The organism is Kitasatospora sp. NPDC088861, assembly GCF_044750105.1.
Lineage (GTDB): Bacteria > Actinomycetota > Actinomycetes > Streptomycetales > Streptomycetaceae > Kitasatospora.
Genome location: NZ_JBIVJF010000007.1, coordinates 66430 through 124100, shown reverse-complemented (window position 1 = coordinate 124100; position 57671 = coordinate 66430). Strand labels below are relative to the sequence as shown.

Genomic DNA, 57671 nt, shown 5'->3' with positions numbered 1-57671 from the left:
TCCGCCGTCGGCCAGCATCCGGGCCTGGGTGGCCAGGAACCCCTCGTCGGGGCTCCAGACGGGCCGGGCGAAGGACGGGATGTGGGTGAGCAGTGCGACCAGCGCGAGCACCGGCACCAGCCTCGTCCAGTACCCGGTCTGCACATGGGTACGGACGCGCTCGGGCAGGCGCTCGGCCATTCCGGCGAAGCGGAAGCGGGTGGGGGTGGGCACGGATGACAACCTACCGGGCGGGATCGGCGCGGGCGGCGCCGGTCCCGCCTTTCGGTGCGATTGTCAGCTTGTTTCGTGACGAACTGTTACGGAGTTACGACGAACGGTCGTCGGTGGAACGCGTTCCGGGCCCGTTCTCAGGCCTCGACCCGAGCCGCGTCCAGGCCGGCGACCAGGGCCGTCACCTTTCGGGCGATGTCCGGGGCGTTCAGGCCGATCTCGGCCAGGATCTCGTTCCGGCTCGCGTGGTCCAGGAACTCCTGCGGAATCCCGAAGTCGCGCACCGGCAGATCCACGTCCGCGTCGCGCAGCGCCTGCGCCACCGCGGCGCCGACACCGCCCACCCGGCCGTTGTCCTCGATCGTGACGACCACCCGGTGCTCGGCCGCCAGGCCCGGCAGGGCGGCGTCCACCGGCTTGACCCAGCGCGGGTCCACCACGGTGGCGGTGATGCCCTGGGCGGCCAGCAGGTCCGCGACCTCCAGGCTGGTGGCGGCCATCGCGCCGACCGAGACGACCAGCACGTCCGCGCGGTGCGTGCCGCCCGGCTCCTCGGCGGCGCGCAGCACGTCCATGCCGCCGATCCGGCCGACCGCCGGGACGGCCGGGCCGACGGTGCCCTTGGAGTAGCGGACCACGGTCGGGGCGTCCTTGACCTCGACGGCCTCGCGCAGCTGGGCGCGGACCTGGTCGGCGTCGCGCGGGGCGGCCAGCCGCAGGGTCGGGACGATCTGCAGCATCGACATGTCCCACATGCCGTTGTGCGAGGCGCCGTCGTCGCCGGTGACGCCGGCCCGGTCGAGCACGAAGGTGACGCCCAGCCTGTGCAGGGCGACGTCCATCAGGACCTGGTCGAAGGCCCGGTTCAGGAAGGTCGCGTAGACCGCGAAGACCGGGTGGAGCCCGTTGGTGGCCAGGCCGGCGGCGCTGGTGACGGCGTGCTGCTCGGCGATGCCGACGTCGAAGATGCGGTCCGGGAAGGCCTCGGCGAAGGGCGCGAGGCCGACCGGGTGGAGCATGGCGGCGGTGATGCCGACGATGTCGTCCCGCTCGTGGCCGAGCGCGACCATCTCCTCGGCGAAGACCGAGGTCCAGCTCCGGCCGCCGGCGTTCTTGATCGGCAGGCCGGTCTCCGGGTGGATCTTGCCGACCGCGTGGAAGCGGTCCTCGTCGTTGTTCTCCGCGGCGTGGTAGCCGCGGCCCTTCTCGGTGAGGCAGTGCACGATCACCGGGCCGCCGAAGCCGCGCGCCTTGGTCAGCGCGGACTCCAGGGCGGTCAGGTCGTGGCCGTCGATCGGGCCGATGTACTTGAGGCCGAGGTCCTCGAACATGCCCTGCGGGGCGATGAAGTCCTTGAGGCCCTTCTTGGCGCCGTGCAGCGTCTCGAACAGCTGCTGGCCGACCACCGGGGTGCGCTGCAGCGCGTCCTTGCCCCAGGAGAGGAAGCGCTCGTAGCCCTGGGTGGTGCGCAGGGTGGCGAGGTGGTTGGCCAGGCCGCCGATGGTCGGCGAGTAGGAGCGCTCGTTGTCGTTGACGACGATGACCAGCGGGCGGTCCTTGGCGTCGGCGATGTTGTTGAGCGCCTCCCAGGCCATGCCGCCGGTGAGCGCGCCGTCGCCGATGACCGCGACGACCGGGTCCGGCTTGCCGAGGATCTTGTTGGCCTTGGCCAGGCCGTCGGCGTAGGAGAGCACGGTGGAGGCGTGCGAGTTCTCGATCACGTCGTGCTCGGACTCGGCGCGGGACGGGTAGCCGGACAGGCCGCCCTTCATCCGCAGCATCGAGAAGTCCTGGCGGCCGGTGAGCAGCTTGTGGACGTAGCTCTGGTGGCCGGTGTCGAAGAGGATGCGGTCGCGCGGCGAGTCGAAGACCCGGTGCAGCGCGATGGTGAGCTCCACCACGCCGAGGTTGGGGCCGAGGTGGCCGCCCGTCTTGGCGACCTCGGTCACCAGGAAGGTCCGGATCTCCTGGGCCAGTGCGGCCAGCTGTCCCGGCGTGAGCCGGTCGAGATCACGCGGTCCCCGAATGCGGGTCAGCAGGGCCACCCGTTCCTCCTCGTTCAGTGTTCGCGGACCGCGGGCGGTCCGACGGGCGTCGCTGCCCGGTCTGGCGGCGGGCCGGCGGTCGCGGCCGGTGCCGACCGGTCGAGTCTAATGTCCGCTTGCCGGACACCGAGCGGCGCGCCCGGTGCCACCGACCCGTTACCGCCATTCCCGGAGGTCGGCCCGGGGGTCGCGCGTCACCCTGGATTGACGAATGGACGTTCGGGAAAGATCCGGGCCGCAGCGGCTCAGCCCCGCCCCAGCGCCCCGGACTCCCCCATCTCGCTCATCACCAGGGCCAGCGCGCCGAGCACCTCGGCCCGGCCGCCCAGCGTGCCGGGGACCACCGAGAGCTGGCGGGCGGCGCTCGGGATGGCGTAGCGGGCCACCGAGTCGCGGATCGGGGAGAGCACCAGCTCACCGGCCTCGGCGAGGTCGCCGCCGAGGATCACCCGGCGCGGGTTGAGCAGGTTGCACAGGGTGGCGACGCCGGTGCCGATCTGCCGGCCGGCGTCGGCGATCACCCGGCGGCAGCCGAGGTCACCCTGATGGGCCAGCTCGACCACCCGGGGCAGGGTGAGGTCCGGGCCGAGGGTCGGGGTCAGCAGGGAGAGCAGGTAGCGGGAGCCCACGAAGGTCTCCAGGCAGCCGCGGTTGCCGCAGCGGCAGACCGGCCCGGCCTCGTCCAGGGTGATGTGCCCGATCTCACCGGCGGTGCCGCCCGGCCCACGGTAGATCTGGCCGTTGACCACCAGTCCGGCGCCGACCCCGCTGGCGACCTTGATGTACGCGAGGTCGCTCAGCCCCCGCCCGGCCCCCCAGACCAGTTCGCCGAGCGCGCCCAGGTTGGCGTCGTTGTCCACGTGCACCGGCATGCCGAGCCGTTCGGCCAGCTCCCGGCCCGGGGCGATGCCCGTCCAGCCGGGCAGGATCGCGGTGGAGCCCAGCGCGCCGGTCTCCACGTCGATCGGGCCGGGCACGCCGAGGCCGACGCCGATCACCTTCTCCGGGCGGAACCCGGCCTGCCGGAGCAGCCGTTCCACCATCGCCTCGGCCCGGTCGAAGCCCTGCGCGGCGGAGACGTCCACGTCGATCGGGGCGCTCTCCTCGGCGAGCACCCGGTGCGCGAGGTTGCCGACCGCGACCCGCAGGTGGGTGTGGCCGAAGTCGATGCCCACCACGATGCCCGCGTCCCCGCTGAGCGAGACGCTGCGCGCCCGCCGGCCGCCGGAGGAGGTGTCGGCGACCACGACGGTGCCGCTCTCCTTCAACTCCCGCACGATGTTGGAGACGGTGGCCGCGGACAGACCGGTGCCGCGGGCGATCTCGGCCTGGGTCAGCGAGCCGGCCGTCCGCACCGCGCGCAGCACCCGCTCCAGGTTCGCCCGGTGCAAGGACGACTGCGAGCCCGGTGTGTCCGTCGACATGATCCACCCTCCCAGGGCGGGGACCCCTCCGCCGGGACGTCCCCTTCAACTCCTGAAGGGTAGGGCCTGTGCCGCGGATCGGCGCTGATCGGGCCGGGACGGGGCGACGGGGACCGGCGGCGGGCCCGGGAGCGGCGGGGGAAAGTGGCGGGGGGAGGTGGCGGGGGAGCGGACGGAAACGGGCCGACGGAGTCCTGGGTTCGACCGAAAAACACCCACCACTAGCATGGTGCCCTATCTCACGCGTCCCCCCGGACCGCGGGGCGGTATCGGCAGGGGGGCGCTTCCAGGAATGACGGGGAATCAGATGGCAGGGGATCACCCTACGCCGGGGGCAGGCGCAGTGCCGGGCAGCGGCCCGCAGGACAATCGGGGCGTCTCGTTCGGGCGCCCGCCCGGCGGCGTGGATCCGGCCGCCGTGGCGGACCAGGTGACACAGCTCGACGGCGCGGCGATCCCGGGCCCGGCCTCGCCCGCCGGGCCGCCGCCGGCCCAGCCGCCGGCTCCGCCCGCGCAGCCGCCCGCCGCCGGTGCCGGTGCCGGTGCCGGTGCCGGTGCCGGCTACCAGCCGTACGCGCCGACCGCGGCCGCCTTCCCCGGCCAGGCTCCGCCGCCGCCGGCCGGGGCGCCGGTCGGCCCGTACGACCCGATGCCCGGTGGCGCCTACGGCGCGCCGGACGGCGGGCAGGCCTACGGCGCCGGCTACGGATACCCGCAGCAGCAGCCCGGGTACTACCCGGGCGCGCCGCTGCCCCCCGCGCCCAAGCAGCGCAACCCCGTGATGCTGTGGGGCGGGATCATCGGCGGCGTCCTGGCGATCGCCATCGTCGCCGGGCTGGTCGTGCTCCTCAAGGGCAACGACCCCGACCCCACGCCGAACGCCAGCTCCGGCGGCACCACCACGTCCGGTGGCGCCACTTCCGGAGGCACCGTCACCAACGCCCCGACCGCCGACAGCACCAGCGGCAGCACCACCGGTGGCAACACCGGCGGGGCCGGCTACAACATCGCCTGGAACGCCCCCAAGGCCGCCAACGCGGACAGCGGCTCGCAGCTGCTCGGCATCTGGGGCAGCGACAAGGTCGCGGTGCGCGCCGACAGCACCGGCATCCGGGCGTTCAACACCTCCGACGGCAAGGAGGCCTGGAACATCCCGGTCCCGGCCGGCAGCAAGGAGGTGTGCACCGCCTCCTACTCGGCCAACTCGAAGAACATCGCCGCCGTCTCCTTCAACACCGGTGACAGCGACTGCTCCACCATCGGCGCCGTCGACGTCAGCCAGGGCAAGCTGCTCTGGAGCGTCAAGGTCTCCACCGACCGGATGTCCTCGCCGACGCTCAGCGTCACCGACAAGGTGGTCGCCATCGGCGGCAACGTGGTCGGCGGCCTGAACATCGACAACGGCTCGGCCGCCTGGCAGTTCCAGCCGCGCGACAAGGACTGCAGCCTCTACGGCCGCGCGGCCGGCAGCCAGATCGCGGTCAGCGACCGCTGCTACGGCGGCTCCGGCCCGAAGTCGCAGCTGGTCATCGTGGACGCCGACAGCGGCAAGGCCGCCAGCACGCCGATCACCCTCACCGGCAGCATCGAGCGGATCGACAAGGTCGTCCAGGACCAGCCGCTGGTGCTGCTGATGAGCAGCGGCCCCAACGGCGACTACATCCTGCCGTTCGACAAGAGCAACAAGCCCGGCAACCAGATGTCGGTCAAGGAGCCCGGCGCGGACAGCCTGCGGCTGTCCGGCCAGTCCGACGCCTACAGCCAGAACGTGGTCAGCGGCACCACCCTGTACGCCCAGATCACCGGCGCCAAGTCGGCCGTCAACGCGTACGACCTGACCACCGGCAAGCGGATCTGGTCCGCCGCCAGCGCCACGTCCAACCAGGACATCCGGCTGGTGTCCGGCACCGACAAGGACGGCAAGGTCCGCGCCATCGTCAGCCAGGGCTACAACAAGCCCGCCCGGCTGGTGACGCTCTCGCCGGCCGACGGCTCGATGACCGACCTCGGCACCATGGCCATGCCCAACGGCCTGGACATCGGGATGAGCATGTCCGAGTACGTCCTCTCCAGCGACGGCAGCGCCGTGTACGCCTTCCGCCGCGGCAGCTCCGACGCACCGCTGACCAAGTGGAAGAAGTGACGGCGGGGGGCTGAGCACCCCTCGGACACGAGCCCTCGCGGCTCGTCCTGGCGGGGCGGGAACGGGCGATCTGTCCGGACCCGCCCCGCCTGCGATTTTTCCGGGAGCCCGTCCGTTGGGTCATGGGAGGATTCGCCCCATCAGCCTGACGAAGGAGTGCAGCGAGTGCCCGGCACCAACCTGACCCGCGAGGAGGCCCGCACCCGGGCCGACCTCCTCCACGTGGACGCGTACGACATCGAGCTCGACCTGAGTTCGGCCCGCGAAGGAGGCACCTTCCGGTCCACCACCGTGGTCCGGTTCACGGCCACGACCCCCGGCGCGGACACGTTCATCGACCTCGTCGCGCCGAGCGTCGAGGAGATCACCCTCAACGGCGCGCCGCTCGACCCGGAGAGCTTCGCCGACAGCCGGATCCCGCTGCCGAACCTGGCCGCCGAGAACGAGCTGCGCGTCGTCGCCAACTGCGCCTACACCAATACCGGTGAGGGCCTGCACCGGTTCGTCGACCCGGTCGACGGCGAGACCTACCTGTACACCCAGTTCGAGGTGCCGGACGCCCGCCGCGTCTTCGCCTCCTTCGAACAGCCCGACCTGAAGGCCGCGTTCGCGTTCACCGTGACCGCCCCCACCGGCTGGGTCGTGGTCTCCAACTCGCCCACCCCGACCCCGGTCGGCGAGGGCGCCTCGCAGGTCTGGACGTTCGAGCCCACCGGCCGGATCTCCACCTACATCACCGCGCTCGTCGCCGGCCCGTACGTCGGCGTCTTCGACACCTACGAGAACGGCGCGCAGAAGGTGCCGCTGGGCGTCTACTGCCGCCCCTCGCTGCGCGAGTTCCTGGACGCCGAGGACATCTTCGCCGTCACCAAGCAGGGCTTCGACTACTTCCAGGAGAAGTTCGACTTCCCCTACCCGTTCGCCAAGTACGACCAGCTGTTCGTCCCGGAGTTCAACGCCGGCGCGATGGAGAACGCGGGCGCCGTCACCCTGCGCGACCAGTACGTGTTCCGCTCCAAGGTCACCGACGCCGCCTACGAGGCCCGCGCGGCGACGATCCTGCACGAGCTCGCCCACATGTGGTTCGGCGACCTCGTCACCATGGAGTGGTGGAACGACCTCTGGCTCAACGAGTCCTTCGCCACCTTCGCCGAGGCCGTCTGCCAGGCCGAGGCCCCCGGCTCCAAGTGGCCGCACTCCTGGACCACGTTCGCCAACCAGATGAAGACCTGGGCCTACCGGCAGGACCAACTGCCCTCCACCCACCCGATCATGGCGGACATCAACGACCTGGAGGACGTCCAGGTCAACTTCGACGGCATCACCTACGCCAAGGGCGCCTCGGTGCTCAAGCAGCTGGTGGCGTACGTCGGCCAGGACGCTTTCTTCCAGGGCGTGCAGGCCTACTTCAAGCGCCACGCCTGGGGCAACACCCGGCTCACCGACCTGCTCGGGGCCCTGGAGGAGGCCAGCGGCCGCGACCTGCGGACCTGGTCCCAGGCCTGGCTGGAGACCGCCGGCATCAACGTGCTGCGGCCCGCCATCACGCTGAACACCGACGGCGAGATCGAGTCCTTCGCCGTCCTCCAGGAGGCCCCCGCGCTGCCCACCGGCGCCAAGGGCGAGGCCGTGCTGCGCCCGCACCGCATCGCCATCGGCCTGTACGAGCTCGCCGACGGCGCGCTGGTGCGCACCGACCGGATCGAGCTCGACGTCGACGGCCCGCGCACCGAGGTGCCCGAGCTCGTCGGCCGGCACCGCCCGGCCGTCGTGCTGCTCAACGACGACGACCTCTCGTACGCCAAGATCCGGCTCGACGAGGACTCGATGGCCGTCGTCACCGAGCACCTCGGCGGCTTCACCGAGTCGCTGCCGCGCGCCCTGTGCTGGGCCTCCGCCTGGGACATGACCCGCGACGGCGAACTCGCCGCCCGCGACTACCTGGCGCTCGCCCTCTCCGGCATCGGGCGGGAGAGCGACATCGGCGTCGTGCAGTCCGTGCAGCGCCAGGTCCGGCTCGCCCTCGACGCCTACACCGACCCCGACTGGCGCGAGCAGGGCCTCGCCCAGTGGGCCGCCGCCGCCGAGGAGCACCTGCGCGCCGCCGAGCCCGGCAGCGACCACCAGCTCTCCTGGGCCCGCACCCTCGCCTCCGTCGCCCGCACCGACGGGCAGCTCGGCCTGCTCGCCGGCCTGCTCGACGGCACCGCCGAGATCAAGGGCCTCGCCGTCGACACCGAGCTGCGCTGGACCCTGCTCACCCGGCTCTGCGCCACCGGGCGCGCCGACGAGGCCGCCGTGACGGCCGAGCTGGCCCGCGACAACACCGCGGCCGGCCAGGAGCACGCCGCCACCTGCCGCGCCGCCCGGCCCACCGCCGAGGCCAAGGCCGAGGCCTGGACCGCCGTCGTCGAGTCGGACACCCTCACCAACTACGTCCAGGAAGCGACCATCGCGGGCTTCCAGCAGTCCGACCAGCAGGAGCTGCTCGCGCCGTACGCGGCCAAGTACTTCGCCGCCGTCAAGGAGGTCTGGGAGACCCGCAGCCACGAGATCTCGCAGCAGATCATCGGCGGGCTGTACCCGGCGCTGCAGGTCACGCAGGCCACCGTGGACGCGACCGACGCGTGGCTGGCCGAGGCCGAGCCGGCCCCGGCGCTGCGGCGCCAGGTCGTCGAGGCCCGGGCCGGGATCGAGCGCGCGCTCAAGGCCCAGGCGGTCGACCGGGCGGCGGGCGCCGGCCGCTGACCTGCTGAGCTGTTGAGGCGCCCGTCGGGGCCCCGGTCGGGGTTCCGGTGGGCGCCTTCGGGGTCGCGGTGGGCGCCGTCGGGCGCCGTCGGGCGCCGTCAAGGTGCGCTGGAAACGCCTGAAGGGGCACCGGAGATCTCCGGTGCCCCTTCGGGGTCGTGCAGGTCCTGGTGGACGCGGTGGTTACTTCTTCTTGCCCTTGCCCTTGCCGTACGGCAGGCCCGCGAGGGCGGCGATGATCACGAAGGCGGCGATCGGGATCAGCACGTACAGGCCGATGGTCTGGCCGACGCTCAGGCCAGGACCCGGGTCGTCGCCGTCGTCCCTGGTGAAGGCCATGGCGGGCGACGACAGCAGCATCATCAGCGTGACCGTTGCGGAGACCGCGCCGGCTCGCAAAGCGTTCCTCTTGTCCACGTTTCCAACTTACCCGCCGCTTATGACCCCCCGCGCGTCGGGGTCGGCCTTCCGGAAGGGGGCCGTCCGCGGTGCCGGGGTCAGGCGGCGGGGCCGCACGGCGGGCTCAGACGGCGGGGTGGGCGCCGGGCGGGGCCAGCAGGTGGGCGAGCAGGCGGGCGGCCGGGGTGGCGGCCAGCCGGTCGAGGGTGACCGGGTCGCCGGCCCCGTCGGCGACCGGCAGGCGCCAGTTCGGGTACTGGTCCCAGGTGCCGGGCAGGTTCTGCGGGCGCGGATCGCCGACCAGGTCCGGCAGCCAGACGCCGACCAGCTCCGCCGGGGTCGCGCGCAGGAAGCGGTACAGCACCGGCATCGACAGCGGCTCGCCCGGCGCGAGCAGCCCCCGCGCGGTCAGCTCGGCCCGCCAGTCCGCCAGCTCGGCCACCGCCTCCTCCTGCTCCTCGCCCAGCGGACGGGCCAGCAGCCCGAGCCGGTGCCGCAGCTCGACGTGCTCGCCGGAGAGCCGGGCGGCGGTGCTCGGCAGGTCGTGGGTGGTGAGGGTGGCCAGGCAACCCGGGCGCCAGCGGTCCGGGGCGAGGATCTCCCCCGCCCCCTGCCAGTCCCGCTCGAACCAGAGCACGGAGGTGCCGAGGATCCCGCGCGCCGCCAGCTCCTCCCGGACGCCCGGCTCCACCGTGCCCAGGTCCTCGCCGATCACCGCCGTCCCGGCCCGGTGCGCCTCCAGGGCCAGCACGCCGAGCATCGCCTCGGCGTCGTAGCGGACGTACGCGCCCTCGGTCGGCGGGTGGCCGTCCGGCACCCACCAGAGCCGGAACAGGCCCATCACGTGGTCGATCCGGACCGCGCCCGCGTGCCGGGCCGCCGTGCGCAGCAGCTCCGCGTACGGGGTGTAGCCGGCCGCCGCCAGCGCGTCCGGGCGCCAGGGCGGCAGGCCCCAGTCCTGGCCGTGGGCGTTGAAGGCGTCCGGCGGGGCGCCGACGGAGATGCCGCCGGCCAGCACGTCCTGGAGCGCCCAGGCGTCCGCGCCGTCCGGGTGGACGCCGACGGCCAGGTCGTGGATCAGGCCGACCGGCATGCCGGCCTGCCGGGCCGCGCGCTGGGCCTCCGCGAGCTGCTGGTCGACCTGCCAGGCGAGCCAGCGGTGGAACTCGACCCGGTCGGCGAGCTCCCGGGAGGCGTGCCCCACCTGTGGGCCGTCCGGGTGACGCAGCCCCTTCGGCCAACCGTGCCAGTCGGCGCCGTGCGCCTCGGCGAGCGCGTTCCACAGTGCGTGCCGGCGCAGCCAGTCGCCCTCGCGGCGCTGGTAGGCCTCGTACGCGGCCTGGCGGCCGGGGCCGCGCGGCACCTCGTGCAGCAGTTCCAGCGCCTCGCGCTTGAGCGCCCAGACGGCGTCCCGGTCGATCAGGCCGTCGTGCCCCAGCACCTCGTCGCGCAGCCGGGCGGCCCGGCGGCCCAGCTCCTCCGCCTCGGCGCGCTGGTCGCCCGTCAGGTAGGCGTACTCGGGGACGGCCTCGACCCGCAGGTGCACCGGATCGGCGAAGCGGCGGGAGGAGGGGCGGTAGGGGGACGGGTCGGTGGGGGCGGCGGGTGCGGCGGGCAGCGCCTGGTGCAGCGGGTTGATCTGGACGAAGCCCGCGCCGAGGCCGGCGCCCGCCCACTGGGCCAGCTCGGCGAGGTCGCCGAGGTCGCCCATGCCCCAGGAACGGTCGGACAGGACGGAGTACAGCTGGGCGAGGAAGCCCCAGCTGTAGCCGGGCAGCGGGGGCAGCTTCTCCGGTGCGACGATCAGCGCCGCCTGGGCCTTGCCCTCCCCGCTCTCCGCCCTGAGCACGTGCCGCCCGAGCGGCAGGTCCGGCGGCAGCCAGTGCGAGTGGCCGCGCGGCAGCTCCCACACCCCGCCGTCCTCCAGCTCCACGTGCAGCCGCGCGTCGGCCGGCACGTCCAGCGCCGTCCGCCGCCCTTGACGGACCACCACGCAGGGCGGCAGCAACCGGGCCTGCTGCGCGGCCCGGTGACGCTCCAGCGCCTCGCGCGCCTGCTCCGGCGTCCCCGCCGCCACCCCCAGGGCCGCCAGCACCGCGACCAGCGTTCGCGCCCCCACGGTCACACCCCCCGGCCCGGGGTACCGGGTGTCCACCCCGTACGCCTGCGCCAGCGCCACCAGTTCGGGCGGTGGCGGCGGCGCGTCCTGCGTCGGCACCCTCAGCCCGTCGGCTCCGTCACGGTCGAGATAAGCGGCCACTCGCGGCTCCTGCGATGTCTCGGCAACGCCTGGTCAGGACGACCACAGTCCTACCCGGGTGACGGCCCGACGACGCTGCGCGACACGACCGCGCGGGTGGATCGGCCTGCCGGCCGGGGGCTGCCGCGGCCCCGGACCGAATTCTCGAACCGGGGCAGACCAGGCATAGCGGGCGGTCGCGTTGACACCGGGTTGGGTAGCTGGTGGGGTTGCGGCGATGTGGTCCAGGCCTGGCGAGGAGGCTCCTGTGGAAGCCCGAGTGTCCGTTGTGGCCGGGCGGCGGCTGCGGCAGCGGTTGGAGCGGAGTGCGGCGTTGCGGGATGTGCTGTACCACCCGGCGGCGCTGGCGGCGCGGCGGGCCACAGCGCGGACGTGCCGTCAACTGGCGCCCAGGACGGCGGACCGGCTGATCGCCGGTCTCAAGGGGACGGAACCGCTGCTGGCGTCGGGGCGGGCGGAGCGGGCCCGGCGGGCGGCGGGGCGGCCGGGGCGGCGGACGCTGCAGATCGCGGCGGGGGTCGCGGCGGCGGCGGTGGTCGGCGGGTTGCTGGCCGGGCCGGTGCCGTCGGCGGCGTACGCGGCGTCGGCGGGGCCGGACGTGGTGAGCAGCGCGCCGCAGACGCCGCTGGGGAGCATGACGAACCCGCAGGTGTTCCCGCGTCCGCAGGAGCAGACGGTGGCCGGCAAGCCGGTCGCGGTGCCGGCCGTGGTGACGCTGGTGCCGGCGCCGGACGCGGACCTCGGGGCGTTGGACGCCGTCCGGGAGGTGCTGGAGATCGCCGGGGCGACGACCGTGACCCCGCAGCCGGACGCCGACGCGCCGGCCGCCGGGTCGCTGGTGGTGTACGTCGGCGGACCGGCCGAGGCCGCCGACGGCGGGACGGACCGGACGCTGCGCGCGCTGTCCGCCGCGGCCGGCGGCAAGGACGGCGCCGCCCCCTCGACCGCGGGCATGCCGGCCGGCGGGTACGTGCTGTCGGTCGGTCAGCTGCCGGCCCGGGGCGGCGGGACGTACGGCGCGGTGGTGCTGGCGGGCGCGGACGCGGCGGGCACCTTCTACGCCGTGCAGAGCCTGCGCCAGCTGCTCGCCGCCGTCCCGGCCGGGCAGGGGCAGGCGCCGGGCGCCGCCGGGCTGGGCCTGCCCGGGATCACGCTGCGGGACTGGCCGAGCGGCGCGCCGGTGCGCGGCACCGCGGAGGCGTTCTACGGCAGCCCGTGGACCGCGCAGCAGCGGCTCGACCAGGTGGACTTCCTCGGCCGCTCCAAGCAGAACTTCTACCTCTACGCCCCCGGTGACGACCCGTTCCGGCTCTCCCGCTGGCGCGACGCCTACCCCGCCGCCCAGGCCGACGAGCTGCGCGAACTGGGCGCCGCGGCCCGGCGCAACCACGTCACGCTCGGCTACGCGATCGACCCGGGGCAGTCCCTCTGCTTCAGCTCCGGCAAGGACGTGAACGCGCTGGTGGCCAAGCTGGACGGGCTGCGCAAGCTCGGCTTCACCGCCTTCCAGCTCCAGTTCCTGGACGTCAGCTACGACGAGTGGCACTGCGGCGACGACCGCGACACCTACGGCACCGGCCCGGCCGCGGCCGCCAAGGCGCAGGCCGCGCTGGTGACCAAGGTGAGGGACCGGCTGATCGCGCGCAACCCGGGCCTGGCGCCGCTGTCCGTCGTGCCCACCGAGTACCACAAGCAGGGCGTCACGCCGTACCGCAAGGCGCTGGCCGCGGCGCTGCCGGACGGCGTGCAGGTGGCCTGGAGCGGGGGCGGGGTGATCCCGGAGAAGATCACCGGCGCCCAGGCCGCCGAGACCGGCGACCTGTACGGCCACCCGCTGGTCACCATGGACAACTACCCGGTCAACGATGCCAGCCCGGACCGGCTCTTCCTCGGCGCCTACACCGGGCGCGAACCGGAGGTGGCCACCCGCTCGGCGGTGATGCTCACCGGTGCCATGCAGCAGCCGATGGCCTCCCGGATCGCCCTCGCCACGGCCGGCGACTTCGCCTGGAACCCGGCCGGCTACCGGCCGGAGGACTCCTGGCAGGCCGCGGTGCGCTCGCTCGCCGGCCCGACCGGTGCCGGCAGCACGCCCGCCGGCACCGCCCTGTCCGCGGTCACCGCGCTGGCCGGCAACAGCTCCTCCTCGCCGCTGTCCCAGCAGGAGTCCGGCTACCTGACGCCGCTGCTCGACCGGTTCTGGGCCGCCGCCGAGCCCACCTCGGGCACCGCGTCGGACCTCGCCAAGCTGATAGAGGCCGCCGCGCCCCTGCGGGACGCCTTCGCCGCGATGGCCACCGCCCAGCAGACCCTCGCCGGCACCCAGGCCACCGCCCAGCTCGCCGCCGAGGCCGCGCCCTGGCTCGCCCCGCTGCACGACTACGGGCTGGCCGGGCAGTCCGCGCTGGACATGCTGCTGGCCCAGCACGGCGGCGACGGCGCGGCCGCCTGGAAGGCCCGGGTGGAGCTCAACCGGCTGCGCGAGCAGCTCGCGCAGAGCCCGGCCACGATCGGCGCGGGCGTGCTCGACCCGTTCCTGGAGCGGGCCGTCGGGGCCGCCGACAACTGGGCCGGGGTGGCCGGCGGCGGGATCACCCCGACCACCACCATGGGCACCGCGCACGACCACCTGCCCGCGCTGATGACCGACGGCGTGGCCGACACGTTCTACTGGAGCTCCGCTCCCCCGCAGCCCGGCGACGCGGTCGGCGTCGACCTCGGCGGCGGGCGCCCGGTCGGCGCCGTCACCGTGCTGATGGGCTCCTGGGGCAACGGGCCGGACGGCCGGAGCGCGGTCGACGACTACCTCCACGACGGCGTGCTGGAGTACAGCACCGGCGAGGGCGGCTGGAAGCAGCTCGCCGTGGTCAAGAACCAGAAGTCGGTCAGCGCCAAGCTGCCGGCCGGCTCGGTGGTGCGGGCCGTGCGGCTGCGGGCCACCGCCGCCCAGAAGACCGCCGTCGCGGTGCGCGAGTTCACCGTCACCGCGCCCGACGACGCCCCCGCCAGCGTCACCGGCGGCCCCGCCGCGCTGCCCGGCTCCTCGGCGTCCGCGGTGCTGGACGGCAATCCGGACACCGCGTACCGGGCCGCCAAGCCGCCCACCGCGCAGGACGAGCCGCTCACCGTCGAACTGGGCGCCGCCCGCCCGCTCGACCGGCTCACCGTGCTCACCGACCCGGGCGTGCACGCCACCGCCACCGTCTCGGTGCGCCGCTCGGACGGCGGCTGGACGGACATCGGCACCGTGCAGCCCGGCTACAACGAGCTGCCGGCCGGCGGGCAGGCCGCCGACGCGTTCCGGCTGGCCTGGAAGCCGGGCGGCGACCCGCCGGTGGTCAACCAGGTGATCCCCTGGTACGCGGATGTCCCGGCGGCCCGGCTCAGCCTGTCCGACCCGACCCTGGACGTGGTGGCCGGCGCCGCCGCGCCCGCCCAGACCCGGGCCACCGTCGAGGCCGGCCGCCCCGAGGGGACCAGCGGCGAGCTGCACACCGAGGTGCCGGCCGCGGCCAAGGGCCTGACCGTGACCCCGGCGGCCGGGGTGACCGTGCCGCGCGGCGGCCGCATCGGCGTGCCGCTGCTGGTCAGCGCCGCTCCCGGGACGCCGTTCGGGACGTACCAGGTACCGGTGCAGTTCGCGGCCGGCGCCACCACCGTGAAGCAGGTGCTCCAGGTGCGTGTGGTGCCGCCGACCAGCGGTCCGGACCTGGCACTCGGCGCGAAGGCCACCTCCTCGGGCGACGAGACGCCGAACTTCCCCGCCTCGGCGGTCACCGACGGTGACCCGAAGACCCGCTGGTCCTCCCCCGCCAAGGACGACGCCTGGGTGCAGCTGGAACTTCCGCAGGCGACCCACCTGGGCGCGGCGGTGCTGCACTGGCAGGCCGCGTACGCCGCCGCCTACAGGCTCCAGGTCTCGGCGGACGGCACCACCTGGACCGACGCGGCGACGGTGGACAACGGCAAGGGCGGCGACGAGACCGTGCGCTTCGACGCTCCGGACGCCCGGTTCCTCCGGGTGCAGGGCGTGGCCCGGGCCAACAAGTACGGCTACTCGCTGTGGGGCGTCGAGCTGTACGCCGTCACCCCGCCGCCCCCGTCGCAGCCGCCGGCCGTCCCCCCGGCCCAGCCGGGCGGCGGCGCCACCACCGCGCCCACGGCCCCGACCACGGCCCCGACCGCTCCGAGCACCCCGGCCACGCCCCCGGCGAGCGGGACTCCGGGCGGGACGACAGGCGGGACGACGGGCGGGACGACGGGCGGGACACCGCCGCCGAAGCAGTAGCCGCCGCCTCCCCCACCGGACAACGCGGCGGGCCGCCGTGCTCCCCGGTGGGGGGCGCGGCGGCCCATGAGGCGTACCGACGGTATGACGGGCTGGCCCTTGTGGAGCGGGGTCAGGCGGAGAGCGGTTCGGGCTGCTCACCGCGGCGGACGGGGGCGGAGTGGGCCGAGTGCGCCCGGCCGAGCGGGACGGGGAGGCCCTGCTCGGTATGGTCGTGGTGCTCGTACTCGCCCCACTGCGGGGCGCGCAGCTGGTCGGAGCCGCCGTACGGCTCCAGGTAGGGACGCCAGCGCGGGTCCTTGATGCCGGTGCCGATGATCCGCCAGGCGAGGCCGCTGGGCGGGGCCGGTGGCCGCTTCATCCGCCAGCCGAGTTCGGTGAGGTGGCGGTCGGCCTTGGTGTGGTTGCAGCGGCGGCAGGCCGCCACCACGTTGTCCCACCGGTGCTGGCCGCCCCGGCTGCGCGGGATGACGTGGTCGACGCTGGTGGCGGCGGCCCCGCAGTAGACGCAGCGGCCGTGGTCACGGGCGAACAGCGCCCGGCGGGTGAGCGGGACGGGCCCGCAGAACGGGACCCGGACGAAGCGGGTCAGGCGGACGACGGACGGCGCCGGGAGGGCGCTGGTGGCGCTGTGCAGAGTGACTTCCGAGTCCTCCAGGCTGACCGCCTTGTGGTTGAGGACCAGGATGAGTGCGCGGCGCATCGATACGACGCCGAGTGGCTCGTAGGACGCGTTGAGGACCAGGACATGCGGCACGGATGCCTCCTTGGACGCCTGCGGCGCGTGGCTCGCGCCGGGACGAGCGGTTGGATCGCACAACTGGTGCGCGATCTCCCCCAGTGTCGCCTTACGCCTTTGTACGGCGCCACCACTCCTGTGTAACGGACCTGGTGTGAACTTCGGGTGTGGCCTCTGTCATAGCCGGTATGCCCTGGGGAAGGTCGGGTTGCACCCGGGTGCCCTCGGGGTGCCGCCCGTGGCCCTCCCGGGGGAGCGCTCGGCCGGTCGGAGCAGCGGTCGACCCCGTCGTCCGGGGGAGCGCACCGGTGCGCTGACGGGGCGTTCGTGTTGCTCCGTACGCCCTTCGGCGTGTCCGGTCGGGTGTTCGGCGCCGGTTAGGCTGAGGCGGACGGTCCGCGGGCCGCGTGCCGCGGCGCGGGCCCGCCACGCCCCCTTGCAGGAAGGCCCGCACGTGTTCCGCTCCGGCGCCACCGGTATCGCCGACGCGTCCTCGACGCTCTCCACTCCGACACCGGCGCCCAGCCCGACCGCGCCGCAGCTGCCGCAGCTGGACCTGAGAATCCCGACCAGCGCGCAGGAGGTCAGCGACACCACCAAGCAGGCCGCCAGCTGGTTCGACACGCACTGGCAGGGCTGGCTGGCCGGCGGGGTGCGGATCGTCTTCATCGTGCTGCTGGCACTGGTGCTGCGCGCCGTGGTGCGCAAGCTGATCACCCAGCTGATCACGCGGATGGCGCGCTCGCACGACCACCACGAGGAGAGCCGGCTCGGCGGGCTGCTGGCCAACACCGGGGTGGTGAACCCGGAGCGGCGCCAGCAGCGGTCGGAGGCGATCGGCTCGGTGCTGCGCAGCGTGGCGTCGTTCTCCATCCTGGGCACGGCCGCGCTGATGGTGCTGTCCGCGCTGGGCGTGAACCTGGCGCCGCTGCTGGCCAGCGCCGGTGTGGCCGGTGTGGCGATCGGTTTCGGCGCCCGCAACCTGGTGACGGACTTCCTCTCCGGGGTCTTCATGATCATGGAGGACCAGTACGGCGTCGGCGACGAGATCGACACCGGGGTGGCCGCCGGCACGGTGCTGGAGGTCGGCCTGCGGGTGACCAAGCTGCGCGGGGCCAACGGCGAGATCTGGTACATCCGCAACGGCGAGGTGAAGCGGATCGCCAACATGAGCCAGGGCTGGTCGACCGCCTCGGTGGACGTGCAGGTCGGGTACAAGGAGGACCTGCTGCGGGTCGAGGACCTGATCCAGGAGACGGCCGAGGCGCTGTCCAAGGAGTCGCCGTACGACGAGCTGGTCTGGGCGCCGGTGTCCGTCCTGGGCGTGGAGTCGGTCGCGGCGGACTCGGTGATGGTGCGGATCGAGGCGCGGACCGCGCCGGGCAAGGCGCCGGCGGTGTCCCGGGCGCTGCGCCAGCGCCTGAAGACGGCCTTCGACCAGGCCGGGATCAAGGTCAAGGAGGAGGCCGCGCCGGTGGCCGCCGCGGCGACGGCGGCCCCCGCCACCGGGGTGGTGATCTCCCCCGCGACCGAGCCGGCACCGCCGTCCGCGCTGTCCGACCCGACCTCGCCCCGGTACCGGGCGACCGAGCCGATACCGGCGCCGAGGCCGACCGACGACCTCGCCAAGCCGTAGGGCCCCAGGCCCGGCAGCACGAAGCCCCGTTCCCAAGACCCTTGGGAACGGGGCTTCGTGCTGCCCGGTAACGCTTCGGCATCCTCCGGGCCACGGACCATTGACACCCCGCTGACGGGGCCCGTACGGTCCTTCCCAAGCGACTGGAAACTTTCCTAACAGTTCGGCTCCCCGAACCGGCGGGTTCACCCTCGTCGCTCCCCCCACCAGCCGGAAGAGGAGGATTTCGCGCGTGACCAAGACCACCGCCAAGGCCCCCCTCGCCGGCACCCCCAGCCTGCTGCGCGCCATCAACGACCGCGCCGCCCTCGAACTGCTGCTGGAGAACGGCCCGCTCTCCCGCACCCAGATCGGCACCCTGACCGGCCTCTCCAAGCCCACCGCCTCCCAGCTGCTGGCCCGTCTGGAGGCGGCCGGACTGGTCCTGCCGGTCGGCACCACCGCCGGCGGCCCCGGCCCCAACGCGCAGCTGTACGAGGTGAATCCGGCCGCCGGCCACGTCGCCGGGCTGGACGTCACCAACAGCGAGATCAGAGTCGCCGTCGCCGACATCACCGGCTCCACGCTGGCCGAGCACGCCGTGCCGACCAAGGGCGTGCCGGCCGCCGAGACCGTCGCCAAGGTCGCCGCCGCCGTCGCCGAGACCGTCCGCGCCGCCGGACTGGCCGCGGGCAGCCTGCGCACCGCCGCGATCGGCGTCGGCGGCGCCCCCGACCCGGTCACCGGCAAGCTGCGCTACGCCTCCCACCTGCCCGGCTGGCACTCGCCGCGGCTGGTCGAGGAGCTGTCCGAGGCGATCGGCGCGCCCGTGTCGATCGAGAACGACGTGAACCTCGCCGCCGTCGCCGAACAGGCCTCCGGCGCGGCGCGGGGCTCCGAGGACTTCGTCCTGCTCTGGGCCGGTGCGGGCACCGGCGCCGCGATCGTCATCGCCGGCCGGCTGCACCGCGGCTTCACCGGCGGCGCCGGGGAGGTCGGCTACATGCCGGTGCCCGGCTCACCGGTCGCGCGGGACGTGCGCCGCCGCAAGTTCGGCGGGTTCCAGGAGCTGGTCGGCACACCCGCCGTCCGGACCCTGGCCCGCGAACACGGGCTCGGCGCGCCCACCGCCGAGGAGTCGATCGCCAAGGCCCTGGAGACCCCGGGCGCCGGCGACGCCTTCCTCGTCGAACTGGCCGGCCGGCTCGCCGTCGGACTGGCCGCGATCGTCGCCGTCGTCGACCCCCAACTGGTGGTCCTCTCCGGCGCGGTGCCCACCGCGGGCGGCGAACGCCTGCGCGCCCTCGTCGAGGACGAACTGGCCAGGCTCTCCATCGCCCGGCCCGAGGTCCGCAGCAGTGCCCTGCCCGGCTCGCCCGTCCTGCTCGGCGCCCTGCAACGCGCGCTGGCGGACGCCCGCGAGGCGGTCTTCTCCACCCACTGACAGCCACCCACTGACAGCCGCCCACCGACGCTCACAGACGCCCACCCACCGACGCTCCCCGGTCGCCCGTCACCCCGCACGCACCCTGCACCCACCTCTCCCAACCCCCGAACGCGGGCCCCGAGGCAATGACGCCTGCCCGCGCACCCCCAGGAGGACCTCGAAGTGCACTCCACCACCTCCCGCAGAGGCCGTCGCACGATCGCCGCCGTCACCGGCACCGCCGTCCTGGCCCTGCTCGCCACCGCCTGCACCGGCAGCAGCGAGAGCAGCGGCAGCGACGACTCGGCCAGCGGCAAGGACGTCACCATCACCTTCTGGCACGGCTGGAGCCAGGACAACGAGGTGAAGGCGATCAACGACAACATCGCCGCCTTCGAGAAGACCCACCCCAACATCCACGTCAAGGCCGTGGACAACATCGCGGACGACAAGGTCAACCAGGCCCTGCGGGCCGGCGGCGACGACGCGCCGGACGTGGTCTCCTCCTTCACCACCAACAACGTCGGCATGTTCTGTTCGACCAAGGCGTTCACCGACCTCAAGCCGCTGCTGCAGAAGAGCGGCATCGACCCGGTCAAGACCTTCCCGGCCGCGATGCTCAACTACACGCAGTTCCAGGGCAACCAGTGCTCGCTGCCGCTGCTCGGCGACGCCTACGGCCTCTACTACAACAAGAAGGCCTTCGCCGACGCGGGCATCGCCAACCCGCCGAAGACCTTCAGCGAGTTCGCCGAGGACGCCAAGAGGCTGACCCTCGCGGACGGCGACGGCTACAAGCAGCTCGGCTTCATGCCGCTGTACCACGGCTACGAGTCGACCACCGAGCACTTCCTGGGCCAGTACGGCCCGACCTACTTCGGCGCCGACGGCAAGTCGAACATCGCCACCGACCCGAAGGTCGCCGCGATGCTCAAGTGGCAGAAGGGCATGGTCGACCAGCTCGGCGGCTACACCAAGCTGGAGAAGTACCGCGCCACCTTCGGCGAGGAGTTCAGCGCCAAGAACCCCTTCCTCACCGGCCAGGTCGCGATGGCCATCGACGGCGAGTGGCGCACCGCCGCCCTCGCCGAGAACAAGCCCGACTTCGACTGGGCCACCGCCGCGTTCCCCGTCCCGGACGACCAGGCCGACACCTACGGCCGCGGCTACCAGACCGGCACCATCGTCGGCATCGCCAGCAGCAGCAAGAAGCAGGCCGCGGCCTGGGAGCTGGTCAAGTACCTGACCACCGACACCGACGCGGTGGTCAGCTTCGCCAACGCGATCCACAACGTGCCCAGCACCTTCGACGCGCTCAACTCGCCGAAGCTGACGAACGACCCGAACTTCAAGACCTTCATCGACGTCGCCAAGAACCAGCACTCGGGCACCACCCCGGCGGCCGTCAACGGCAGCGGCTACATCGCCTCCCTGCAGAACCTCGGCTACGACTACGAGTCCGGCAAGCAGCCCGATCTCGCGGCCGGCCTCGCGGCCACCGCCAAGGAGATCGACGCCGCCATCGCCCAGGCGAAGTAGCGGAAACGGTCCACGGAGCTCCCATGTCACTCGCGTTCGGCACCCGCAGGGGCACCGGATCGACCGACCCGGCGGCGCCCTCCACGCAGCACCTGCTGCGCCGGAAGCGCCGCCGGGAGGCGGCCCGCAACCTCGCCTTCCTCTCCCCCTGGCTGATCGGCTTCGGCGTCTTCTTCCTGTACCCGCTGATCTCCACCGTCTACTTCTCCTTCACCAAGTACAACGGCTTCGGCGCCCCCTCCTTCAGCGGCCTGAAGAACTGGGACTACGTCTTCAACGACCTCCCGGCGTTCTGGCAGGGCCTGCGCAACACCGTGTGGCTGGTCTTCATCATGGTGAGCCTGCGGGTCGCCTTCGGCCTCGGCATCGGCCTGCTCATCACCAAGGTCAAGACCGGCGTCGGCTTCTTCCGCACCGCGTTCTACCTGCCGTACCTGGCACCGCCGGTGGCCGCCACCGTCGCCTTCGCCTTCCTGCTCAACCCCGGCACGGGCCCGGTCAACCACTTCCTCGGTGAGATCGGCCTCCCGCAGCCCGGCTGGTTCGCCAGCGCCGACTGGTCCAAGCCCGCGCTCACCATGCTCGCCATGTGGGGCATCGGCGACCTGATGGTCATCTTCATGGCCTCGCTGCTCGACGTCCCCAAGGAGCAGTACGAGGCCGCCGAACTGGACGGCGCCGGACCCTTCCAGCGGTTCCGGTACGTCACGCTGCCGAACATCTCGCCGATCATCATGTTCGCCGTGGTCACCGGCGTCATCCAGACCATGCAGTACTACACCCAGGCGATCGTCGCCGGGAAGGTCGCCGGCGGCATCGCGGGCAACTCCGGCCAGCAGTTCGAGCCCGGCTTCCCGCAGGGCTCCACCTGGACCCTGCCGCAGATGGTCTACAACCTCGGCTTCCAGCGCTTCAACTACGGCGCGGCGTGCGTCGTCGCCCTGGTGCTGTTCGCCATCTCGATGGCCGTCACCTCGCTCCTGCTCCGCCGCAAGTCCGGCTTCATGGCGAGCGACGACTAGTCCGTGTGCTGCTGACCCAGCGGACCGATGAGGACCCGATCATGACTCTCAGCTCCACACTCACCAAGGCGCCCGCCCCGGCCGGCACCTCCCGCGCCTCCGGCCCGGCCGCCCGGGCGGCCCGCCGCCGCGCGATGCTCAACTGGGTGGCCGTGCACTCGCTGGCCATCGCCGCCGCCCTGTTCTTCCTGCTGCCGTTCGTCTTCGCCTTCCTCACCTCGGTGATGACCGACCAGCAGGCGCTCACCACCGACTACTGGCCCACCTCCTGGCAATGGGGCAACTACGGCAAGGTCTGGGACACCCCCGGCTTCCTCACCTGGTGGCGCAACACCCTGCTCTACGCGGGCCTCGGCACCGTGCTGACCATCGTCTCCAGCCTGCCGGTCGCCTACGCGCTCGCCAAGTTCCGCTTCCGGGGCCGCAACCTGGCGCTGATGGCCGTCATCGCCATGATGATGCTCCCGCCGCAGGTCACCGTCATCCCGATGTACCTGTTCTGGGCCAAGCAGCTCGGCCTCGGCGGCTCGCTCTGGCCGCTCATCATCCCGATGGCCTTCGGCGACGCGTTCTCGATCTTCCTGCTGCGCCAGTTCCTGCTGACCATCCCCAAGGAGTACATCGAGGCCGCCCGGATCGACGGCTGCGGCGACCTGCGCACCCTGCTGAAGGTCGTGCTGCCGATGGCCAAGCCGGCCATCGCCGCCGTCGCCCTGTTCCAGTTCTTCTACTGCTGGAACGACTACTTCGGCCCGCAGATCTACGCCAGCAACAACCACGAGGCCTGGACGCTCTCGTACGGCCTGGAATCGTTCAAGGGCGCCCACCACACCAACTGGAACCTCACCATGGCCGCCACCCTCCTCGTGATGGCACCGGTGATCATCCTCTTCTTCTTCGCACAGAAGGCCTTCATCGAAGGCGTGACACTGACAGGGGTCAAGGGCTGATGTCCGCACTCAAGTTGGCAATCGTCGGCGGCGGTTCGACGTACACCCCGGAGCTGATCGACGGCTTCGCCCGGCTCCGCGACACCCTGCCGATCGGTGAGCTGGTGCTCATCGACCCGGCCGCCGACCGGCTGGAGCTGATCGGCGGGCTCGCCCGGCGGATCTTCGCCAAGCAGGGGCACGGTGCCGTCGTCACCACCACCGTCGACGTCGAGGCCGGTGTCGCCGACGCCGACGCCGTGCTGCTGCAACTGCGCGTCGGCGGGCAGGCCGCCCGCAACCGGGACGAGACCTGGCCGCTGGAGTGCGGCTGCGTCGGCCAGGAGACCACCGGCGCCGGCGGCCTCGCCAAGGCACTGCGCACCGTCCCGGTCGTCCTCGACATCGCCGAGAAGGTCCGGCGCGCCAACCCGGACGCCTGGATCGTCGACTTCACCAACCCCGTCGGCATCGTCACCCGCGCGCTGCGCAACGCCGGCCACAAGGCCGTCGGCCTGTGCAACGTCGCCATCGGCTTCCAGCGCAAGTTCGCGACCCACCTCGGTGTCGACCCGGAGCTGGTCCGGCTCGACCACGTCGGCCTCAACCACCTCACCTGGGAGCGCGGCGTCACCCTGCTCGACGCCCCGGGATCGGCGACGGGCCGGGAGGTGCTGCCGGAGCTGCTCGCCGCGCACGGCAAGGCCATCGCCGAGGACCTGCACCTGCCGCAGCCCGTCATCGAGCGGCTCGGCGTCGTGCCGTCCTACTACCTGCGCTACTTCTACCAGCACGACGCCGTCGTCGAGGAACTCAGGGTGCAGGGCTCGCGGGCCGCCCAGGTCGCCGAGATCGAGCGGCAGCTGCTGGAGATGTACGCCGACCCGGCCCTCGACACCAAGCCGGAACTCCTCGGCCAGCGCGGCGGCGCGTTCTACTCCGAGGCGGCGGTCCAGCTGATCGCCGCGCTGCTCGGCACCGGCGGCGGGACGTCCGTGCAGGTCGTCAACGCGCCGAACAACGGCGTGCTGCCGTTCCTGCCCGACGACGCCGTCATCGAGGTCCCGGCCGAGGTCGACGCGAACGGCGTCCGGCCGCTCCCCCAGCGGGCCGTCGAGCCGCTGTACGCCGGCCTCATCGCCGCCGTCACCGCGTACGAGCACCTCGCCCTCGACGCCGCCCTGCACGGCGGCCGCGACCGGGTCTTCGACGCCCTGCTCGCCCACCCGCTGGTCGGTCAGCTCGAACTCGCCGACCAGCTCACCGATCGGCTGCTCGCCCACAACCGCGAGCACCTCGCCTGGGCCTGACGGCCCGGGACCCGGCTTCGCACCCGGGCCCCGTCCGGAAAGCAGCCCGGCCCGCGATATGAGGGTGTCGCGGGCCGGGCACTGCGAGGAGACCGATCACCCCCGGCCGGGGACCACGCCACGGCCGGGCCACGTACGAGCCGCGGGGACCTGATGACCCACCAGCCCGAACCGATCCTGCCCGGCGTCCTCGCCATCGACGCCGGCAACTCCAAGACCGACGTCGCCCTGATCGGCGCCGACGGCACCGTCCACGGCACCGCCCGCGGCGGCGGCTTCGCACCCCAGAAGATCGGCGGCGCCGCCGCCGTCGCCGGCCTCGCCCCGCTCGTCGAGCAGGCCGCCGCCGCGGCCGGCCACCCCGCCTGGAGCGGCGTCCTCACCAGCCACGTCAGCGCCTGCCTGGCCAACGCCGACCTGCCCGTCGAGGAGGAGGCCCTGCGCGCCGCGCTGGAATCCCACCCCTGGGGCGCCAGCAACACCGTCGTCAACGACACCTTCGGCCTGCTGCGGGCCGGCACCGACGGCCCGCGCGGCGTCGCCGTCGTCTGCGGCGCCGGCATCAACTGCGTGGGCCTGCTGCCCGACGGCCGCACCGCCCGCTTCCCCGCCCTCGGCGAGCTCACCGGCGACTGGGGCGGCGGCGGGGGCCTGGCCGTCACCAGCATGTGGCACGCCGTCCGCCACGAGGACGGCCGCGGCGGCCCCACCGGGCTCTCCCGCGCCATCGCCGAGCACTTCGGCCTGCCCAGCGCCGGCGCCGTCGCCGAGGCCGTCCACCTCGGGCACCTGCCGACCAGCCGGCTGCACGAGATCGTCCGAGTGCTGTTCGCCGTCGCGGAGCAGGGCGACGAGGTCGCCCTGGGGCTGATCGACCGCCAGGCCGACGAGATCGTCCGGCTCGCCGTCGTCGCCCTGCGGCGGCTGGAACTGCTCGAAACGCGGACCCCGCTGGTGCTCGGCGGCGGCGTGATCTCCTCCCGGCAGCCGCTGCTGCTCGACAACCTGACCGCCCGTCTGGCCGAGGCCGCGCCGCTCGCCGAACCGCGGGTCGTCGTCGCGCCGCCCGTCCTGGGCGCGGCGCTGCTCGGACTCGACCACCTCGGGGCGGGCCCCGAGGCCCAGGCCCGGCTGCGCGAGGCGTACGAGGCGCAACGGCCCGTCGCCGCCTGACCGTTACGCCGCCCCTCAAGACTCCCGCCGCCGCCGGATCCGCACATCCGGCGGCGGCGGGAACCACAGCCCGTGCACCAGTCGTGTACCTGCGTGACGAGTTCCGCCGCTGTCCGGGGAGACTAGTGCCATGGCCGTGCCCCGAACCCTCCTCGCCGCGCTGCTCTGCTGCACCGCCGCAGCCGCCCTCGCCGCCTGCACTCCCGCCGACTCCGCGCCCACCGTCGCCGCCGCCTCCGCTGCGGCCGCCGCCGACGGGGCGTACGACGACGAGGACGACCTGCTGGACGACGACCTCGCCGACCCCGAGCCCAGCATGGACACCTCCCCCGTCCCCACCGCCGACTGCGCCACCCCGACCCCGACCGAACGCCCCGGACACACCGTCCTCGTGGTCCTCGCCACCGAGGACGGCGACGTCACCGCCCAGCCCGCCCGCTACTCCTGCGACGAGGCCCGCTACGAGGGGACGGGGACGCCGGCCCGCTACGGCTTCGCGACCGCCGGGGTCGAGGCCACGCTCGTCGACCGCCCGCACGGCGACCCGACCAGAACCGTCCGGCTGGAGGACGTGCTCGGGCACCTGGAGGACTGCCTGGCCGAGCACGAACCCGACGACGCGCCGTACGGGTGCTACGGCAACGTGTACGACGTGGTGCTGGACTCGCACGGGCGGATCATGCGGATCGGGGAGCTGGTCGAACCGTGATCCCGCCGTGGACCGGCTGGGCTCGGGACCGGGTCAGGATCGGCTCGGGACCGGCTCGGAACTGACTCAAGATCGGCTCAGGACCGGCTCGGGACCGGTTCGGGACCGGTTCAGGACCGGCTCAGGACCGGCTCAGGACCGGCTCAGGACCGGTTCAGGACCGGTTCAGGACCGGTTCAGGACGGGGCGACGAGGCCGAACTCGTAAGCCTGGATGACCAGGTGGACCCGGTCCCGGGCGTCCAGCTTGGTGAACAGCCGGGCCACGTGCGCCTTGGCGGTGGCCACGCTGATGGTCAGCTCCTCGGCGATCTCGCCGTTGGACAGCCCGCGGCCGACCAGCGTCAGCACCTCGCGCTCACGGTCGGTGATCCCGTCGACCGTCGCCCGGCCGGACCGGGCGGCGGCGGGCTGCGGGCGGGCGGCGAACTCGCCGATCAACCGGCGGGTAATGCTCGGCGCGATCAGGGCGTCCCCGGCGGCGACCACCCGGACGCCGTCGAGGATGGTCTCCAGGGCGAGGTCCTTGACCAGGAAGCCGGCCGCCCCGGCCCGCAGCGCGCCGTACACGTAGTCGTCGTCGTCGAAGGTGGTGAGGACGAGGACGTGGGTGGGCAGGTCGGGGTCGGCGGTGATCCGGCGGGTGGCCTCGATGCCGTCCATGCCGGGCATCCGGATGTCCATCACGGCGACGTCGGGGCGCAGCCGGCCGACCAGTTCCACCGCCTCGGCGCCGTTGCCGGCCTCGCCGACGACCTCCAGGTCCGGGGTGTCGGCGATGAGCACGCGCAGACCGGTGCGGATGAGCGGCTGGTCGTCGACCAGGACGACACGGATCACGGGGAGACCTCCACGGGGAGCGGCAGTCGGGCGGCGACCTGGAAGCCGCCCGCGGGGCGCGGGCCGGCGCTGAACTCGCCGTGCAGCAGGCCGACCCGCTCGCGCATGCCGGCGATGCCGTAACCGGAGCCGGCGGACGGCCCGGCAACTCCGGCGCCGAGGTCGACGACGGTGACGGCGACCTCCTCGGGGCCGTAGTCGACGGTGACCCGGCAGTCCCGGGTGCCGGAGTGCCTGACCACGTTGGTGACCGCCTCCTGCACAATGCGGTAGGCGGCGAGGTCCACCTCGGGCGGCAGCGGGCGGGGCTCGCCGAGGCGGGTGAGCGCGACCCGCACGCCCGCGCCGGCCGTCTGCTCGACCAGCCGGTCCAGCTCGCCCAGCCCCGGGGCGACCTCCATCGGCGCGGACTCCGGTTCGCCCTGGCGCAGCGCGCCGAGCATCCGGCGCAGCCCGGCCAGGGTCTCCCGGCTGGTCGCCTCGATGGCGTTCAGCGCGTTGCGGGTCTCGGCGGGCTGGGTGTCCATGACCCGGCTGCCCATCCCGGCCTGGATCGCGATGATGCCGATGCTGTGGGCGACCATGTCGTGCAACTCGCGGGCGATCCGCAGCCGTTCGGCGGTGATCGCCTGCTCGGTGGCGCGGCTGCGCAGGGCCTCGGCGTGCACGCGGTTCTGCCGGACGGTGTTGCCGACCAGCCAGGCGATCGCGGCGGTCGAGGCGAACGCGGCCTGGGCGACGAAGTCGGTGTGGTAGTCGTTCGCCACCCGCCAGACCGCCAGGACGGCCACCATGGCGACCGGCATCGCGGCGGCGCACAGCGACACGGCCCGGGAGCGGGTGGCCGTGCAGTAGCCGATCGCCACCTCGGCGAGCAGCAGTTGCACCACGGCCGTCTCCTGGATCCGCATGCCGATCGTGAAGACGCACGCCGCCAGCGGGATCGCCACCGCCAGCAGCGGCAGCCGGACCAGCAGCGACGCCATCAGGACCGTGACCACCGCGGTGACCAGCAACGGCATGTCCTCGAAGTTGCCGTTGTAGCGGAACAGGTGGGCCAGCTCGTCGCTCCGCTGGAAGCCTCGGAACGTGATGACGGCCACCCAGAACGCCGCCACCCAGACGCCCGGCGGCAGGCGCCTGAGCAGGGGCGGACGAGGGTTGGTGATCATCGCCCGATGGTAGCGGCGGCCCGCGCGGCGGCACATCGGCCCGAGGGCGTAATCCCCCGGGCCAGTGCGGCGGCCGGCGTTGTGGCCCGCGGCCCGATGCCCAGCCGGGGCCTCGGACGGCACCGTTGTCCCCGTGATCGAGATCGAGCGACTGACCAAGCGGTACGGCGCCACCACGGCCGTCGACCAGTTGACCTTCACCGTCCGGCCGGGCACCGTCACCGGCTTCCTCGGCCCCAACGGCGCCGGCAAGTCCACCACGCTGCGGATGATCCTGGGGCTGCACACCCCGACCGAGGGGTCCGTCACCGTGGACGGCGCGCCCTTCGCGGACCGGCCGCGCGGACTGCGCCACGTCGGCGCCCTGCTGGACGCCCAGGACGTGCACGGCGGGCGCAGCGCCCGGGCCCACCTGTCGGCGCTCGCCCGCGGCAACCGCATCCCGCTCCGGCGGGTGGACGAGGTGCTCGCCGAGGTAGGCCTCGGCAAGGCCGCCGGGCGCCGGATCGGCGGCTACTCGCTGGGCATGAAGCAGCGGCTCGGCATCGCCGGCGCGCTGCTCGGCGACCCGCCGGTGCTGCTGTTCGACGAGCCGCTCAACGGCCTCGACCCGGAGGGCGTGCTGTGGGTGCGCGGCCTGTTCCGCCGCCTCGCCGAGGAGGGGCGGACGGTCTTCGTCTCCAGCCACATGATGGCCGAGATGGAGCACACCGCCGACCGGCTGGTGGTGATTGGCCGGGGCCGGCTGATCGCGGACGAGAGCCTGGCGGAGTTCTCCGCCCGCAACGCCGTCACCAGCGTGGCCGTCCGGACGCCCGAACTGCCTTCGCTCGCCGAGGTGTTGCGGACCGAAGGGGCGGCCGTACGGCAGGCGCAGGAGCCGGACGGAGCGGTGGTGACCGGGCTGCCCGCGGCCCGGATCGGCGAACTCGCCCTGCGGCACGGCCTGGTGCTGCACGAGCTCGCCACCCGCACCTCGTCCCTGGAGTCGGCGTTCATGTCCCTGACCGCCGACAGCGTCGAATACCCGGCAGGAGATGCCCGATGAGTACCGCCGCCCTCGCCCCCGCCCGCCCCCGCACCCGCCCGGCCGAACCGCGGCCCCGGTTCGGCGACCTGCTCGCCGCCGAGTGGATCAAACTGCGCTCGCTGCGGTCCACGTACTGGGTGCTGGCGCTCGCCTCGCTGGCCGCGATCGTGGTCAACCTGAACGCCGTCCACACCGACCTCACCTACATCGACCACCCCCGCCCGCCGGTGCCCGGCTTCCCGCCGTACCGGTACGACCCGCTCTTCCACGGCCTCAGCAGCATCTCCGGCGCCCTGATGGCCGTCGCGGCCGGCAGCCTCGGCGCGATCACCGTGTTCGGCGAGTACACCACCGGCATGATCCGCACCACCTTCGCCGCGGTGCCCGACCGGCGGGGCGTGGCCGTGGCCAAGGTGGTGCTGGTCGCCGGCCTCACCTCGCTCGCCGGGGCGGTGGTGTCCGCGGTGTCCTTCTTCGGCAGCAACGCCATGCTGGCCTCCCGGCACGTCGGGCTCTCCATCACCGACGAGGGTTGCCTGCGGGCCGTCCTCGGCTACGCGGCGATCGTGCCCGTCTGCGCGCTGATCGGGATGGCCCTCGGTGCCCTGCTGCGGCACGCCACCGCTTCGATCGTCTCGCTGGTCATGCTGCTGTTCATCGTGCCGATGCTGTTCGGCGGCGACCGCTACCGCTGGCTGAAGGAGATCGGCAACCACCTGCCGCTCGCCGCCGAGGGGAGGCTGACGATCAACCCCAACTCCTCGACGACGATGGGCAAGTACGCGCCGAGCGTGCTCGACTCCTGGATCACCCTGGGCGCCTGGGCGGCCGTCGCGCTGGCGGCGACGGTGGTCCTGATGCGGCGGCGGGACGTCTGAGCCGGACGGAAGCCGGGTGTCAGACGGCCGAGGCCGCCGCGGCGGCCGCCTTGGCGCGGAAGGCGCCGAGGGTGGCGGCGGGGACGCCGCAGGCCGGGAGGAAGGCCTCGGCGCCGCCGTGGCGGGTGCGGACGCGGTCGAGGAAGACGGCCATGGCCTCCGCCGGGGCGTCGAGGAGCGGGGCGGGGATGGTGAGTTCGCGGCCCTCGGAGTCGGTGACCCGGGCGCCGCGGGCGTTGAGCGCGGTGCGGTGGCGCTCGGAGAGGCCGGCGAAGATCTGCGGCAGGGCGTCGGCGGTGCGGGCGTAGTCGGCGACGATCCGCTCGGCGGGCACGCCGAGGAGGTCCAGCAGCAGGGCGGTCAGCAGGCCGGTGCGGTCCTTGCCGGCGGCACAGTGCAGGAGGACGGCGCCCGGGCGGGCGGCGGCCTCGACGGCGGCGGTGACGGCCTCGGGCGCGGACTCGGCCAGCAGCACGTAGTAGTCGCCGAGGTCGGCGGCGGTGGCCATGGTGCGCATCCGGGCGGCGAGGCCGTCGCCGGTGGGGTTCACCGGGGCGGCGACGACGGCTATTCCGGCGGCCCCGGCGGCGGCCCAGTCGGCGGGGTCGGTCTCACGGGTGTCGCGCAGGTCGACGATGGTGCGGATGTCGCAGGCGCGCAGCTGGGCGACGGTCGCCTCGTCGGCGGCCGGGAACGGCTGGGCGGAGCGGTACAGCACGCCGGGGCGGATCCGCCGGCCCTCGGGGTCGCCGAGGACGGCGGAGTCGCGGAAGTTGACCAGGGACATGCGCGGGGCCTTTCGGTGGGGCCGTGGGGAGGGGCCGGACATCCAGACGTGCATCAAGACATCTAGATGTCTAGTCCCTCCCCGGGGTGCGGGGCAAACCACGGTCGCCCGCACCCCTCCATCCCACCCCCGCCGACCGGTCCCGTCGACCGGAGAGAGGAGACGGGGCGGGCGGGCGGCGGGCCCGGCCGTGGGCGGGCTGCGGGCGGCGGCGGGCTCGGGGTTCGTAGGATCGGGCATGTGGCGACGAACCCTCCCAACACCCCGCTCTACCGACGGCTGGCCCGGCGGCTCCAGGAACGGATCGACGCCGGCGCGTACCCGGCGGGCGCCCGGCTGCCGAGCGAGCCCGAGCTGAGCGCCGAGTTCGGGGTGAACCGGCTGACCGTCCGGCAGGCGGTGGCGGAGCTGGAGCGGGCCGCCGTGGTGGAGATCCGGCGGGGCGTGGGCACGTTCGTCCGCCCGCCGGCCGTCCGCGTCTCGATCGCGGTGGACCCGCGCAGCCAGCGCTTCGACCTGGGCAGCGTGCACGCCGCGCTCCCCGACACCGGCGACGGCGAGTTCGTGCTGGGCACCCCGCCGGTGGCCGGGTCGGCGGAGGACGAGGAGGCGGCCCGGCAACTGGGCCGGGCGCCGGCCGAGCTGTCCCGGGTGGACACGGTGATCCGACTCGGCGGGCGGGCCCGGGCCGTGTGCAGCTACTGGGTGCCGTTCGGCCCGCTGCCGGACGCCCTGGTGCGGCCCGGCCGGCCCGGGAACCTGGTGCTGGACCTGGCCCGCGCGGCCGGGGTGGAGCTGGAGTACGACTGGCGGGCGTTCGGCGCGATCGGCGCGGACCTGGCCGACGCCGAGCTGCTGGGCGTCCCGCCGGGCACCCCGCTGCTGGTCCGCGAGGGGGTCAGCTGCACCCCGGACGGCGCCCCGGCGCTGTACGTCCGGCGGCGGATCGACGGCAGCAGCGCGCGCTTCGTCCTGAACTTCCGCGAGCCCCGGCCGGAGCCGCCTGCCGACCCTGCGGCCGACCTGCCGCCCGGACCTCCGCCCGGCCCGCGATAGCGCCAGGTCAGCCGCCCACCCCGCACCGTTCGGCGTCGTATCGATCCTGCTAAAGTTCCGCGCCGGATCATCACGCGTCACGGGGGGCGGAGTACCGCGGTGTCCGAGGGGACCGAGCACGACATACCCACCGAACTCGCCGAGGTCTACCTCGGGCTGCTCGCCGACGCCTCCCGCACCGGGAGGCTGCTGCGCCGGGACGAACTGGAGTGCCTGCGCACGCTGGGCGAGCACTGCGCCGAGGCCGGGTACGGGCTGCGCGACGTCGTCGCGCACTGCCTGGCGGCCACCCGGCGGGCCTGGCAGGTGCTGCCGGGCATCACGGCGGCGGGCGGCGTCGGGGAACTGCGCCGGATCGGCGACGCCGTGCTCGCGGCGACCGAGGCCGCACTGGCGGCGCTCGGCGAGGGACACGAGCGCGCGCAGCGCATGGCCGTGCGCCAACAGGAGTCCGCGCGGCGCGAGTTCATCGACGACCTGCTGTACGGCCGCAGCGACCTGGGCCTGCTGGCGGAGCGCGCCGAGCGGTTCGGGCTGCGGCTGGCGGGCGCGTACGCGGTGGCGGTGGCCGTCGGCGACACGCCGTACGCGGACGTCCACCCGCTGGTGCACCGGGTGGAACGGGAGCTGGTCGGGCGGTTCGGCGAGCGGGACGTCCTGCTCGCCGGCAAGGACGGCCGGCTGGTGTGCATCGCCCCGGACACCGAACGCGCCCTCCTGGAGGCCTTCGCCGACCTGGCGCTGCGTCCCGGCCCCGGCTACCGCCCGGTGCTGCGGGTGGCCACCGGGCGCCGGCACTCGGGGGCCAGCGGGGTGCTGCGCAGCTACGAGGAGGCGCTGGGCGCGCTGGACTACGCGGACCGGCTGGACCTGCCGGCGCGGCAGCTGAAGGCCGAGGAACTGCTGGTCTTCCCCGTGCTGATGCGCGACCGGGCGGCGATGGCCGACCTGGTGCGCAGCGTGCTGGGCCCGCTGACCGAGGCGCGCGGCGGTGCCCGCCCCCTGCTGGACACCATCGCGGTGCAGGCGGAGGCCGCGTACGTGAACGCGGAGGCGGCCCGGCGGCTGGGGCTGAGCGTGCGCACGCTCGGCTACCGGCTGGAGCGGATCAAGGCGCTGACCGGCTACGACCCGTCGGACGCCCTGCAACGGTTCACCCTGGAGACGGCGGCGATGGGGGCCCGGTTGCTGAACTGGCCGGAGCAGCCGCTGTAGGCGCCGGCCAAACGCCCCCGGGCGGTGCGTTCCAGGGTGTCAAAGGGCCGTAAAGATTGCCGGATCCTGGCAATGTGCGAACGACCCCTCCGCTGTCACGATCTCCATGGCGCCGAGGTGCGGTGCCGTGGGAACAGCGGGGGAGCGTGGCCGGGATGGGGGGATTCGTCGCGGCCGCGCTGGCTTTTCCGACGGCGCTGTTCAGCTTCGCGCTGGTGGTGGTGGTCGGGTACTGGCTGCTGATGCTGGTCGGCGGCCTGGGGTTCGACGCCCTGCACGGGGGACACGGCGTCGGGCATGCCGGTCACGTCGGCCATGCCGGTCACGCGGGCGACCTGGGCCACGGTGCCGGGGGGCACGCGACCCACGGGGGGCACGGGGGACACGGGGCCCAGGACGGGCACGGCGCCGACGGCGGGGGCGCCCACCACCACGGAGGCGTGCTGGGCGCGCTGGGGCTGGGCGGGGTGCCCGTGACGGTGGCGGTGTCGCTGCTGGTCGCGCTCGCCTGGTTCGTCAGCCTGGCCGGCACCGTCCTCACCTCGGGGGCACCGGCGCGCGGCGGCGTGTTCGCCGTCGCGCTGGTCGCCTCCTGGGCGGGCACCCGGCTGCTGGTCCGGCCGCTGTCCCGGCTGTTCCCCGAGGACCGTCCGGCGACCAGGGGGGACTTCGTCGGCCGCGTCTGCGTGATCCGCACCGGCCGGGTGACGGCCGACTTCGGGCAGGCGGAGGTCACCGCCGAGGACGGCTCCACCGCGACCGTCCAGGTCCGCACGCTCACCGAGGAGCCCGGGCTGGCGGCCGGCCGCACCGCCCTGATCTTCGACTACGACGCCGACGGCGAGCACTTCCTGGTGGCGCCGTTCGACCCGGCGCTACCGGGCGGCTGACTCCCCCGGGCGTCCCCTTACCCTCTTTCACCCCGTTTGTCTCGCTCGTTCCGCTTTCGTCCGCTCGACTTCGCACCATCTCGTCATCTCGTCAAAGGACTCCGTGATGGACACCATCGCCGTGGGTTTCGGCATTCTCGTCGCCGTCGTACTGCTCATCGTGCTCGCCATGCTGCTGTTCGTGGGCCGCTTGTTCCAGAAGGTCGAGCAGGGCAAGGCGCTGATCGTCTCCCGCACCAAGAAGGTGGACGTCACCTTCACCGGCGCGATCGTCCTCCCGGTGCTGCACAAGGCCGAGTTGATGGACATCTCGGTGAAGACGGTGGAGATCCACCGCGCCGGCCGGGACGGGCTGATCTGCCGGGACAACATCCGGGCGGACATCCGGATCTCCTTCTTCGTGCGGGTGAACAAGACCGTCGAGGACGTCATCAAGGTCGCGCAGGCCATCGGCACCGCCCGCGCCAGCGACCCGTCCGCGATCCAGGAGTTCTTCGCGGCCAAGTTCGCCGAGGCGCTGAAGACCGTCGGCAAGCAGCTCGACTTCACCGACCTCTACACGCACCGGCACGAGTTCCGGGACCAGATCATCGCGGTCATCGGCACCGACCTCAACGGCTACACCCTTGAGGACGCGGCCATCGACCACCTCGAACAGACCCCGATGAACCAGCTGGACTCCGACAACATCCTCGACGCCCAGGGCATCCGCAAGATCACCGAGCTGACGGCGATCGAGCACGTGCGCACCAACGAGTACCAGCGCACCGAGGAGAAGGAGATCACCCGGCAGAACGTGGACGCCCGGGAGGCCGTCCTCGAACTCCAGCGCCGCCAGGCCGACGCCGAGATCCGCCAGCGCCGCGAGATCGAGACCCTGCGGGCCACGGAGGACGCGGTGATCGCCCGGGTCCAGGAGGAGGAGCGGCTGAACGCCCAGACCGCCTTCCTCCGGACCGAGGAACTGCTCGGCGTGCAGCGCGAGAACCAGGCCCGCGAGGTCGCGGTGGCGCAGAAGAACCGCGAGCGGGTGATCGCGGTGGAGAACGAGCGGATCGAGAAGGACCGTCTGCTGGAGGTCATCGGCCGCGACCGGGAGACCGAACTCGCCACCATGGCCAAGCAGAAGGAGGTCGAGTCCCGCCGGCGGGAGGTCGCCGACGTGGTCCGCGAGCGGGTGGCGGTGGAGCGGACCGTCGCCGAGCAGGAGGAGGCCGTCAAGACGCTGCGCGCCACCGAGGACGCCGAGCGCACCCGCCGCGCGGTGATCATCCAGGCCGAGGCGCAGGCGCAGGAGAAGCTCGTCAAGGACATCAAGGCCGCCGAGGCCGCCGAGCAGGCCGCCTCGCACAAGGCCCGCGAGTCGCTGGTGCTGGCCGAGGCCCGCCAGCAGGCCGCCGAACTGGACGCCACCGCCAAGATCCGGATGGCCGAGGGCATCCGGGCGGAGGCCGCCGCCGAGGGGCTGGCCCAGGTGCAGGTGCGCGAGCAGGAGGCCGCGGCGGTGGAGAAGGTCGGCCGCGCCGAGGCCGCCGTCCAGGCCGAGAAGGCGAAGGCCGCCGCGCTGGAGATCGGCGCCAAGCTGAAGGCCGAGGCCGAGGGCCTCACCGAGAAGGCCGCGGCGATGGCGAAGCTGGACGAGGCCTCGCGCGGGCACGAGGAGTACCGGCTGCGGCTGGCCGCCGAGAAGGACGTCCGGCTGGCCGGGCTGGACACCCAGCGGCAGATCGCCGAGGCGCAGGCCGCGCTGGTCGCGGCCGGGCTGGAGAAGGCGAAGATCGACATCGTCGGCGGGGACGGGGTGTTCTTCGACCGCCTGGTGCAGTCGGTGACGGCCGCCAAGAGCGTCGACGCCTTCGTCGGGCACTCGCAGACCGCCCAGGCCCTGGCCGGGCCCTGGCTCGACGGCAGTGCCAGCTTCACCGAGGACCTCACCCGGGTGCTGTCCTCGGTGTCCACGGCGGACGTGCAGAACCTGACGGTGTCCGCGCTGCTGATGCGGATGATCGGCGCCGGAGGCGGCGAGCAGGCCGGGCAGTTGCGGCAACTGCTCACCTCAGCGCAGAAGTTGGGGATCGCCGAGACGTCGATCGGGGCGCTGGCGTCGGTCAACGGCTCCAAGTGAGCGCCTGAGTCGCCTGAGTCGCCTGAGTACCCGATCTCCTGAGCAGTCGAGAAACCGAGTAGTTGAGGAACTGACGTGGTGGACGCCCTCGCCGCCCGGCTCGACGCCGGCACCTATGAGGTCCTGCGCGGCCGACTCGCCCGGTCCGCCGCCGAACTCGCCGACCGCGCGCAGGCGTTGAACGCCCGCCGGGTCGAGGAGTTCGGCGGCGGGGAGCTGCGGCTGGTCGGCACCGGCCGGCTCACCACCGGCCGGGCCTGCCTCCCGCAGGACCTCACCGCCGCCGGTGGGCTGCTGCTGCTCGGCACCCGCCCGGGCAGCGCGCCCGACACCGCCGCCTCCGCTTCCACCGTCTCCGCCACCATCTCCGCCTCCGGCTCCGTTTCCGCCGGCGCCCCGTCCGAGGGCTCCCCGGGTGCCGGGCCGCTCGGCGAGGTCCTGAGCGTCCACCACCCCGACCTCACCCCCGCCCCCACCGAGGGCACGCTGCTGGACGACCCGCGCCTGCGCCAGGACCTCGCCGACCTGCACCGCTACTTCCGCGACGCCCGACTGGAACGGCTGCGCCCCGTCAGCGGCCGCCTGCTCGCCGTCTTCCGCACCGGCCCCGCCGCCGCCGACGTCCGGGTGCTGCGCTGGCGCCCCGTCGACGACCTCGCCGACGACGGGCACCCCGCCTACCAGGACGGGCGCGGCGAACGCGACCACACCGCCGCCGACGGCCAGCAGCTCGCCTGGACCACCCTCACCCGGGACGACCAGCTGCCCGCCGCCCCCGGCAGCCCACCGCGCGCCGACCTCGGCGGCGAACTCCGGCTCGGCATCGACGGCGGCCGGTTGACCGTCACCGCCCCCGACGGCCGCGAGCTGCACCGCGAACCCCTCGCCGAGGCCCTGCAGACCCTCGCCGACGCCCAGATCGCCCACGCCCGGCTCGGCACCCTGCTGCTGGTGCGCGTGCGCCCGTACCAGGAGGAGACCGTCCGGCACCTGGTCTGCCACCTGCCCACCGGCCGGGTCACCCGGATCGACGCACTCGGCCAGGCCTGCCTGCGGCTGCCCGCCGACCAGGGCGTGGCCTTCCCCGGCGGCTGCCACCTCGCCGACGGCACCGTGCGCAGCTACGACCAGCCGGTGGACGGCCTGGCCTACGAGCGCACCCTCGTCTCGCCCAACGGTGAGGACGTGCTGTACGAGTTCCGCTCCCCCGCCGACGGCCGCGCCCTGCTCCAGCCGTACAACAGCGTCCGCCAGGAGGCCGCCGCCCCGCTGCCCTGCCAGGGCTACGCGCTGCTCGCCGACGGCACCCTGATCGCCCTCCGCCCGGCCGAGGACGGGCCCACCCGGCTGCACCCCGTCCAGCTGTGGCAGACCCCGTTCACCAGCGAGCGCCACGCGGCCGCGCAGCCGCCCGGCACCGGCCCGCTCGCCCGGATCGGCAACGCCGACCTCGTCCGCGGCCTCGCCGACTGCCTCTCCCTGGCCCGGCTCGCCGCCGCCGGCGCCGACACCCCGGCCGGCCACCAGGCCGTCCTCGCCGCCTGCACCCGCACCGCCGACCGGCACCACTGGCTGGGCCAGCCCGGCCTCGGCGACCTCGCCGCCCCGCTCGCCGAGATCCGCGACACCGCCCGGCAGGTCATCGCCGAGTACGAGGCCGTCGCCGAACTCACCGCGCACGCCGCCCGGCAGACCGAACAGGCCACCGAGCACGTCGAAGGCCTGCTGCGCACCGCCCGCGGCGAGACCCTCGCCGACGCCGCCGAATGGGTCGACCGGCTCGCCGGGCTGCGCCGCGCCCAGGGTCGGATCGAGGCGCTGCGCGACCTGCCGCGCGCCGACCCCGCCCGGATCGACGCGCTCGCCGCCCACCTCGCCGACGGCCTGACCGAGGCCGCCGCCCGAGCCGTCGGACACCTCGCCGAACCCGAGGCCTTCGCCCCGCACCGCCGGCGCGCAGGCGAACTCGCCGACCGCTGCGCCGCCCTCGCCACCGCCGCCGAAGCCGAGCCGCTGGGTCTCCAGATCTCCGAGCAGAGTGAGGCGTTGCAGACCGTCTCGGAGCTCGTAGGCACCCTCGACCTGGCCGACGCCACCACCCGCACCGCCATCCTCGACCGGCTCGCCGACGTCCTCGGGCTGCTCAACCGCGCCCGCGCCGCCCTCACCGTCCGCCGCCGCGACCTGCGCACCCGCGAGGCCGCCGCCGAGTTCGCCGCCGAAACCGCCCTGCTCGCCCAGGCCACCACCGCCGCGCTCGCCGCCGCCGACACCCCCGAGGCCTGCGACGACCAGCTCGGCCGACTCCTGCTGCGGATCGAACAGTTGGAGACCCGCTTCGCCGACGCCGACCCGGCGCTGGGCGAACAACTCGCCGACCGGCGCACCGGAATCCACGACGCCCTCACCGCCCGCCGCCAGCACCTGCTGGAGGAACGGGCCCGCCGCGCCGACCGGATCGCCGCCTCCGCCGAACGCATCCTCGACACCCTGCACCGGCGGCTCACCGCCCTCGACACCGCGGCCGAGATCGACGCCGCCCTCGCCGCTGACCCGACCGCCGTCAAACTCCGCGACCTCGCCGCCCAGTTGACCTCGCTCGGCGACCGGGTCCGGGCCGAGGAGCTGACCGGACGGCTGCGCGCCGCCCGCAGCCGCGCCCACCGGGCCCGGCGCGACCGCGCCGAACTCGCCGGCGACGGCCCCGGCACCCTGCGGCTGGGCCGCCACCTGTTCGCCGTCACCACCCAGCGGCCCGAACTCACCCTCGTCCCCTGGCGCGGCCGCCCCGCCTTCACCCTCACCGGCACCGACTACCGCTCCCCCGTCACCGACCCGGCGTTCGCCGCCACCGAGCGCTACTGGGGCCGGCCGCTGCCCTCCGAGACCCCCGCGCTCTACCGGTCCGAATACCTCGCCGCCAGCCTGCTACTGGCCGCCGAACCGGACGGGCTGGACGCCCTGCGCGACACCCTGCGCACCGAGGACGACCTGCTGGAGTTCGTCCGCCGCGCCGCCGAACAGCGCCCGGACGAGGGCTACCAGCGCGGCGTCCACGACCACGACACGGCGCTACTGCTCCGCGCCCTGCTCGAACTCCACGCCGAGGCAGGCCTGTTGCGCCACCCGGCGGCCGCCCGGGCGGCCGCGCAGCTGTACTGGGCGCACGGCGCCGACGAGCGGCAGCGACTGGTCTGGCACACCCGGGCCCGCTCGCTCGCCCTCGCCCTCACCCTCGCCCGGCAGGCCTTCGTCGCCGCACCGGACCCGACCGCGCCGGGCCCGACCGCTCCGAACCCGACAGCATCGGACCCGACCGCGCCGGACCCCACCGCGCCGGCCCCGGCCGCACCCGCGGCCCTGGCCGCGCTTTCCGTCCTGTCCGACGAACTGAGCTCCGCCGTCACGGAGTTCACCTCGCACCCGCAGCCCGCCGGCCCGTACCTGGTGGCCGAACTCGCCGCCGCCACACCCACGTTCGCGTACGCGCCGGGGGCCGCCGCGCTGCTCGACAAGTTCCACGCCGCACCCGAATCCGTCGGCCTCACCGAAGCGCTGGCCGCACTGCCCGCCGAACCCGCCCTGCTGCCCGCCAGGCGCCAACTCGCCCAGGCCTGGCTGGAGTCGAGCGCCGTCGACGCCCACCCCGGAGACCTCGCCGAGGCCGCCGCCGCGCTCCTCTGCCCGTCCCTGCCACGCCGACCCGCCGAAGGCGCCGCCACCACCCGCCTCACCGGACTGCTCGGCGACCACCCCCGGCTCCCGGGCGGCGCGCTCGACCTTCGCCTCGACGAACTCCTGACCCGCGTCGCCGAGTTCGCCGCCACCGAGGCCCCCGGACACCGCGCCTACCAGCGGCTGCGCGCCGACCTGCTGGCCGCCGAGCACACCCGGCTACGACTCGACCAGTACCGGCCGGCCCCGCTCAACGGCTTCGTCCGCAACCAGCTCATCGACCAGGTCTACCTGCCGCTGGTCGGCGACAACCTCGCCAAACAGCTCGGCACCGCCGACGCCGGCGGACCGGTCGACCGCAGCGGCCTGCTGCTCCTGGTCTCCCCGCCCGGCTACGGCAAGACCACCCTCGTCGAGTACCTCGCCGAACGGCTCGGCCTGCTGCTGGTCACCGTCAGCGGCCCCGCGCTCGGCCACCGGGTCACCTCCCTCGACCCCGCCGAGGCCCCCGACGCCACCTCCCGCCGCGAGATCGAGAAGCTCAACTTCGCCCTGCACGCGGGCGACAACGTGCTGCTCTACCTCGACGACGTCCAGCACACCTCGCCCGAGCTCCTCCAGCGCTTCATCCCGCTCTGCGACGCCCAGCGCCGGATCGACGGGGTGTGGGACGGCGAGGCCCGCGAGTGGGACCTGCGCGGCAAGCGCTTCGCCGTCGTCATGGCCGCCAACCCGTACACCGAGTCCGGCCGCCTCTTCCGACTGCCCGACATGCTCGCCAACCGCGCCGACGTCTGGAACCTCGGCGACGTCATCGCCGGGCGCGAGGACCTCTTCGCGCTCAGCTTCGTCGAGAACGCGCTGCCCGCCAACCCGCACCTGGCCCCGCTCGCCACCGCCGACCGCGCCGACCTGGACACCCTGCTGGCCCGCGCCACCGGCACCCCGGGCGGCACCCTCGCGGGTGCCTGGCCCGCCGCCGAGGCCGACCGGATGACCGCCGTCCTCGCCGGACTGCTCCACCTGCGCGGCACCGTCCTCGCCGTCAACCGGGCCTACCTGGCCTCCGCCGCCCAGGACGACCGCACCCGCACCGAACCCCCGTTCCTCCTCCAGGGCTCCTACCGCAACATGGCCAAACTCGCCCAGCGCCTCGACCCGGCCCTCACCCGCCCCGAACTCGACGCCCTCCTCACCGACCACTACCGCGCCGAAGCCCAGCCCCTCGGCGCCGACGCCGAAGCACAACTGCTGAAGCTGGCCGAACTCCGAGGCGGCCTCACCCCCGCCCAGGCCACCCGCTGGGAGGAGCTCAAGCGCACGTGGCGGGGGTGACGCGCCCGGCGGCCGACCCGGATCCACCGGAGTCGGCCGCCAACGAGGACCGGCCGGCTACGAGGACCGGCCGGCTACGCCCGGCCGAGGACGTCGTCCACGAGCTCCAGCCACAGGTCGAGTTCAGGCGCCGCGAGCTTGAAGATGTGCTTCGATCCGCGCAGCCGCTCGTAGGAGGCGACCAGTTGGTGGGCGACCCGCTCGGTCTCGGCCGGTAGGACACCGTGGATCAGGTCGGTCCAGCGCGGCGCGTTCCTGCCGCCGTCGTAGAGCTTCTCCAGCGGAAGGGCCCGGCAGGCCGTCCAGGTCACCAGTTCGGGCGCGTACTCCAGCAGCTTGTAGCAGCCCGTGTTGTGGCGCCTTCGGATCCGGGCGATGGCCTTCTGCGTCTCGCGCCTGGCCTCCACCGCGACCTGGACGCTGGTCGCCCGCAGGTTCTCGTGCACGATGCTCCGGTAGGAGGCACCGGTGATGTCCGACCAGAGCGCGTCCAGGCCTTCAGGGGTGTGGAGTTGATGGCTCAGATAAGGGCGCGGCGCAGCCGAGAGCGCCGCGAGCGAACGGAACACGTCCGCGGGCGTGAATCCCACCGGGTGCGGCCCGGCCACGATGCCTCGCCGGGGGTCGAAGTAGCTCCCTTCCGCCTGGAACTCGGCCTGCACCGCAAGCAGGTGCGGACAGCGGGCGAGATTGTCCTGCGGCACGGCGGAGTTGACGTAGCGGTCGGTCTGGTCGCAGAACTCGCGGACCCGGTGGCGGCCGTCGCCGGTCACGACGATGACCGACAGGACGGCCTTGGCCAGGTCTGCGGGCGGCAGTTCGCGGGAGATGTGGGCGATCGTGACGAGTCGCTGGAACCCGTCGAAGCACTGCACCCCCGCCAACCCGAGCCGCCCCGTCCCGGCCACCCGGTCCGGTTCCCAGTGCAGGCTCTGCGCACCGAGGATGACGGGACCGACCAGCCCGAACTCCTCCGGCCGTTCGCGTAGCAGGGCCGCGAGGGCCTGGTTCCCCGGACTGTCCGCCAAGTAGCCGCGTCGGCTTCCGAGCACGACGGCCGCATCGGGCATGGCGGCCAGGCCCGCCAGCTCGGTCGCGCTGATCTGGGTGAACCACCGGTTGCCGAACGTCGCGGCATGAAGCGCCCTGAGGATGTGGCGGTCGGGAACCCAGCCGGTCTCTGCCGCCAACGAGAGTCCTCGCCAAGCACCGAACGGTGCGGCATTGTTGTCCATGGCCGGTTCAACGTCGTAGCGGCGACCAGGTTGCGGCGCAGGGCGCCCCCGTGCGGGAGAGTTTCGATCAAGCCGAACTGCGCCGGTTCGGCGTCCCGGCGGGCGAGGTGACTCAACCTCCGTTCCACGATGCACGCCGTCGGCGGGGGTCATTTTGCTCCCGGGAAAATATGTAGACCGGTCTACATTTGGCTGCTCGATGGAACCCGCGCACAGGAAGTCGGCCTGTCCGACTTCCTGTGCGCAACCCGTTCAGATTAAGTAGACCGACCGTCATATTCTTCCGCTCCGCCCTCACGCCCCGCCGACTGTCCGCCTACCGCCGACGGGCAGCCGCCAGCAGGGCGGGGACGGTGGCGAGCTTGACGCGGGGGCGGCCCTCGGCCTCGCCCCGGGCGCGCTCCGCCCGCTCCACAGCACGCAGTCCCTTGAGCCCGACGGCGTCCGGGCGACGGTGGCGGATGAGGCGGTCGAAGTCCGTACGGCTCGCCGCCGGGGCGGCCAGCGCGTGGGCCGCCGCGTCGTCCAGGAGCGCGTCCACGGTCTCGCGGGCGCACGCCCGGTTGGCGCCGATCCCGCCGGACGGCCCACGCTTGGCCCATCCCACCACGTACGTCCCGGGCAGCGGCCGCCCCGTCGCCGGGTCCACGACCCGCCCGCCCCGGTGCGCGACCGTCGCCGTCCGCTCGTCGAAGGGCAGCCCGGGCACCGGTACGCCCCGGTGCCCTATGGAACGCACCACCAGGCCGGCCAGCAGCGTGTCCGTCTCCCCGGTCGGCTCGGCTGCCCGGCCGCCCACGAGGGTGGTCCGGGCGACGGTCAGGCCCGTCACCCGCCCGCCCCCGGTGGACGCGCCGGGCCCGCCGGGTTCACCGGGTTCACCGGGCGGGGTGAACGCGGTGAGCGCGGTCGGCGCGGACAGGAAGCGCAGCACGATCCGCCGGCCCGGCGCCGGCCCGGCACCCCCGTCGAACGGCACCAGCGGCAGCCCGGCGAGCAGTGCAGCCCTCGCGTCCGACGCGGTCGGCGCAGCGGCCGTTCCGGCGGTCGGCGCAGCGGTGGTCCCGTCGGCCGTCCCGTCGTCCGGCGCGGCGATCGTCCTGGTGGCCGCCTCGATCGCCGCCCGCACCTCCGGGTGGTCCTCGACCACCACCTCGACGCCCGGCAGTTGCCGCAGCGCCAGGAACTCCGCCTTGGTCCAGGCCGCTTGGGCGGGCCCGCGCCGGGCGAGCAGCACGACTTCCCGCACCCGGCTGCGGCGCAGTGCGGCGAGGGCGTGGTCGGCGATGTCGGTGGTGGCGAGCCGGTCGGGGTCGGTGAGCAGGATGCGCGCGATGTCGACGGCGACGTTGCCGTTGCCGATGACGACCACCCGTTCGGCGCCGGGCCCGGACAGCTCCACCGCGTCGGCGGGCACGGTCGGTTGGGCGTTGTACCAGCCGACGAAGGTGGTCGCGGGAAGGCTGCCCGGAAGGTCCTCGCCGGGGATGCCGAGCCGCCGGTCGGCGGCCGCGCCGACCGCGTACACGACGGCGTGGTGGTGGGCGGCGAGTTCCTCGTGGGTGAGGTCGGTACCGATGTCCACGTTGAGGTGCATCCGCAGCCTGGGGTCGTGGAAGACGCCGGCGAAGCTGTCCGCGATGCGCTTGGTGGACTGGTGGTCGGGCGCGACCCCGTGCCGCAGCAGGCCGCCGGTGACGGGCAGCCGGTCGATCATGGTGATCTCGGCGCCGGTGCTGCGCAGCAGTTCCTGCGCGGTGTACCCGGCGGACGGGCCGGTGCCGACGATGGCGACGCGCAGCGTGCCGATCCCGTTGGGCAGGCTGCGCGGGAAGGTGGGCGCGCGCCAGGCGTGGTCGTTGGGGTGGTCGCGGTACCAGTCACGGTTGAGGTCGCCGAACACGGTGTCGGGCCCGCGCAGCCGGTCGACGGGGAACACCGCGTCCACGGGGCAGGCATCGGCGCAGGCGCCGCAGTCGATGCAGGCGGCCGGGTCGATGTACAGCATGTCGGTGGTGCCGAACTCCGGTTCGTCCGGGGTCGGGTGGATGCAGTTGACCGGGCAGACGGACACGCACGAGGCGTCGTTGCAGCAGGTCCGGGTGATCGCGTAGGCCATGGCCGGGGTGGGGTCCCTCGCTACAGGTGGTGAAGTGCGGGAGTCGGAACCTTTGTTGACGTGTCGCGTTTGACGTGTCGCTTTGACGTGTCCGCCTTTGACGTGTCGTCAGAGCATGTGGATGCGCCGGTAGATGGCGGCCGAGCGGCTGGTGAGCAATCCGGTCTCGGCGAGGAACGCGATCAGGTGCCGGGAACTGGTGCGCATCATCGCCTTGCGGTGCTCGTTGGCCCGCACTTCGGCGATCGCCCGCTGGGTGTCGAGCCCGGCGGCCCGGTAGACCCCGGGGTGCACCATGCTGGAGACGATGACGTACGCGCCGACGGCGATGCCGGTGGCCGAGGTGCGGCGGCGGGCGGGGCCGGCGTGGCGCACCCGTTCGCGGATCTCCTGCCGGGCGAACTTCATGTGCCGCGACTCCTCGACGACGTGGATCCGGGAGGTGCCGCGGACGATGTCCAGGACGTTCTCGCCGCGCATCCAGTCACGCTGCATGACGTCGAGCACCTCTTCGGCCACCAGGATGCCGCCGTAGGCGAGTTCACCCTTCGCCAGGGCCTTGAACGCGCGCCCGGCCTGGGCGATGACCTTGTTCGGCCGGTACGCGGGGACGCCCATCTTCTCGCAGGCGCGGGCGAACATGATCGAGTGGCGGCACTCGTCGGCGATCTCGGTGAGCGCGAACTGGAACTCGGCGTTGGCGGGGTTCTTCAGGTACTGATCGCGCAGCACCATCTGCTGGAGGATCATCTCGAACCATATCCCGGTGTTCATGATCGAGCAGACCTCGTGCCGGGTGAGGGTGACCCGCTGGTGCTCGGTCATCTCGTCCCACAGCCGGGTGCCGTAGAGGGTGCTCCACTCCGGGTTGAGGCCGTAGTGGTCGGCTGGAAGCGGTGCGTCCCAGTCGATCTCGGTCGAGGGGTCGTAGGAGAGGGTCGCGGCGGACTCCAGCAGCCGCTTCGAGACGTCGTCGTCGGCCGCGGTGTGGCCGTGCGCACCCACCGCCCGCCCTGCCGCCGCGTTGGTGAGAGCCATGGATGCCTCCAGATGCCTGCCCCTACGGGTGCCCGCTCACCCGCTTATTAGACGGACAGTACAATAAGAGCCCGCCGCCGAGAACCCCTTGCGCAGCACCGGACGGCGCACGACCACAACTCCCGCGCCCCTTCCCGTCCGTGGCCTCCCCCAGCCGCCCCCTCCGCCCCTCTCCGTCCCCCGGATACAGTGAGACGTGATCGCCAACCAGCCCGAGGCGGGTCCGGAGCGCGTCGCCCCCACCGGCGTACGGAACTTCCGCGACGCCGGCGGCGTCGGCTCCCTGCCGCGCGGCGTGCTGTACCGCTCCGCAGCCCTGCACAGCTTGCACGGCCTCGCGGCGGAGGGCGCGGACACGCTGCGGCGCCTCGGCCTGCGGACGGTCGTCGACCTGCGCAGCGACCCGGAGGTGGCGGAGCGCCCGGATGCCGTCGACCTCGTCGACGCCCGGTACCTGCACGCACCGGTCTTCACCGAACGACGCTGGCCTGCCGACCAGTTGGAGCTGTACCCGCTGATGGCCGAGCGCGCCGGCGCGGCGGCAGTGGCCGTCCTGCGCCGACTGCTCGTCGGCGGGGGCGAGGCCGCGCCGGTCCTGGTCCACTGCGCCTCGGGCAAGGACCGCACGGGAGTCGTCGTCGCCGTCCTGCAGACGCTGCTGGGCGCCTCCGAGGCGGAGGTCCTCCAGGACTTCCTGCGCTCGAACGACGAACTGGGCCTGGCCAAACCGCCGCCGGCCGGGGCCGCGCACAACGCCCTGCCCGTACGCGAAGTGCATCTGCGGCGCGCGCTGCTGTCGATCCGGAGTCACCACGGATCGGTGGCGGAGTACCTCCTCGCGCACGGCGCGCAGGCGTCGGAGCTCGCCGAGGCACGGCGGATCCCGGCCTGAACGAGCAGCCGGGCAGGGGCCGTTGATTCCTCCGAACGGGCCCCCGCCCGGTGCTGCGCCGAGCCGTACCGCCCCTGGTTGCGCGCTACGCGGCGCCCAGCGCCTGCCGCAGCGCCTCGGCCGCCTCCGCCGTCGCCTCCCGGAAGCGGCGGCCGATGCCGAGGTAGCTGGCGTAACCGTGGATGAGGTCCGGCTGGCGGCTCAGGCGCACCGTCACCCCGGCCGCTTTCAGCGCCTCGGCGTAGGCCTCGCCCTCGTCCCGCAGCGGGTCGAAGCCCGCGGTGCCGACGTACGTGGGCGGAAGCCCGGACAGGTCGGCGGCGAGCAGGGGCGACAGGCGCGGGTCCGTCCGGTCGGCCGGCGCGGGCGCGTAGCGGTCCAGGAACCAGTCCATGTCCGCGCTGGTCAGGAAGAACCCGTCGGTGAACAGGTCGCGCGAGGGCCGCCGGACGGAGGCGTCGACCGCCGGGTACAGCAGCAACTGGAACACCGGCGCCGGACCGCCCCGCCGCACCGCCGCCTGTGTGGTGACGGCCGCCAGGTTCCCGCCCGCGCTGTCGCCGCCGATCGCGATCCGCTCCGGATCCGCGCCCAGGTCCGCCGCCTTGGCGTACGCGAAGTCGAACGCGGCCAGCGCGTCGTCCGCAGCCGCCGGGAACGCGTGCTCGGGCGCGCGCCGGTACTCCACCGACAGCACCCGCACCTGCGCCCGCTGCGCCAGGAACCGCACCACGTGGTCGTGGCTGGCCCGACTGCCGACCACCCAGCCCCCGCCGTGCAGGTACACCAGCAGCCCGGAACCCGCCGCCAGCCTGCCCGGCGTGTACAGCGTGGCCGCCAACTCGCCGTACTCCTGCGGGATTCCGACGTTCCGGACGGCTACCGGCTGGATCGTCGCCCCGCCCACCAGGTACCGCGCGTGCTCCATCGCCTCCCGCGACGGCCCGACCCCGGCGGGCAGCACCAGGGCGGCCTTCGACAGGCGCTGCAACTTGAGGATCAACTGCGCGTCCAGCGAGAGCACTTGACCGTCCCGCACCACCGGCGCGCCCGCGATCGCCCGCCGCAGCCCCTCCGGCAGCGCGTACGCGCCCCGGACGACGGCGGACTGGATCCGGACAGGGAAGGGAATCGCCATCTCTGCTTGCCTCCTGGAGCCTCACCCGGAGCCCTCGACCGGGGGCTGGGGCCGGGAGCCCATGATGGGCCCGGCCCACCCCGGGCGGAAGCCCCTCTCGACGCCCCCTTCACCCACCCTCGACCACCGACGCCCTCTCCGGCAAGAAATATGTAGACCGGTCTACAGTTTCTCCATCGCCGCCACTTCCACCGCCTCCATCCGCGCAGGAAGTCGACCAGGCCGACTTCCTGCGCGCGCACCACCCGGGCGGCGGCAAGGAATCAGTAGACCGACCGACATATTCTTCCGGAACACCCCTCCCACATCCGCGCCCCACCCACCCTTGCGCTGTCACCCTTCGGTCGGAGTCGGCGACGGGCCCTCCGCATGGGCGGGCGACTTCCTTCAGGAATCCTTCCGCGCCCGACCGGCCTGACCAGCCCGACCGCTCAGCCCGTCAGCCCCTCGGCCTCTCGGCCCCTCAGCCCGTCAGCCCGTCAGCCCGGCCCGGCTCGTCGGCGAGCGCCGGTCCTCGGCGTCGAACGCCGCCAGGGAGCGCGCTCCGGGCCCGAGGGCGGCTTCCAGCGCGCGCAGGACGTCACCGTCCAATCCCCCCACCGCCTCGGCGAGTTCCTCCGCCACGTCCCGGGTGAGCTCCGCCGCCACGACGCCCTCGGGCGCACGCGGACCGAGCTTGCTGACGGCGGCGGCGGCGCGGGCGGGGGTGAGGAGTGCCGCGGCCTGGACCAGGAGCCAGGCGGGGACCCCGGCCGCGCCCTGCGGCGGCGGCAGGTACGGGCGGGCACCGTCGTAGCGCTCGTCCTCGGCGAAGGCCCGCTGCTTCACCTTCACCACCGGACGCGCGCCGACCCCCTCGGGACCCGTCTCCCGCCAGGTACCGGCGGGTTTGAGGACGTAGCCCTCGCCGAGGTTGTCGGCGAGTTCGGGGAGCCCGAGGAGCGCGGGGACCAGGGTGGGGAAGGCGGCCGGAAGTTCCTGGAGCACGGTGAGCGCACCGTGCCCGATCGAGGGGGCGCAGGCGAGTCCGGCGGTGCCCGCGGCGTCACGCAGGTCACGGTCGGAGATCCAGGACCGGCCCTCGGCGGTGTCGACGGCGGCATCGAAGAGCAGCCACTCCAGCCCCGGCGCGTACCAGACGCCGGTCTGTACGGGCTCGACTCCGGCGACGGCGGGCACATCGGGGTGCGGGTAGCACCCGCCGGCCAGTTCACCGTAAACAGTCACCACAGCGCCCCCACCTGCGCCCCCGCCCGCGCCCCCGCCCGCCGCCTCGCGCACCGCCGAGGCGAACCGGGCGGCCGCCACCGCCAGCGCCGGCCAGACCCGGCTGACGCCGAAGAAGCCGTCCAGCGCGTCCTCCCCCAGGAGCTCCCGCCGCTTGGCCGGACGAACCGCACCCCCCTCACAGACCACCGCGAAGTGCGCCCCGTGCACCTTCTCCACGGCAACCCACTCCCGGTTCCCGGACGCGGAGAGCCGCCCCCTCGCCGAGATCTTGGGGTACGGCCGCAACGCGGAGCCTTCGAACCTGGTGTCAGCCACACCCGAAATCATCGCCGCGAGCCCCACCCCCGGACAACGGAGTTTCACCTCCCCCCACAACCCCCGCTACGCGCAGCCCCAGCCATCACAGAGCGCCCGCGCCGGGACAATCCTTGGAGCAAACGGCAACGTCAGCAGACGAATGCCGCACAAGGTGGCAGATTGACCACGCCCTCCCTACCAGCACGGGAATGAGCCGCCCTGGCCGCGCTGGAACCGTTACCCGGGTAGACAGCGCCAACGTAAGGCGATCCAAGAAGTGCGGTAGCCACCATCGAAACCCGAGGGTCGCTGAGCCCGGGCGAGGTTCAGGGTTCGTGTGTCTACAGCGTCGAGGGGACCGCCAGCAGGCGCCCGGAGTCGGAGGCATGGCCGGTGGGAGCTCCGATGTGCCGCAGGGTGGGTGGGGCCGGCGGGGCTGCCAACTGTGCGCAAAGATGGGCGATTTACGCAAGGGCGGGCAGGTGGAGGCGGGGTCGTCCGGGCGGGGGGTTCGGTCGGTGTGGCGGGTGCGACCTGGGGTGGAGGGGGTTACGTCGCGGGCAGGACGCGGTGGGGGTGGGGGCGGGCCTAGCGTGGCGGTATGTCGACAACTTCTCGGTGGCGGACTGCTGTGCTGCTCGCCGTGCCCATTGCCGTCCTGCTTTCGCTCGCCGGTCCGCAGGCCGCGCTGGCGGCTTCCCCGACGGCCGGAACGCTCTCGTTGAGTGCGGCTGCGGAGGTACCGCAGGTGCCCGCGCCGACGACGCGACGGGCGATCGGTGCCACGTCCGTCCACTTGGTGGACAAGGCCCGGCACGACCCCTGGCGGGCGGACGCCGCCAGCCGCGAGCTGATGGCCACCCTCTGGTACCCGGCGCAGTCCGCGCGCGGGGAGCACGGGGAGCAACTGCCGTACATCTCCCCCGAGGTGTCGTCCGCGCTGTTCGGCACCCCGGCTCTCAGCGAGGTCGGGACGGGCGTGAAGGCCCGTACGGTGCCCGCGCCCGGGCGGCACCCCGTGGTGGTGCTCTCCCCCGGTTACGGCTACAGCCGCACCTCGCTCACCGCCCTCGCCGAGGACCTCGCGGCCCGGGGCTACGTGGTGGCCGCGCTGGACCACACCTACGAGACAGTCGTGCAGTTCCCCGACGGGCGGGTGGAGACCTGCCTGATCTGCGATCAGGTGGACGACCAGCGGGCGGCCGAGGTCACCCGCAGTCGGGCGAAGGACATCAGTTTCCTGATCGACCAGCTGACCGCGCCCGGGCCGGGGCTGGTCCGCGGGTTGCAGGTCGACCGCTCCCGGATCGGCGCGGCCGGCCATTCGATCGGCGGCGCGAGCGCCGTCGAGGCGATGAGCGAGGACCGGCGGATCCGCGCCGCCGCCAACCTGGACGGCGACTTCTTCGCCCCGCTGCCGGCCGACGGCCTCGCCCGCCCGGTGCTGCTGCTCGGCGCCCAGCGGCACGCCGGCACGCCCGCGACGGCCAACTGGGACGAGACCTGGCAGCACCTGACCGGCTGGAAGAGCTGGCTGGACCTGCCGGAGGCCGGCCACCTGTCGTTCTGCGACATGCACTGGCTGGTGGACTCCCTCGGCGTCCGTGACCAGCTGCCGCCCGACACCACCCCGGAGCAGTACGGCACCATCAAGGGCGACCGCGCGCTCGCCGCCACCCGGGCGTACCTCGGCGCGTTCTTCGACCGGCACCTGCTCAACCGCCCGAGCCGACTGCTGGACGGGCCCTCGACGGCCTTCCCGGAGGTTCGCTTCGCCAAGTAGCAAGTGGCGATTAGCGAGTGGCAAATGGCGGGTGGCGGGTGGGCCGCAAACCGCGCGGCGGGCCGGGGCACCCGATCAGGTGATTCGGCCGCCGCAGGGCCGTGACCTGCGGCGAATCGGGGCAGTCCTCCGGCGCAGCCGCCATCCGCGGCGGTTCCCCGGACACTCTGGAGTGACGACATGCGACGGATCAGCAAGGCGCTCGGCGCGGTGGCCCTGGCCGCGGTGGTGGCAGTGGCGGTGCCCGGCTCGGCCCAGGCGGCCACCGGTCAGCTCCGGGTCGGCTTCAGGTCCTACAACAACCCCTCGGGTTGCTACGGCAGCGACATCTGGCCCCTCATCGTCGAGAACCGCACCGACAAGTCCGCCCAGGTCTACGACCAGCCGGGCTGCGCGGGGTCCGTCATCGCTGTAGTACCGCCGGGCGAGAGCGGGACGTTCGAATTCGGCGCGAGCGTGAAAATCGACTGACCCTTCCGGACACGCAACGAGGCCGGTCGACCCGACGTGATGCCGGGTCGACCGGCCTCCTCGGTTCGCTCCCGTCGTCACCGGGGCGGCGACATCATGACGTGTTCATGCGAATGGGCCGATACGCAGGTGGATCGCAGGGGAACTGTCTGCGGAGTCCCGTCCCCCACCCAGGAGGTCCCCTCATGAAACGACTGCTCCTCGCCGCCGGCATGGCCACCGCCGTCCTGAGCCTGACCGGTGTCGGCGCCGCCGGCGCGGCCGACGGGGCCGACGGGGGCGTGCACGGCGCCCCGGGCAAGCGGGTCGGTGGAGTGATCCGGTGCGATGAGGTGAGCAGCGAGCCGCCGAACGTGTTCGGCCGCTCCTGCGACAGCACCACCTGGGGCCCGCTGAGCGACTTCGTCGTCATGGACCGGACGACGCGCGCGGCGTACCAGTGTCAGACCGGCTGGGCCGAGGGCTCCCTGTGGGTGAACGGCCAGAACTGCCGCCCCATCCCCGCCTGATCGGCGGTCGGCTCCGGGTGTCGGCGCGATCGACACCCAGTCGCCACTGTGGAACCAGAACGGCCGGTCGGCTGTCGAGTCGACCGACCGTTCTGGTGCGGCGAATCGGCACAATCCTTTGACCAGCAGCGATCCACCCGAGCGCCAGGCCAGCAGCGATCTACCCGAGCCCTGGGCCAGCAGCGATCCACCCCCGCGCCGGATCAGCCGCCCAGGGCGTCCTTCAGCCAGGGGGCGATCACGGCCATCGCCTCGCCGAAGCGCGAGATGGCGCAGTGGCCGGTGTCCGGGATCAGTTCGACCCGGGTGTCCCGGCGGCCCTGGAACACCAGGGTGTCGTCCAGGGGGACGTGGACGTCCTCGCTGCCGTTGACCACCAGCATCGGCCCGTTGGCGTCCTGGTCCAGCAGCGGGCGCAGGTCGAAGGCCGCGAAGGCCGCGTCGAGCTCGGCCCTGCTCGGCGCGGCGTCGAAGCCCAGGGCGTTGCCGACGATGCCGTCCATGCCGAAGGCGAAGCCGCGACCGGGAGCGAAGGAGCGCTCCACCGGGCCGCCGAGCACCACGGAGGCGTCCACCGATCCCGTCAGTCCGGTCCGGGCGGAGTAGTAGCCGCCCATCGAGATGCCGAAGTGGCCGACCTTCCCGTTGCCGGCCGTGCGGGCGAAGGAGACCAGTCCGGCGATCACCTCGGCCCCGCCGTCCGGGGTCATCGGCAGGTGGGCGGTCTCGCCGGTGCCGGGGAGGTCGAACAGCAGCAGCCGCGCCGGCAGGGTGAACGCGAGCTGCTCCCACATGCCGTGCAGGTCGGTCTTCCAGGAGTCCACGCCGCCGCTGGCCAGCACGACCGGCGCGTCGGCGGGCAGGCCGGGGGCGGCCATCAGGTGGATCGGCAGGGTGGCGTCGCCGCCGCGGTACGGGACGGTGAGCGTGCGGCGCTCGAACTCCACCGGGAAGCCGGGGGCGGCGAGGACGTACTGCTCGACCTGGCGGGCGAGCGCGGTGCGCTTCGGCTCGTCGGCGAGCGAGGGGAACTTGGCCCAGCCGTACGCCTGCGCGGCCAGGCGGTGGCGCCCGGCCTCGGCGTGCCGGGCGGCGAGGGCGGACCACTCGTACACCCAGCCGCCGGGCCGGTCGGGCCACATCTCGGTGACGGCGGCGCGGACCGCGTCCACCTCGTCGGCGGGGAGGCCGAGGGTCATCTGCGGGTAGCGCTCGACGAAAAGGTCCTGCGGGTCCAGGGGCCAGGTGAAGGACATAGTGGTGCCTCCTGCTGCGCTTAAAGCCGGGACGCTTGCATTAACGACTATGCGCCCGGGCGGCACCTAATGCAAGCACTCTTGCGTTAATGTGGTGGCCGAGGTGATCAACACATGACCGAAGAAGGGCCGGAGCCGACGTCGGAGCCGGAGCCGACGCCGGATACGATCCGCCGACGCCCGGGCGGCCGTGCCGCGCGCGTCCGCCAGGCCGTCCTGGCCGCCGCCACGGAGGTGCTGGCCGAGGAGGGCATCGACCGGCTCAGCATCGCCGGGGTCGCGGCCCGCGCAGGGGTCAACGAGACCACGGTGTACCGGCGTTGGGGCAGTCGGGAGAAGCTCGTGCTGGACGCCCTGCTCACCGGCAGCAACGAAGGCATCCCCGTCCCCGACACCGGAACCGTCCGCACCGACCTGGCCGCCTTCGCCCGCGCGCTGGCCGGATACCTCGCCACCCCGACCGGCCGGTCCGTCGCCCGGGCGGCCGCACTCAGCTCCGACGACCCCGACCTCGCCGAGGCCTGGCAGACCTTCTGGCAGTCCCGCCTCGACCAGGCCGGCGTCATCGTCAGCCGAGCCGTCGAACGCGGGGAACTCCCGACGGACACCGACACGGCCCTGGCACTGGAACTGCTCTGCGCCCCGCTCCAGACCCGCTGCCTGCTCGGCCACCGCCCGATCGAGCCGGATCTGCCGGAGCGCTTGACGGACATTGTGCTGGACGGCCTGCGGGGAGGAACCAAGGGCTGACCCTCAGCCGCCGGGAGCCGGCCCCGCCGGGGCAGCGCCATCCCCGAGGGCCCCTCGAAACCACGAGGAGGCCCCCCGGGGCCTCCGGACAGCGAAGAGGCCGGTCGATCCGACGTCATGTCGGCTCGACCGGCCTCTTCATGGTCCGACGACCTGTGACTCGTCCGCTGCCGCATGCGGATCGACCCATCGCTGAGCCGTGAGGTCCTGGGCGAGGTCCGGCCCGCGGTGAAGTCGACAGAGCAATCGTCAATCTCCAACGGCAGTGGATACGGCGGTTCGAGCGTGGCGCCCCACAGTCCCGTACGCGGCGGTACGGCGGATGTCCAGGTCGGCAGGCGTGCCCCAAGTGAGGCCCTCAGCAGGAGCCGGGTGGCGGTTCGGCGGTGCCGCAGCGACCGTGGCTCACACAAGGCATCAAGGCCCGGGACAGACAGGGTTCAATCCTGTGAGGTCAGCAAGTCGAATGCGCCTCGGATGATGGCCTGGCCTTTCAGCGCCATGGCGACCTTGTCAGGGGCTGTACCGGCGTCCGAGACCATCAGGCTGGTGACCAGAGTGCGGTCGTCGCTCGTGTGTGCCAGGTAGTTCAGCGTGATGACGCCGGGTTCGCTGCCGCCTTTGTACCAGACGGTCGGGAATCGGGACGGGGCCAGATTCAGTCCGTCGTCGTTAAGGGTGAGTGCGTGCTCGATCTCGGGCTGGTCGAACCGCCACAGCGCCGCGTAGGCGTTGCAGATGTCGATCGGTGAGGCGAACCATTCGATCTGGTCGATCTTCCTCGGCTGGGGCCAGGTCTCGCGAACGTCGGGCAGGGGGAGTCGTTCAAGCTCCCGCAGCGCGGCGGAGCGGTGGTGTTCGGGCAGTGCCAGGTACTCGTCCGCGCGGGCCGGGTACTGGTTGGCCTTGAGTTGGAAGAACGCCTTGGTGGTCAGGCACGGAATGTTCGCTCGGGGCTGCTGGTGGCCGAACAGGTCCATTTGGTGCGCCACCGCGTCATGGCCGAGCCGGTGGATGAGGTGGTCGGTCGCGGTGTTGTCGCTGAGGGAGATCATGCAGTCGGCGGACTCGGCCATCGTGACCGCGGTGCCGGCCGGGTAGTCCTGCAGTCGGCCCGAGGGCAGGCTCTTGTGGTCATCGCGGATGACCAGCGATTCGTCCCAGGACGCTCGCTGTTCGCTGACGGCCTGCGCGAGCGCGCCCAGCACATACAGTTTGAACGCCGAGCCGATCGGCCGCTGGGTGTCGGCGCGTACACCGTGCACCAGCTCGCAGCGCCCATCCGGGCCGATCCGCGATGCGGCGAACGACACGCGGGCTCCCAACTCGGCCAGCATGTCGTCGACTTGGGTCCACGACGAGAGCGGCGCCTCGTCGGGAGTGAGGCTCACATCATTCACCAGGCCCGAGGGAGCCACACACACCCGTAGAAGGTAGTCGCCGTCACGGCCGCTGACCGCCGCCTGCACGTGATCCCGACCCGACTCGACGATCTTGTTCAGGGTGAGCGGACCCAGTTGGTGCAGCACTGCGTTGAAAGCGTTCGGACCGCCGCTGGCAGCCAGGAGTGGCGCAGCTATGTGGTCGTGGATCTCGGTGTCCGTCATCGGCACCCGGGCCGAGGCGTCCACAAGCCAGCCCACCTGGGCCTGGGCGGTCGGCGGTGGCGCGTCCGTACCGGGATTTTCGATCATTTTTGCCCCCTCCGCAGGGTAAGAGCCGAGGGAGGCGGTCCCGCTCTCGGCGATCGATTCAACTCTGCTGCTGCGAACCATACTTGTTCACGCGAGACCACGGGTTCCGGGAACCTGCTGGTGGATGGTCCCCACCGCGTCGACGTCGAATACAAGCCCCTGGCCGCCGGGCCGGTGCATCGCCAGGCCGGGCCGGGTTGCCGCCGATGTTGCCAATGTCGCCGATGTCGCCGATGTTGCCGATCTTCAAACCAGCCCGCTGTCCGCGAGTGTCACACGCTTGTCGTCCCACCCCGATCACCCGGTGACGCCGTCGATTCCCTGCGCTGGGTGGTTCTTCCGGAAACGCTCCCTTCGACAGCGCCCCCTCCGACAAGGTCCCCTCCCGGGAATTCGCCGACCGCGCTGTCCTGCGCAGCAGAGGGTTATCTGATCTTCGTCAGCGTCGATGTCGCGGGGAAGGACGTGGCGGCCCGGAGGTTCACCGTCTTCAACGTGTCGCCGATGAGCGTCCACTGGAAAGCGATCGAGGACATCACCTACCCCGGCAGGCTCCGCGACGACCTCCAGCGATTCGGCCGCGACCCCCTTCCGCTTCGCCCGGCCCCTGTCACCGCTCACCTGCCAACACCCGTCCCTCACCGGCCCAGGCACGTCGGCCTCACGGTTGGACGGCCGCCCGAAGACCCGGACGCAGCAGGGGAATGGGCGTTCGGTCGATGCCGCTGCGTCATCCGGGTGGACGGCGGGCGGTGTTCGGATCTCGGTGTGCCGCGGCGCGGGCTCCCTGGAGGTAGGGATGGTCTGCGCTGCCGGGTGGCAGCGGTTCGAAGAACCATGAACGGAGTGCTGGCCACAGATGATCAGGAAGCGCAAGGAACGGACCGGTGGCATGATCGCGCTGCCGCAGGCACCCGCCGTCTGCCCCGCAGGCGGGCTGTCGAAGAACGGACAGCGGGGGTGGGTGCGGGTCGGTGCCGCGCTGTCGCTGGGCGGCGTGCTGACCGCCGGGGCGATCGCGCCGACGCCCGCCCAGGCGACACCCCGGCAGAACCAGCAGGTCACCGACTTCTCGACGCCGGGTGACAGCTCGTACGTGATCACGCCGAACGTCACCTCCCTGCAGATCGAGGCATGGGGCGCGGGTGGCGGCGGCGCGGGCGGCGGCGGCGGGGCCGGTGGCGGCGGAGGAGGAGGCGGGGGTGGTACCGGCCTGTCCATCACCACCCGCACCGACGGCGGCGACGGGGGCCGCGGCGGCAATGCCGGGGGCGGCGGCGGGGGTGGGGCCGGCGGGGGCGGCGCCTACACCAAGTGCGTGTTCCCGCTGGACGAGACCCAGCCCCTCACCGTGACGGTGCACGTCGGATCCGGGCGGGTCGCCGCACGTGACGGCGCCGGCGGCCCCGGTGGGACGGGAGGCACCGGGGGGACAGAGGGAACCAACAACCTCGGCGTCAACGGCGGCAACGGCACTACCGGCGCCGGCGGCACGCAAGGCGTCTTCGGCGGGGACGGCGGCGAGTCACGCGTGTTCTTCCGGGGAGGTGTTCCGCCTCACACCCTGGAACTGGCGTTCGCCGGCCCTGGCGGCGGCGGCCACCAGGGCACCGGAGGGCGGCCCGGCGGCGCGGGCGGCGGCGGTGGTGGAGGCAGCATCCTGACCAGTTCGAACGGCACACCCGGCGCGAGCGGCGCCAACGGCAACGGTGGGACGGGCGGGACGGGCGGAGCACCCGCCACCCGGCCGGGAGCAGTGTGCCCCGAGGGTTCCGCGACGACGTTCTTCGGCGGCACCGCCGGTGGCGGCGGCACGGACGGCACGGGCGGAAACAACAGGGTGACAACCGGCGCGGGCGGGCCGGGCAGCACGGCCGGCGGGGTGCCGACCGGCCCCGCCGCTCCGGTACCGGGAGTCGGTATCGGCGGTAACGGCGGCACCGGCGGGACCGGCACCACCGGTGGATCAGCAGGTGCCGGTGGAACCTCCGGCATCGACCCCACAAAGGGTGGCGCCGCCGCGGCCGCCGGTGCGGGCGTGGCAGGCGCGGCGGGCGGCAACGGCTTCGTCAGGATCACCGCGATCCTGAGCTAGGACCGCGACAGGCCCACCGGTCCCGCACCGCGACGATCGCGCCGCGATGCGGACCCGGTTCCGGCACCCCGGGGTGGGGGGGGGGGGGGTGAGCAACCCCCCCCCCCCCCCCCCCCCCCCCCCCCCGGCGGGGGGGTTGATTTTAAAAAACAAAACACCGCCCCCCCCCCCAACAAATAA

General features: G+C 73.4%; 41 protein-coding genes (1 of these 41 running past the window's edge). 24 read left to right on the top strand and 17 right to left on the bottom strand.

What is annotated here, in order from left to right:
- The 3 genes from ACIP37_RS15460 to ACIP37_RS15450 form a co-directional block, all read right to left on the bottom strand.
- On the bottom strand, positions 1-213 hold the 5' end (the start) of the coding sequence (locus tag ACIP37_RS15460) for a glycosyltransferase family 39 protein (RefSeq protein WP_363580378.1). The gene continues 1317 nt to the left of window position 1, outside the view; only the first 213 of its 1530 coding nucleotides appear in the window; the start codon lies at positions 211-213; the stop codon falls past the left edge of the window.
- Positions 214-350: 137 nt separating this feature from the next.
- Positions 351-2258 carry a 1-deoxy-D-xylulose-5-phosphate synthase gene (gene dxs / locus ACIP37_RS15455; protein WP_363580376.1) on the bottom strand — a complete coding sequence of 636 codons (1908 nt, stop codon included), beginning with the start codon at positions 2256-2258 and terminating at the stop codon, positions 351-353.
- A gap of 245 nt (positions 2259-2503) precedes the next feature.
- Positions 2504-3682: an ROK family transcriptional regulator gene (locus ACIP37_RS15450; RefSeq protein ID WP_063349467.1), complete on the bottom strand. Its 1179-nt coding sequence runs from the start codon at positions 3680-3682 to the stop codon at positions 2504-2506.
- Positions 3683-4100: 418 nt separating this feature from the next.
- Between ACIP37_RS15450 and ACIP37_RS15445 the strand changes: the two genes are divergently transcribed.
- Positions 4101-5825, top strand: coding sequence for a PQQ-binding-like beta-propeller repeat protein (locus tag ACIP37_RS15445; protein ID WP_400843988.1), 1725 nt, complete (start codon positions 4101-4103; stop codon positions 5823-5825).
- Between the two features lie 165 nt (positions 5826-5990).
- A complete protein-coding gene (pepN, locus tag ACIP37_RS15440; RefSeq protein WP_363580372.1) occupies positions 5991-8573 on the top strand; it encodes an aminopeptidase N in 2583 nt (860 codons plus the stop codon).
- Positions 8574-8756: 183 nt separating this feature from the next.
- Here the strand turns inward: pepN and ACIP37_RS15435 are convergent, their stop codons facing one another.
- From ACIP37_RS15435 to ACIP37_RS15425, 3 genes are all read right to left on the bottom strand, one after another.
- A complete protein-coding gene (locus ACIP37_RS15435) occupies positions 8757-8990 on the bottom strand; it encodes a hypothetical protein (RefSeq protein WP_363580370.1) in 234 nt (77 codons plus the stop codon).
- A 106-nt stretch (positions 8991-9096) separates the two neighbouring features.
- Entirely contained in the window at positions 9097-11232 is a 2136-nt protein-coding gene (gene malQ / locus ACIP37_RS15430) for a 4-alpha-glucanotransferase (RefSeq protein WP_400807411.1), read from the bottom strand.
- Between the two features lie 378 nt (positions 11233-11610).
- Positions 11611-11868 (bottom strand): hypothetical protein, encoded by a 258-nt coding sequence (locus ACIP37_RS15425; protein WP_363580368.1) that lies wholly within the window; start codon positions 11866-11868, stop codon positions 11611-11613.
- Here ACIP37_RS15425 and ACIP37_RS15420 point away from each other — a divergent pair.
- On the top strand, positions 11867-15520 hold the full coding sequence (locus ACIP37_RS15420) for a beta-N-acetylglucosaminidase domain-containing protein (protein WP_400807408.1): 3654 nt from the start codon (positions 11867-11869) through the stop codon (positions 15518-15520). The genes ACIP37_RS15425 and ACIP37_RS15420 overlap by 2 nt on opposite strands.
- 112 nt (positions 15521-15632) lie before the next feature.
- On the opposite strand, the gene ACIP37_RS15415 is transcribed toward ACIP37_RS15420, so the two are convergent.
- Positions 15633-16277 (bottom strand): HNH endonuclease, encoded by a 645-nt coding sequence (locus ACIP37_RS15415; RefSeq protein ID WP_363580364.1) that lies wholly within the window; start codon positions 16275-16277, stop codon positions 15633-15635.
- Between the two features lie 436 nt (positions 16278-16713).
- On the opposite strand from ACIP37_RS15415, the gene ACIP37_RS15410 reads away from it, so the two are divergent.
- The 8 genes from ACIP37_RS15410 to ACIP37_RS15375 all read left to right on the top strand — a co-directional run bounded on the left by ACIP37_RS15410 (position 16714) and on the right by ACIP37_RS15375 (position 25982).
- Entirely contained in the window at positions 16714-17895 is a 1182-nt protein-coding gene (locus ACIP37_RS15410) for a mechanosensitive ion channel family protein (protein WP_363580362.1), read from the top strand.
- 232 nt (positions 17896-18127) lie between these two features.
- Entirely contained in the window at positions 18128-19318 is a 1191-nt protein-coding gene (locus ACIP37_RS15405) for an ROK family transcriptional regulator (RefSeq protein WP_363580360.1), read from the top strand.
- Between the two features lie 165 nt (positions 19319-19483).
- The gene (locus tag ACIP37_RS15400) at positions 19484-20839 is read left to right on the top strand and encodes an ABC transporter substrate-binding protein (protein WP_400807403.1); all 1356 of its coding nucleotides are present in this window, start codon (positions 19484-19486) and stop codon (positions 20837-20839) included.
- 23 nt (positions 20840-20862) lie between these two features.
- Complete coding sequence (locus ACIP37_RS15395; RefSeq protein ID WP_363580356.1) at positions 20863-21861, top strand: sugar ABC transporter permease; 999 nt, start codon at positions 20863-20865, stop codon at positions 21859-21861.
- Between the two features lie 41 nt (positions 21862-21902).
- Entirely contained in the window at positions 21903-22811 is a 909-nt protein-coding gene (locus tag ACIP37_RS15390) for a carbohydrate ABC transporter permease (RefSeq protein ID WP_363580354.1), read from the top strand.
- A complete protein-coding gene (locus ACIP37_RS15385; RefSeq protein WP_363580352.1) occupies positions 22811-24100 on the top strand; it encodes a 6-phospho-beta-glucosidase in 1290 nt (429 codons plus the stop codon). The genes ACIP37_RS15390 and ACIP37_RS15385 overlap by 1 nt, the downstream gene beginning before the upstream one ends.
- 153 nt (positions 24101-24253) lie before the next feature.
- Complete coding sequence (locus ACIP37_RS15380; protein ID WP_363580350.1) at positions 24254-25273, top strand: BadF/BadG/BcrA/BcrD ATPase family protein; 1020 nt, start codon at positions 24254-24256, stop codon at positions 25271-25273.
- Positions 25274-25403: 130 nt separating this feature from the next.
- Positions 25404-25982, top strand: a complete 579-nt coding sequence (locus tag ACIP37_RS15375; protein ID WP_363580348.1) for a hypothetical protein — start codon at positions 25404-25406, stop codon at positions 25980-25982.
- Positions 25983-26158: 176 nt separating this feature from the next.
- Here ACIP37_RS15375 and ACIP37_RS15370 read toward each other — a convergent pair whose 3' ends face one another.
- Entirely contained in the window at positions 26159-26821 is a 663-nt protein-coding gene (locus ACIP37_RS15370) for a response regulator transcription factor (protein WP_363580346.1), read from the bottom strand.
- Positions 26818-27993: a histidine kinase gene (locus ACIP37_RS15365; RefSeq protein ID WP_363627970.1), complete on the bottom strand. Its 1176-nt coding sequence runs from the start codon at positions 27991-27993 to the stop codon at positions 26818-26820. The genes ACIP37_RS15370 and ACIP37_RS15365 overlap by 4 nt, the downstream gene beginning before the upstream one ends.
- A gap of 133 nt (positions 27994-28126) precedes the next feature.
- Between ACIP37_RS15365 and ACIP37_RS15360 the strand changes: the two genes are divergently transcribed.
- Both ACIP37_RS15360 and ACIP37_RS15355 read left to right on the top strand, forming a co-directional pair.
- Entirely contained in the window at positions 28127-29041 is a 915-nt protein-coding gene (locus ACIP37_RS15360) for an ATP-binding cassette domain-containing protein (RefSeq protein ID WP_363580342.1), read from the top strand.
- Positions 29038-29901, top strand: a complete 864-nt coding sequence (locus ACIP37_RS15355; protein ID WP_363627971.1) for an ABC transporter permease — start codon at positions 29038-29040, stop codon at positions 29899-29901. Before ACIP37_RS15360 ends, ACIP37_RS15355 begins: the two co-directional genes overlap by 4 nt.
- A 19-nt stretch (positions 29902-29920) precedes the next feature.
- On the opposite strand, the gene ACIP37_RS15350 is transcribed toward ACIP37_RS15355, so the two are convergent.
- Positions 29921-30688: a tyrosine-protein phosphatase gene (locus tag ACIP37_RS15350; protein WP_400807393.1), complete on the bottom strand. Its 768-nt coding sequence runs from the start codon at positions 30686-30688 to the stop codon at positions 29921-29923.
- Positions 30689-30928: 240 nt separating this feature from the next.
- On the opposite strand from ACIP37_RS15350, the gene ACIP37_RS15345 reads away from it, so the two are divergent.
- The 5 genes from ACIP37_RS15345 to ACIP37_RS15325 all read left to right on the top strand — a co-directional run bounded on the left by ACIP37_RS15345 (position 30929) and on the right by ACIP37_RS15325 (position 40984).
- Entirely contained in the window at positions 30929-31744 is an 816-nt protein-coding gene (locus ACIP37_RS15345) for a GntR family transcriptional regulator (RefSeq protein ID WP_363580336.1), read from the top strand.
- Positions 31745-31843: 99 nt separating this feature from the next.
- Positions 31844-32959 carry a PucR family transcriptional regulator gene (locus tag ACIP37_RS15340; protein ID WP_400807389.1) on the top strand — a complete coding sequence of 372 codons (1116 nt, stop codon included), beginning with the start codon at positions 31844-31846 and terminating at the stop codon, positions 32957-32959.
- A gap of 155 nt (positions 32960-33114) precedes the next feature.
- Positions 33115-33849, top strand: coding sequence for a hypothetical protein (locus ACIP37_RS15335; protein ID WP_363580332.1), 735 nt, complete (start codon positions 33115-33117; stop codon positions 33847-33849).
- Positions 33850-33955: 106 nt separating this feature from the next.
- Positions 33956-35974: a flotillin family protein gene (locus ACIP37_RS15330; protein WP_363580330.1), complete on the top strand. Its 2019-nt coding sequence runs from the start codon at positions 33956-33958 to the stop codon at positions 35972-35974.
- 75 nt (positions 35975-36049) lie between these two features.
- Positions 36050-40984, top strand: a complete 4935-nt coding sequence (locus tag ACIP37_RS15325; protein ID WP_363580328.1) for a DNA repair ATPase — start codon at positions 36050-36052, stop codon at positions 40982-40984.
- A gap of 74 nt (positions 40985-41058) precedes the next feature.
- On the opposite strand, the gene ACIP37_RS15320 is transcribed toward ACIP37_RS15325, so the two are convergent.
- The 3 genes from ACIP37_RS15320 to ACIP37_RS15310 all read right to left on the bottom strand — a co-directional run bounded on the left by ACIP37_RS15320 (position 41059) and on the right by ACIP37_RS15310 (position 45376).
- On the bottom strand, positions 41059-42174 hold the full coding sequence (locus tag ACIP37_RS15320; RefSeq protein ID WP_400807385.1) for a hypothetical protein: 1116 nt from the start codon (positions 42172-42174) through the stop codon (positions 41059-41061).
- Between the two features lie 361 nt (positions 42175-42535).
- Entirely contained in the window at positions 42536-44338 is a 1803-nt protein-coding gene (locus ACIP37_RS15315) for an FAD-dependent oxidoreductase (RefSeq protein WP_400807382.1), read from the bottom strand.
- Positions 44339-44446: 108 nt separating this feature from the next.
- On the bottom strand, positions 44447-45376 hold the full coding sequence (locus ACIP37_RS15310; protein WP_363618774.1) for a diiron oxygenase: 930 nt from the start codon (positions 45374-45376) through the stop codon (positions 44447-44449).
- 196 nt (positions 45377-45572) lie between these two features.
- On the opposite strand from ACIP37_RS15310, the gene ACIP37_RS15305 reads away from it, so the two are divergent.
- Positions 45573-46268, top strand: coding sequence for a tyrosine-protein phosphatase (locus ACIP37_RS15305; RefSeq protein WP_400807379.1), 696 nt, complete (start codon positions 45573-45575; stop codon positions 46266-46268).
- An 85-nt stretch (positions 46269-46353) separates the two neighbouring features.
- Here ACIP37_RS15305 and ACIP37_RS15300 read toward each other — a convergent pair whose 3' ends face one another.
- Together ACIP37_RS15300 and ACIP37_RS15295 are read right to left on the bottom strand one after the other, a co-directional pair.
- The gene (locus ACIP37_RS15300; RefSeq protein ID WP_363580318.1) at positions 46354-47406 is read right to left on the bottom strand and encodes an alpha/beta hydrolase; all 1053 of its coding nucleotides are present in this window, start codon (positions 47404-47406) and stop codon (positions 46354-46356) included.
- A 471-nt stretch (positions 47407-47877) separates the two neighbouring features.
- Entirely contained in the window at positions 47878-48951 is a 1074-nt protein-coding gene (locus tag ACIP37_RS15295; RefSeq protein ID WP_400807376.1) for an RNA ligase family protein, read from the bottom strand.
- A 583-nt stretch (positions 48952-49534) separates the two neighbouring features.
- On the opposite strand from ACIP37_RS15295, the gene ACIP37_RS15290 reads away from it, so the two are divergent.
- The 3 genes from ACIP37_RS15290 to ACIP37_RS15280 all read left to right on the top strand — a co-directional run bounded on the left by ACIP37_RS15290 (position 49535) and on the right by ACIP37_RS15280 (position 51696).
- The gene (locus ACIP37_RS15290; RefSeq protein WP_400807374.1) at positions 49535-50716 is read left to right on the top strand and encodes an alpha/beta hydrolase family protein; all 1182 of its coding nucleotides are present in this window, start codon (positions 49535-49537) and stop codon (positions 50714-50716) included.
- Between the two features lie 180 nt (positions 50717-50896).
- Positions 50897-51187 carry a hypothetical protein gene (locus tag ACIP37_RS15285; RefSeq protein ID WP_400807371.1) on the top strand — a complete coding sequence of 97 codons (291 nt, stop codon included), beginning with the start codon at positions 50897-50899 and terminating at the stop codon, positions 51185-51187.
- A 185-nt stretch (positions 51188-51372) separates the two neighbouring features.
- Positions 51373-51696 (top strand): hypothetical protein, encoded by a 324-nt coding sequence (locus ACIP37_RS15280; RefSeq protein WP_363589160.1) that lies wholly within the window; start codon positions 51373-51375, stop codon positions 51694-51696.
- 203 nt (positions 51697-51899) lie between these two features.
- On the opposite strand, the gene ACIP37_RS15275 is transcribed toward ACIP37_RS15280, so the two are convergent.
- The gene (locus ACIP37_RS15275) at positions 51900-52952 is read right to left on the bottom strand and encodes an alpha/beta hydrolase (protein ID WP_400807369.1); all 1053 of its coding nucleotides are present in this window, start codon (positions 52950-52952) and stop codon (positions 51900-51902) included.
- Positions 52953-53066: 114 nt separating this feature from the next.
- Between ACIP37_RS15275 and ACIP37_RS15270 the strand changes: the two genes are divergently transcribed.
- Positions 53067-53702 (top strand): TetR/AcrR family transcriptional regulator, encoded by a 636-nt coding sequence (locus tag ACIP37_RS15270; protein WP_400807367.1) that lies wholly within the window; start codon positions 53067-53069, stop codon positions 53700-53702.
- 440 nt (positions 53703-54142) lie between these two features.
- Here the strand turns inward: ACIP37_RS15270 and ACIP37_RS15265 are convergent, their stop codons facing one another.
- Positions 54143-55396, bottom strand: a complete 1254-nt coding sequence (locus ACIP37_RS15265; RefSeq protein WP_400807364.1) for a serine hydrolase — start codon at positions 55394-55396, stop codon at positions 54143-54145.
- An 859-nt stretch (positions 55397-56255) separates the two neighbouring features.
- Here ACIP37_RS15265 and ACIP37_RS15260 point away from each other — a divergent pair.
- A complete protein-coding gene (locus ACIP37_RS15260) occupies positions 56256-57491 on the top strand; it encodes a hypothetical protein (RefSeq protein ID WP_363589152.1) in 1236 nt (411 codons plus the stop codon).
- Positions 57492-57671 lie beyond the last annotated feature (180 nt).

Coding starts and splice junctions, on each gene's coding strand:
- ACIP37_RS15315 (WP_400807382.1), bottom strand. CDS start 44,338: ATGGCCTACGCGATCACCCGGACCTGCTGCAACGACGCCTCGTGCGTG.
- ACIP37_RS15390 (WP_363580354.1), top strand. CDS start 21,903: ATGACTCTCAGCTCCACACTCACCAAGGCGCCCGCCCCGGCCGGCACC.
- ACIP37_RS15285 (WP_400807371.1), top strand. CDS start 50,897: ATGCGACGGATCAGCAAGGCGCTCGGCGCGGTGGCCCTGGCCGCGGTG.
- ACIP37_RS15270 (WP_400807367.1), top strand. CDS start 53,067: ATGACCGAAGAAGGGCCGGAGCCGACGTCGGAGCCGGAGCCGACGCCG.
- ACIP37_RS15280 (WP_363589160.1), top strand. CDS start 51,373: ATGAAACGACTGCTCCTCGCCGCCGGCATGGCCACCGCCGTCCTGAGC.
- ACIP37_RS15290 (WP_400807374.1), top strand. CDS start 49,535: ATGTCGACAACTTCTCGGTGGCGGACTGCTGTGCTGCTCGCCGTGCCC.
- ACIP37_RS15300 (WP_363580318.1), bottom strand. CDS start 47,406: ATGGCGATTCCCTTCCCTGTCCGGATCCAGTCCGCCGTCGTCCGGGGC.
- ACIP37_RS15385 (WP_363580352.1), top strand. CDS start 22,811: ATGTCCGCACTCAAGTTGGCAATCGTCGGCGGCGGTTCGACGTACACC.
- ACIP37_RS15260 (WP_363589152.1), top strand. CDS start 56,256: ATGATCAGGAAGCGCAAGGAACGGACCGGTGGCATGATCGCGCTGCCG.
- ACIP37_RS15380 (WP_363580350.1), top strand. CDS start 24,254: ATGACCCACCAGCCCGAACCGATCCTGCCCGGCGTCCTCGCCATCGAC.
- ACIP37_RS15395 (WP_363580356.1), top strand. CDS start 20,863: ATGTCACTCGCGTTCGGCACCCGCAGGGGCACCGGATCGACCGACCCG.
- ACIP37_RS15425 (WP_363580368.1), bottom strand. CDS start 11,868: ATGCTCCCCAGCGGCGTCTGCGGCGCGCTGCTCACCACGTCCGGCCCC.
- ACIP37_RS15450 (WP_063349467.1), bottom strand. CDS start 3,682: ATGTCGACGGACACACCGGGCTCGCAGTCGTCCTTGCACCGGGCGAAC.
- ACIP37_RS15420 (WP_400807408.1), top strand. CDS start 11,867: ATGACGAACCCGCAGGTGTTCCCGCGTCCGCAGGAGCAGACGGTGGCC.
- ACIP37_RS15350 (WP_400807393.1), bottom strand. CDS start 30,688: ATGTCCCTGGTCAACTTCCGCGACTCCGCCGTCCTCGGCGACCCCGAG.
- ACIP37_RS15265 (WP_400807364.1), bottom strand. CDS start 55,396: ATGATCGAAAATCCCGGTACGGACGCGCCACCGCCGACCGCCCAGGCC.
- ACIP37_RS15275 (WP_400807369.1), bottom strand. CDS start 52,952: ATGTCCTTCACCTGGCCCCTGGACCCGCAGGACCTTTTCGTCGAGCGC.
- ACIP37_RS15310 (WP_363618774.1), bottom strand. CDS start 45,376: ATGGCTCTCACCAACGCGGCGGCAGGGCGGGCGGTGGGTGCGCACGGC.
- ACIP37_RS15330 (WP_363580330.1), top strand. CDS start 33,956: ATGGACACCATCGCCGTGGGTTTCGGCATTCTCGTCGCCGTCGTACTG.
- ACIP37_RS15375 (WP_363580348.1), top strand. CDS start 25,404: ATGGCCGTGCCCCGAACCCTCCTCGCCGCGCTGCTCTGCTGCACCGCC.
- ACIP37_RS15355 (WP_363627971.1), top strand. CDS start 29,038: ATGAGTACCGCCGCCCTCGCCCCCGCCCGCCCCCGCACCCGCCCGGCC.
- ACIP37_RS15365 (WP_363627970.1), bottom strand. CDS start 27,993: ATGATCACCAACCCTCGTCCGCCCCTGCTCAGGCGCCTGCCGCCGGGC.
- ACIP37_RS15335 (WP_363580332.1), top strand. CDS start 33,115: ATGGGGGGATTCGTCGCGGCCGCGCTGGCTTTTCCGACGGCGCTGTTC.